Source organism: Facklamia sp. P12937 (assembly GCF_050409505.1).
Lineage (GTDB): Bacteria > Bacillota > Bacilli > Lactobacillales > Aerococcaceae > Facklamia.
Window position 1 is genome coordinate 1 of record NZ_JBNUPI010000010.1, and the last position, 57,671, is coordinate 57,671.

Consider the following 57,671-nt stretch of genomic DNA (forward strand, 5'->3'; position numbering starts at 1 on the left):
CAGAGCGCATGACTGTTAATCATGATGTCGTAGGTTCGAGCCCTACTGGCGGAGTCTTTTTTTTTATAGATTTCTTTTTGCCGCCTTAGCTCAGCAGGTAGAGCGCTTCCATGGTAAGGAAGAGGTCGCCGGTTCAATCCCGGCAGGTGGCTTTTATAAAATAAATAAACAATTTTAAGTTTTATTACGAAGAATTTCTCTTTAACTTCTTCTAATAAAGCTTTTTCTTTTCTTCAATTTATTTTTGAAGAAAGATTTCCCTGTAATACTAGTTAAGTTATAATTTCAAAACTTATATCCACTCACTGTCTTTAAACTTTCATTATTCTTGCTATAATTTCTATTATTTTAACTTGATAATAAAGTAATAAACCTCTAAACTATAGAATGTTGTTAAATAACTTTAAAGGAGTTAAAGAATGAGAGAAAATATTGTAAATGAGTCACAGTTTGTTAAGATCATTGAGTCTTCTGTAAATAAGAAGGTTGGATTGTTCGAACAGAGTAAAGCGCGTTATTTTGTACGTTCTATGTATGCAGGAGCTATGTTAGTATTAGCTACAGCTATTGGCGTTTATGCTGCGGATTATATTAATGTTGGAGCTCCTCATATTGGCAAGTTCGTTTATTCAATCCTATTTGCTTTTGGTCTTTTATTTATTTTATTCCTACATCAAGAATTAGTTACTTCAAATATGATGTATTTAACGGCAGGTACTTATCACAAGTTTATAAGTCCTAACAAGACCGTTCAGATTCTTCTATTTTGTACCCTTGGTAATCTAGTTGGAGCTTTTGTAGCGGCCTTTATCGTTGCCCAAACAGGCGCTTTCAGTCAATTGACTGCTGAAAGCTTTATTGTTACTACTGTAAATGGAAAGTTAGGTAAAGATTTAGCTTTGATCTTCATCGAAGGGATTTTAGCCAACACCTTTGTAAACATAGCAATTGTTGGTTATTTATTGGCCAAAGAAGAAATTGCTAAGATAGTTATTGTTTTCGGCGCTATCTTCATGTTTGTGTTTTTAGGTTATGAACATGTGGTGGCTAACTTTGGATCATTTAGTTTAGTTGCTTTTAGTAATTATCAAGCAGAAGCTCTTCAGTTAGTGCCTGTTCTTTTAGCTTGGACTGTTGCTTGGGTTGCAAACTTTATTGGTGGCGGACTTGTTATTGGTCTCGTCTATGCATGGTTAAATGATGCTGGACTGGCACTTCATGATTAAAAAAATTAAGAAACCCTTGCAGCTTACATTAGCCACAAGGGTTATTTTTTATTTGTTAGGCAGAATGGTTAGTTCTTTATTCGCTAAGTTGATGACTTCACAGCCTGTTTCTGTAACGACAACTAGGTCTTCTATGCGTACGCCCATTTCACCTGGAAGATAGATACCGGGCTCAATTGAAAAAACATTTCCCACTTCTACTTTATTATGATTATGTTGGCTAACATCCCCATATTCATGGACGTCTCTACCAATAAAATGTCCGGTGCGGTGAGTGAAGTATTCACCATAGCCCGCATCTTCGATGATTTTTCTTGCGGTTAAGTCAATGGATGCAAATGACACCCCTGGTTTTACCTGTTTGATAGCCTCTTCGTTCGCTTTTAAAACAGTTTGATAGATTTCTTTATGCTTATCGGACACTTCGCCAAAAAAGACAGTTCGAGTCATATCTGAACAATATCCTTTATAACTTGATCCAATATCAATGATGATACTTTGTCCCACTTGAGGTAAACTATCATCGGTACTATGATGGGGGTCAGCACCATGGGGTCCATAGGCAATAATCGGTTCAAATGAAAAGCCGTCGCATTCGTACTCTTTATATAATGAAGCTAGTTGTTCTTTTATTTCATTTTCACTAGTGGTTGCATCTATCTTTTTAATCAGTGCTTGCATGACTTGATCGTTCCGATGTGATGCTTCCCGCATGATATCAATTTCTTCTTTTGATTTGATAGCACGAATTTTATCCACTAAGGGACTTCCATTTACATATTCAGCATTAGGATGTTGTTTCATCAAGTTAATTAAAAAATGACTTGGCCAGTTTTTATCAATACCGATATTACCAGCCTCTAAACCTTCAGCTAATTCTCTAATAATGGGTTCTCCATCATTATAATATTTAATAGCTAGATTATCTTTTTCCTTAAAAGTAGGGAATAATTGGTTAAGAATCAGTTGCATTTGTCCATTACGCTTAATTGATAATAATAAAAGTCTTTCACCAGGATCTGTATGGTATCCTACTAAATAATCAATTGTAGAGGGGTCAGATATTAAAAATTGTGAGATATCTTTTTTCTGCATAGCGTCTAGTAGTTTTTTTGTAGCTAATTTGTTCATATTTTTCCTCCTACTTGGTAACTTCTACATAAACTATTATAATAGAAGAAAATGGTTATTGTAATGATTGGAGGTAAAAAATGCAAAAGATATTTATTAGAATGATAAGATTCTACCAAAAATACATCTCCCCCTTAACGCCTCCTTCGTGTCGCTATTCACCAACTTGTTCAAGTTATACCATTCAAGCGATTGAGCGGTTTGGAGCACTTAAAGGTTCTTTAATGGGTTTAGCACGTATTTTAAGATGTCACCCCTTCCGTGAAGGAGGATTAGATCCTATACCGGATCATTTTACTTTAAGAAGGCAGCGGGTCAATAAATAAATTTTACCATGGGTTAATGAGACTATGGTAAAATAGTAATTAAGTTGAAAGTAGGTGAAAGGATGCTAGAGTGGCTCAATCAGTTCCTAGGCAACCATCCATTTGTGAGTTTACTGGATATTTTCATTGTCTGGTTCATTATTTATCGATTAATAGGCTATGCTAAACAATCTCGGGCAATGAATCTTTTGCAAGGAATAGGCTTAATTATTTTTGCCAAATTTGTAAGTCAAGGAATTGGTTTACAAACAATCGATTGGCTATTGGGGCAAGTTATTTCATGGGGAGTAGTCGCCCTTATTATTTTATTCCAAGCTGAATTGCGAAAAGCGTTAGAAAGTTTAGGGAAAATCCTTTTTAGAAATAGACAATCTTCAAGAAATCCGAGTGAAGAGTTAATTGAGGATTTAAAAAAATCCTTACTCTATATGTCAAAGCGTAAAATTGGAGCGCTCATTTCTATTGAAGGTGAAGATTCTTTAGAAGAATATATTAGTACTGGGACAACATTAGATTCTGAAATTTCTAGTCAATTATTAATCAATATCTTTATTCCCAACACGCCTTTGCATGATGGAGCAGTCATTATCAATGACTTTAGAATTGCGTCTGCCTCTTGTTATTTACCGCTTTCGGAAAGTAAATTAATTCCTAAGGAATTAGGAACAAGGCACCGGGCGGCAATTGGACTGGGAGAGAAAACAGATGCTTTGACATTAATAGTATCCGAAGAAACGGGCGCAATTAGTATTGTAAAGAATGATTTTTTACATCGTGATCTAGATAAAGAAGAACTACATGATTTGCTTAACAAATATCTTTATACAGAGATAGAAAAAAAAGACTCAAAAAGTCAAGATTCTAATATGTTTAAAACCCTCTTTAACAGGATGCGCTCAAGTAAAGGAGGCAAAAATAATGAATAAGATATTTGAAAAAAACTGGGCTGTGGGAATTATTTCATTAATTTTTGCTCTATTTATTTATACTTTTGTTACTAACGAAAACAATGCCCGTAATGCAGCCGTGAATTCTCAATTAGCTTCTAGTTTTAATACATCGGAGACTTTGTATAATGTGCCATTATATTTAGGCGATCATCCCGATGATATTTACGTTAGTGATCTTAAAGAAAGTGTGACCGTTCGTCTTGATGGCCCTAAAAATATTTTGAACCAAGTGACACGCGAAAACATTATGGTTCAAACTGAGAAAATTTCTAAAGGTCAAATTGGTGATCGAGAACTATTATTATTAATAGACGGCTTACCCGATGAAATCACTTATACCATCTCGCCTTCTAAAGTAAAAGTAGAGGTCCAACAGCGTAAAGTTGTGACGGTTGCTGTTGAAGTTTCACTTGATGATCTTCAATTAGAATCAGATTTTAAGGTAGAGTCTGTTAATATTGATCCAAAAGAAGTTAAATTAGTAGGCAGTCAAAGAGCCATTAATGCCATTGATTTTGTGGGCATTAGTATTCGCTCTAACCAACCGGTTGCAGAATCCTTTGCAGGTAATTATCGCTTACAAATTTTAGACAAAGATGGAAAGCCTCTCGATGTGAACTCAGAAACAATGGATATTAAAGCACAAGTGAACATTGTCCAAAACTCGAAAGAATTTCCTTTGAAAATTACTGCTATAGGAGAAGATAATACAAAAAATAATTATCGTTATTCCATTGTTGGTCAAGATAAAGTCACATTATTTGGTAGTCAGAAAATCCTTAATCCGATTAAAGAAGTAGAACTTGTTGTAGATGTTTCCGAACAGACAGAATCAGGTCAAGTTATAGGGTTACTGAATTTACCGAGTGGTATTTCGAGCGCGAGTATCAATGAGGCTAAAGTAGAAGTTATAATCGAGCCAGTGAAATTAAGTCAATAGTAACGTAATGAAAAGATTTAAGAAAGCTCACTTATAAGATTTAAAAAGGAGAAGAAAATGGGAAAATTTTTTGGAACGGATGGTGTTAGAGGAGTTGCTAATCAGGAATTAAGTCCAGAACTAGCATTCAAATTAGGTCGATATGGAGGATATGTTCTTTTACAGCACGCTGAATCTGTTGAAACACCAAGAGTCTTAGTTGCAAGAGATACACGTGTTTCTGGACAAATGCTAGAAGCTGCTTTAACCGCAGGTCTTTTGTCAGTTGGGATTGAAGTGATGCAATTGGGTATTGTACCCACTCCAGCCGTAGCCTATTTAACTAAAACGCAAAATGCTGTAGCTGGGATCATGATTTCTGCTTCACATAATCCTGCAGAAGATAATGGGATTAAATTTTTCGGTACCGATGGTTTTAAATTATCTGATCAGCAAGAAGAAGAAATAGAAGAACTACTAGATTCAGAAGAAGATAATTTGCCTCGACCAGCCGCTGAAGGCTTAGGCTTAATAGACGAATTCCATGAAGGAACTATAAAATACCTGAACTTTTTACAATCAACTATTTCAGTTGAATTAAGTGGATTGAGTGTCGCTATTGATGCGGCAAATGGAGCCACTTCACCCTTAATCAATCAATTATTTGCTGATTTAGACACTGATTTTTACACCATGGGTGATCGACCTAATGGGATAAACATTAATGATCAGGTTGGATCAACTCATCCAAAAGCTTTGCAAGAGCTAGTTAAGGAAAAAGAAGTGGATCTAGGATTAGCCTTTGACGGTGATGGAGATCGTTTAATTGCAGTTGATGAAAAGGGAAATCTAGTTGATGGAGATAAGATACTCTTTATTTGTGGAAATCATCTGAAGCAAAAAGGACGATTAAATGATAATACGATTGTCTCAACGGTTATGAGTAATATAGGTTTCCATAAAGCTTTAGAAGCCAATGAAATGGTTGCAATAAAAACGAATGTTGGAGATCGCTATGTTGTAGAAGCTATGCGTGAAGGTGGTTATACCTTAGGTGGTGAACAATCTGGACATATCGTCTTCTTAAATTTAAACACAACAGGAGACGGTCTATTAACAGCCGTACAATTAATGGCTGTTATGAGTGAAACGGGGAAGAAACTATCGGAATTAGCAGAAGAGGTCATCATCTATCCGCAAAAGTTAGTCAATGTTCGAGTTAGAGATAAACATACTGTTTTAGAAGAAGCAAAAGTTCAACAAGTCATTGAATCGGTTGAAAAAGAAATGGCCGGTGAAGGAAGAATTTTAGTTCGCCCAAGTGGAACGGAACCATTACTGCGAGTAATGGCCGAAGCTCCGACCGACGAATTAGTGGATAAGTATGTGCATAAAATTGCAGATGTTATTCGCCAAGTTAGAGGGATTGAATAAAATAAGCGCTTCATGAAATAGAATTTTCATGGAGCGCTTTGTTTTATTAAGCTAAACTAGAAAACTTTCGTCGATAAGCTGAAGGGGTCATATGATTACTTTCCTTAAATGTTTTTGAAAAGTGTGAAGGAGAATGAAAGCCAACTATATCAGAAATTTTTGAAATCGTAATAGACGTTTGAGCTAACAGTTTTTCTGCTTCAGACAGTCGCACATGAATTAAATAATCAATGGGAGAAAGTCCTGTTTGTTGTTTAAACAGTCTAATCATATAGTATTTATTGATATCAACAATATCAGAAAGCTGTTCAAGAGTTACTTTTTCAGAAAAATGTTCACGAATATAGTTTTTGATTATTTCGATTTCTTGGTGACGCACTTGAATAGAGGAGTCTTTAATGGACAGTTCATGGTGCCTCAGCACATGAACCATGACACACTCAATTAGTTTTCTTAAAACAAGTTCAGACCCTCTAAAGGGTTGTTTATATTCGATAAGGGCAAGATCTAAGTAATTTTTAATGGTCTGCGATTGATCGCAAACGATAAAAATATTATCCATTGATTCAATTTCAGCAGATGAAGTAAACAAAATTCCGGAAATTTCAACACGAAACCATTCTAATTTACGGATTGGTTGGATTTCAATCGAATGGTTAGGATTTAGGATGATGATATCACGTTTCTTAAAACCACCTATTTTCTCTTCAGAGATGAAATCAGCTGCCCCTTTATGAACATAAATTAAAACCAATTTATCTGAAGATTGGACTGTGAAACTTTGACTGGATGTGATTTTTTCGGATTGAATACTGTCTAGTTTAACAGAAGCTGAATTAATATTAGAAATATACATAGCGACCCTCCTTATTTTATATCTTCCCTACAATATATCATTTTAACAATATTATACACTAATTTTATTCCGATTGGTATAGTTAGAGTATTAAAAATTTTATATGATATTTTATTAATAAAAAGAAGCTTAACCATATAAGATTAAGCTTTGTGATATAAATTTTTTTAAACTTAATGAGAAATCATTTGAAAAGCTTATTAAAACAATAAGAAAATCTTATATAATCAAAAAAATGGAATAGATGGACAATAAGAGTTATTTAAAATAGAAATAAGATACTAATAAAATCCTTTAAAATCAACTGTTAAAAGAAAAAATATTCTTTTATTTAGTAGCGCTTCAAGGATTATGGAGTCGTTTTATTTTGCATAAAATACTCTGCATAAAGATTGAGCCAGCGAATAATTTTATGATCAAATAATGTCAAGATGTCTGCATCGGGAATAATTAATAGATGGCGAATTAGAAAGGCCCCTTGATAATAGATTGATTGAATAAAATCGGAATTTTCATAAAGGGTGGTGGCGAATTCAGTGAGAATATACGCCAATGGGACGGTATCTTTTTTAATAACTGTTAATTTACCAGCTTCGAAGGCCACTTCTTTAGAAGTGGTAGTTTGCTCGGACAGCTCAGAGGTTTCGGATTTTTCCTGAGTTGTCGTTATTTTTTCTTGACTACGATTATCATTATCTTCTTGATCGTTAGTGACGGTTGTTAATTGATTGCTTGTGATTGTTGACTCATCTTTACTAGCTTGACGACTTGTTTGAGTACTTTCATTCGGATCGAAAGTAATCGGTGGAGTAGGAGCAATCACTTCCTGGGTGGTAGTTGTTGATTCATCCTCGGGTTTTTCAACGCTGGTGGTTTGTTTGTTGCTTGGGTTTTTAACGGGATTAGTCTCAACTGGACTGGATAGCCTGTGGAAGCCTGAAGCTTGCGTTTCAATATAGGGAGATTTGATGCTGATGATAAAAAAACACATCAACATTATAAAGCATAGAATAGTCTTTGAATGGTTTAATTTTAGCTTGTTTTTCTCACACACTTTTATGCTCTCCTCCCTAATGATTTGTTAATACTAGTTTATCATTAATTATTTAATTTATGTGGTTTGTTACCTGAATGTTGCCAGCTTGAGAAGAATGTCATTTAATGTTGCTTTGTTAAATATATATTTAATGATAAACTATTTAAAAGAAAAAAGCCTAATACTTAAGGAGGATTTATTATGAGAGTTGAAATCTATAACAGTTCAGAAGAGGCATCATTAAGAGCTTTAGAAATATTCAAGCTTAGTCAGCAAGAGGGGGCTGATGTATATGGTATGGCGACTGGATCGACCCCGGAAAGATTATATGAGCTTTTAAGTCAGTCGGATATGGACTTCAGTCAGGCTGTTGCAATTAATTTGGATGAATACGTTGGATTAGATGACGAGAATCCTCAAAGTTATGCTTTCTATATGAATGACCATCTCTTCAAAAACAAACCCTTTAAAGGCTCTTTTATTCCGAATGGACAGGCTAAAGATATCGATGCTGAGTTAGCTCGATACGATCAAGTAATTAAAGACAATCCGGTTGATTTGCAACTATTAGGCTTGGGTTCGAATGGCCACATAGGGTTTAACGAACCTGGGTCCGATTTAGAAGCTGGCACATCCCTAGTGAGTCTGACGCAATCTACAATTGATGATAATCAACGTTTTTTTGGTTCTAAAGAAGAAACGCCTACCAAAGCAATTACGATGGGTGTGGGAGCTATTATAAAAGCTAAAAAAATAATAATTATGGCCTTTGGTAGTCAAAAGGCTCAAGCTGTACGAGGTATGATTGAAGGCCCTATTACATCAGACTTACCGGCTAGTGTTTTACAAAAGCATCGGAATGTTTACGTACTCTTAGATAGAGAAGCGGCATCCTCATTGACTCGTTAAAGTCTAAGAATAAATAATGGTGCTTCATCTTCGCTGATATTAAGGTGTTAAAGATAATAGCTTTATATTCACTCTTTTATTGCAATCGCTTATAATAGATTTATATGAAAGGATGTGCTAAGGATATGTTTATGTATATTTTGTTAGGTGTAATAGGTATAATAGCTCTTTTTTGGGTAGGTGTTTATAACAATTTAATTAAAGCTCGTAACGGGGTAGAAGGTTCTTTTAGTCAAATTGACGTTCAACTTCAAAGAAGAAACGATCTGATACCGAATGTGGTTGAAACAGTTAAAGGATATGCTGAGCACGAACGCCAAACACTAGAAAATGTGACCAAAGCGCGTCAGCAGTTAGTTAATCTACCTGCTGATGCAAGTCCAGAAATGATCAATAGTAAATCTAACAGCTTAACTTCAGCATTATCACGTTTGCTTGTCGTAGCGGAACAATATCCTGATCTAAAAGCGAACGCTAATTTTCAAGAATTACAAAGATCACTTGAAGATACAGAAAACAAGATTGCAGTTTCTCGCCAACTTTATAATTCAAGTGTACAAACCTATAATGAGAAGGTTCAAGTTTTTCCTAACAATGTGGTAGCGGGAGTCCATGGATTTGGCGAGAAAACTTATTTAGAAGCTCCAGAAGCTGCTCGTCAAGCACCTCAAGTCTCTTTTGACTAATAATTTTATGCCTTCTTTAAAATTAGGCTTTGCATTGGAAATCAAAGAGAGTAGAATGTGAGTTACCGATCTTTAAAAGAAAGGAGGTAGAGAATGAATCGGATTAATCTTTATGTGCATTATGATGCCGTTACTAATTATTTTATGACGCGAGGAATAAGCCTAAAAATAATGGATTTCAATCGTCAATATTTACCACAAAATATTATTTTAGCGAATGCACCGGAAGAATTCGGTCGTTTTGACGTTCAAACGGATTTTAAAATTCTACGCAATCAGACAGAAGTTTTAAACTATTTTGAACTTTGTCAAAAAGAAGGGCGTCGAATGTCTAATTGGATTGATTTCGATAGTATGGAATTGATGCACCAATTAACCCCCGTTGAAATTTCAGAACTACTCTACCTTTTTCACGCTAATAAAGCCTTGAGATCACCTTTCTTTTATAAGTTGCAAAATAACTATGTTTATTTAACCATGTCAAATGGCTTAAATAAAACATATTATCGGCATATGTCTCACTTTTATGGGCGCTTTGCTCGGGCTCTAAGTGAACATCTGTCTAACATAATCAATGAAAATGTTGGGTGGTTTACAAGACGGAAAAAAGTAATAGCACCAATGCCCGTTAGACTAGTAGAGGAATTAAGCCCCCTATTTATGAATGGGTTAAAAATTGATTTAAAACAAGCCATTAAAGAAAATGATACTTGGAGTATCCCTCTATATATAATTGAGGATGAATTAACTTATTTAACACGTAATTTCGATCGTAAAGATGCTGTTGGACAGATAATTTACCAAGAATCAACCAGTCAATGGCGCATCGAAGACTTAAGCCAACAGTTGGAAGACAAGACGGAGGGAACTCAATGAAAATAATATTACTATATGGTGGGCAAAGTGCTGAGCATGAGATCTCTATTATTTCAGCTCATAATATTTCGCAAGCAATTATGTACAATTTATATACAGTGCAGCCGATTTATATCACCAAAGATGGGCAATGGATTCAAGGGCCGGAAATGAATGAACCTTCTTTAGGTGATCAGCAATTAATATTTAATGAATCCGATCATGCAAAGTGGTCAACCACAAACACACCTTCAAAAGGAGTGGTTATAAAACCGGGAGAGATTCAAGAGGAGGATGCCATAGTCTTTCCTGTTTTACACGGTCCTAATGGTGAAGATGGCACTATTCAAGGCTTTGTAGAAGTTTTAGATATGCCATATGTTGGAGCAGGGATTACCGCTTCAGCAAATGGTATGGATAAAATCATTTCTAAATCTTTATTTACCCAAGCAGGCATTCCTCAAGTTCCCTATGTTTCCTTTGATGATGTAGAGTGGAAAAATCAGCAAGAAAACTTAATTATTAAAGCTGAAGGAACATTACTGTACCCAATGTTTGTCAAGCCAGCTAATATGGGATCGAGTGTTGGGATTTCTAAGGCTCAAGATAAATATCAGCTAATTGAAGCAGTTAATGAAGCTTTGAAGTATGACCGTCGCATTGTGGTTGAGCAAGGAATTAGTGCTGATGAGTGTGAAGTAGCCATTTTAGGTAATGAAGATATTCACGTGTCTTGTGTGGGACGATTGGTAAAAACCCAAGATTTCTACGATTATTCCGAAAAATATATTAATAATACGGTTGAAATGGAAATTCCAGCTGATTTACCTGAAAGTCTATCTGAAGAAATTCAAAACTATGCGAAAAAAGCTTATCGGGTGATTGATGGTTCTGGATTAGCAAGGGCCGACTTTTTTGTCACTGCTAACCATGATATTTACATTAATGAGCTAAATACCATGCCAGGATTCACCCAATACTCGATGTATCCAAGTCTTTGGAAAGCAACAGGCTTAGAATATCGGGACTTAATTGAAGAACTCATTCAATTAGGGTTGAGCCGACATAAAACAAAGTCTCAAATGAAAAGTTATAAAAGTTAGGGAGCGAGTCTTTGAAAGCAATTCAAATTAACGAAATCATCAAGACTTTAAAACTAAATCCGTTTAATTATCAGCCAGTCTTAGGTCAAGAAATTACCAGTGTAGAGTTTGACTCACGTAAGGTCAAAAAGGCTAGTCTTTTTGTCCCATTAGTAGGGGGTACTACGGATGGTCATGACTATATTCAAAATGCAATAGATAATGGTGCCATCGCTTGTTTTTGGTCACGTCCTATAGAAGAAGCACCCTCTGAACAATTAATTGTTATCAAGGTTGAAGATACATTAGCGGCCTTTCATCAATTAGCAAATTATTATCGTCATCTTATTCAGCCTATTGTGATAGGTATCACAGGGAGTAATGGTAAAACAACTGCTAAAGACATGACAGCCATGAGTTTAACTTCAAAATATAGTGTCCATAAAACCCAAGGGAATTATAATAACGAAATTGGTATGCCTTATACACTATTGCAAATGCCTGAAGATACGCAGGTATGTGTCTTAGAGATGGGGATGAGTGACTTTGGAGAAATTAGTCGATTAAGTAAAATCGCTGAGCCTGATATTGCTGTAGTGACTATTATCGGAGAGAGCCACTTAGAATTTTTAGGGAGTCGGCAAGGCATTACACAAGCAAAATTAGAAATATTAGATGGTCTCACTTCCAATGGTATTTTCTTATACCCTGGCAATGAGCCTTTAATTGAAGCAGAGTTGCAAAAAAAACAGGTTAAAATTAAAAGTTACTGCTTTGGTTTTGAAAAAAGTGACGATTTTTATGCTTACGCTATTAATCAAGAATATAATAAAACTTTTTTCCGCACGAATATTGATGAAAATGTGTTATGTTCGATCCCAATCATTGGAGCCTATAATGTTACTAATGCTTTAATTGCTCTAAGCATTGCTAAACTATTAGAAGTTCCTACCGAACAAGCTATTTTCCAATTATCACAATTTAAACTGACAGCCAATCGGGTACAATGGTTAACCACTAAAAATGGCGCTAGACTTTTAAATGATGCTTACAATGCCAGTCCAACTTCCATGCGAGCTGTTTTAAATACTTTGGCTGATGTTGAAGTAGAAGGTGCGGGCCGTAAAATTGCTGTTTTGGGTGATATTAGGGAGTTAGGAGCCCAAAGTGAAGAATATCATCGTAGTTTAAAAGATTCACTGGACGTAAGCGTGTTAGATAAGGTATACTTGTTTGGCGACCAGATGGCTTATTTATACGATGAATTGCAAAAAACTTTTGCAAAGGAACAGTTGTTTTATGAAAAAGCAGATCATCAACGTTTGATAGACGCTCTTAGTATAGAGACATCAAATGAAGATGTCATCCTAGTTAAGTCTAGCTTCGGTGTTGACTTACTGAGCGTTGTGACGGCGTTAACTGGAATCAAAACACAATGATCAACCATAAGGTTTAAAAACTTTATAAACAGATGATAGTGGGGCTGGGGTAAATACCCAGTCCCTTGTTGAAATTCTTATCAATAGAAGAAAAGGAAGAATTATTTGAAATTTAAAGATTTACAACTAGATGAACGATTAGTTAAAACACTTGATGAGTTAGGTTTTGAAGAGCCAACTCCCATCCAGCAAAAAGCAATACCTGTAGCACTGGAGGGCCGTGACTTAATCGGTCAAGCGCAAACAGGAACAGGAAAAACAGCAGCCTTTGGTCTGCCTTTATTAAATAAACTGGAAACCAACCATGATAATATTCAAAGTTTAGTGGTAGCTCCAACAAGAGAACTCGCTATCCAAGTTCAGGAAGAGTTATTTCGTTTAGGAAAAGGCGTTCGTTCGCGTATTTATGTGGTCTATGGTGGCTCACCAATCGGTAAGCAAATTGAGCGTATTAAACGTAATAAACCACAAGTTATTGTGGGGACTCCAGGACGACTATTAGACTTAATCAATCGAAAAGTTTTGAAATTAGAGCATGTACAAACTTTGGTTTTAGATGAAGCCGACGAAATGCTAAATATGGGTTTTATTGAAGATATTAAGTCGATTGTTTCTAAAACACCTCAAGCAAGACAAACGTTACTCTTCTCAGCGACTATGCCACCAGCAATTCGAAACTTAGCAGATCAATTTCTTAAATCACCAGCTCATGTACATATTGAAACAAAACATGTAACAGCAGACTTGATTGAGCAATTTTATGCTAAGTGCCGTGACGATGAGAAATTTGATGCCTTATCACGTTTTCTTGACGTTCAAATGCCTAAGCAAGCGATTATCTTCTGTCGGACTAAAAAGCGTGTCGATGAAGTCGGCCGTGGTCTAAACCTAAGAGGTTACAATGCAGAAGTGATCCATGGTGATATTACTCAACAGAAACGGTCTAGCGTGATTAACGCCTTCAAAAAAGGCAATGTAGAACTCTTAGTCGCAACTGATGTTGCCGCCAGAGGATTAGATATTACAGGCGTTACTCACGTCTATAACTATGATATTACGCAAGATCCTGAGTCTTATGTTCACCGTATCGGGCGTACAGGGCGTGCAGGCAATGAAGGTTTGTCATTAACCTTTGTCTTACCGACTGAAATGCCTTATTTAAGAACCATCGAAAAATTAGTCGGTAAACAAATGCAACCGATGAAACCACCAACCATTCAAGAAGCACAACAAGGACAAATCCACCAAATTATCGAACAGATTAATGAGCAATTAGAAGGCGACCAGGTGAATCATAGTCGGCAAAATGCTAAACTACTTTTAGCTAACTATGAAGCGGAAGATTTAGTAGCAGCCCTTTTAGGACAAATTGTTTCAGAAAGCCGTGAAATTGCCGTTTCGATTTCACCGCAAAAACCATTACCAAATGCAGACCGCAAAAAACGGAATAATCGTGACAACTATCGCAAAAAGTCTGGCAAATCAAACCGCAATAAATATTCCGGTGGTAATAAAGGCAACTATTCAAAGTCTAACAAGAAAAATTTTAAGATGAAGAAAAAAGAGCGTTAATATTTGAGGTATTATAATGGAGATAGGAATTGATATTGTAGAAATTGATCGGATTGCTAAGGCCCTAGCTAGACACAAAGCTTTTCCAAATAAAATATTATCAGATCAAGAACTACGAGTATTTGATAAATATTCCTCTCAGCGGCAGCTCATTTATTTGGCTGGCCGCTTTTGTGCTAAAGAGGCTTATGTTAAAGCTATGGGTACAGGGATTGGACACTTGAAGTTTTCTGATATTTCAATTATCAATGACGAGAGAGGACGACCTAAGATTACAGCAGGTCCAATAATAAAACATGCCAAAGTATCGATTAGTCATGGTCAAGATTACGCAACGGCTATGGTTGTAATGGACTGTGATCAGCAAACGATTGACCAAGCCTATCAAAAATTTATAAACAAGTCGTAAGGAGTCAAAAAATGTATCGAGCAAGTGAGCACCGCCCAACGCAAGCAGTCATTAGTTTAGAAAACATTAAACATAATATCAAGCTATACCAAGATAAGAAAGCTTCACATCAACAAATATATGCAGTAGTTAAAGCCAACGCTTATGGACATGGAGCAATTCCAATTGCTAAGGCAGCCATTGAAGCAGGTGTGAATGGATTGTGCGTTGCCACAGTAGATGAAGCCATCCAACTCCGCAAGCTGGGTCTGACTAAAATACCAATTTTAGTAATGGGCTTAACATTACCCTATGGAATAGCCGAGATTTTATATTATGATTTAACGATTACTGTTTCAGATTTAAGCTTTTTTGACCAGTCTTTCCACCAGCTTAAAAAGAATCAGCAAGAGAATCTGTTGAAAGAGAATCCATTAAAATTTCATTTGAAGCTGGATACGGGGATGTCACGAGTGGGGTTAAGGACCAAAGAAGAAGTACTAGCCTTTGTTGAAGGCGTTAAAGCTTATTCGTGGCTAAATTGGCAAGGGGTTTTCACTCATTTTGCAACGGCTGGTGGTGGCCCCTTAAGTTATATTGACTATCAATGGGAGCGTTGGCAAGCTTTAATTTCTTATATTCCTGATTTTGTGTCTTTAAGACACTTTGATAATTCAGCCATGGGACTTTATCCTGCAATTGGCGACCGATCAGATATTATACGCTTAGGTATTTCCATGTATGGTCTCAATAGTAGAGACTGTGTCCCTGAAGATTTAGTGACGGACCAGCAAATTACTGATTATCATTTAGATAAAGAGGGTTTACGCAGTAAAAATTCTACAAATGAACTTAATTTGAAGCCAGCATTTCAATTGTTGTCTGAATTGTCCTATGTGAAGAAAGTTGAAAAAGGAACGCGTATTTCTTATGGAGCAAGCTATGAAAGTCCAGAGGATGAATGGATTGGTACTATTCCGATTGGCTATGCCGATGGTTGGCTTCGCGCTTATGCTAAAATTCCTATTTTGGTAGAAGGATATGCATGCCCTGTTTTAGGTGTGATTAATATGGATCAATTAATGATTCGTTTACCCAAGGAATTCCCTGTGGGAACGGAAGTGACAATAATCGGTCAAGATGGTAAATATTATAATCACCCCTCTTTGTTGGCACATATGGCAGGAACTATTTCCTATGAAATATTATCATGTATTAGTGAAAGAGTTCCTCGAATTTATATATAGGAGGATAATATGTTAGAAGTAGCTATGAAAACAGTGGGTCCTATGCAGGAAAATACTTATGTAGTGATTCATCCCAATCAAGAGGTCATCCTTTTTGATCCGGGTGCAGAAGCGGATAAATTGATTGAATGGATTGATGGTCAAGGCTGGAAACCGAAAGCTATTCTTCAAACCCATTGCCATTTTGATCATATTGGTGGTTTAGACCAATTGAGAGATTATTATCACGTTCCAGTCTATGTACATACATTAGAAGCTGATTTCCTCGGTGATCCAGCCTTAAACTTGTCTACAATGCTTACTCAACCGATTATTCAGCGTAAAGCTGATCATCTTTGGGAAAGTATGGGGGAAGTTTCAATCGCTTCTTTTAAGTTTGAAGTGAAGCATACACCCGGACACAGTCCAGGTCATGTGATTTATCTATTTGATGAGGATGAATTTGTGATATCTGGTGACCTTGTTTTTGCAGGCAGTGTTGGACGTACGGATTTACCGAATGCTAGTCATCAACAATTAATGGAAAGTATTCAACGCGAAATTTTACCTTTGAGTGATAATTATCAGTTGTACCCTGGACATGGCAACCCAACGTTTGTAGCCCAAGAGCGCCAGAACAATCCTTATTTTCCTAAATAATTATAAAATCCCCGTTAACTCTTCTTCGATTAGAGGTTAGCGGGGATAAATATTTTAAATGTACCAGAATTCAACCGTGTATTTACGGCGTTGCAAATCTTGAACGAGGTTTTGAAAGGTAAGACGGCTAGTATCTTGGTGGATTTGAAAGAGGATATAGGAACGGTTGTTAAAATCGGTCTTATCAATGGTCATTGAGGAAGAAATATCGCAATAACGGTTAACTAGACGGGCAATCTTAGTGAGATTGCCCTTTTTACCGAGGGCTTCTACTTTTAATATATAGCCTACGACCGGCATATCCCAAGCTTGATTTAAAAAGCTCAGAAAGTTTGTGTGTTCCACAATCCCTAAAAAGGTATGTTCCTTACTTAAGACAGCAACATAGGGTAGGTCTTTTATAGCAAAAAACAATTCCAAAATTGAATGGTGAATACGGATAATTTTGGTGGTGTTTTTTAAAAAGCGGGTCACGGGTAAAGAACTAAGATCAGCGTCAGGATGATGAAATTTATATTGATAAATATGGAAGCGGTAAATGTTACCACGGAAAATGGATTGGCTATCATCTACCACCGGGGCGCAACGAAGATTATTTTTTTCTAATAATTCAATAGCTTCTAGACAAGTGCATGTTTCCGGTAGAGTGAGAAGGGCATTTTTGGGTGTCATTAAGTCTTCAATCATTAGTTTCTCCAATTCTTTACTAATTATTTAGGTAAAAGTTGGCATCTACTCTCCTATTTTATCATAGTAATTAAAATGCGCAATCGTTCTCTCATAGTTTTTTAATAATTTGCTAGTTTCTATCCAGATAAAGTGTTGCTTTTTATATTGAAATTACCTATTATAAAAGTAGTCGAAATTTTTAGATGCATAAAGGAGAAATGAACTTAACTATGGACTCTTCGGAGAATTCACTGATAGCGCAATTAGTCTTAATTTTATGTTTAACCGCAATTAACGCTTTTTTCGCTGCAGCAGAAATTGCTTTTGTTTCAATTAACCAATCGAGAATGAGAACGTTAGCGGAAGAAGAGCAGAACAAAAAAGCACAACGAGTGCTGAGATTAATCGATAATGCAGATGATTTTTTAGCGACCATCCAAGTAGCAATTACTTTGGCAGGTTTCCTTTCATCTGCGTCAGCTGCAACAAGTTTTGCAGATTATATAGTAAGATGGATACCATTTTTTCCGGGTGCGAAGTCACTTTCAATAGTGATAGTAACGGTCTTGCTTTCTTATGTGACCTTGGTCTTGGGTGAGCTTTACCCTAAACAAATCGCTTTACAAATGCCTGACAAAGTAGCTATGGCTACTAGCGCCATTGTTGAATGGGTTCAAAAACTATTCACTCCATTTGTTGCCTTATTATCGGTTTCTACTGGCTTTTTAAAACGGTTAACACCTATTGATTTCAATGCTGATAATGACCAGTTTACCCGTGAAGAAATGGTGGCTATTCTAACCCAAAGCCAACAAGAAGGAACAATCGATTTAGCGGAGTATTCAATGCTTGAAGGAGTCCTGTCGCTTGACTCTAAGCTTGCAAGAGAGGTCATGGTTCCACGGACCGACACACAAATGGTTGATATAGAAGATGAGTACGATGAAATTCTCACAACTATTTTAAATAGTCCTTTTTCACGTTTGCCTATTTATGAAGAAAGTAAAGATAATGTCATTGGTGTGCTCCATGTTAAGCAATTATTAAAAACGGCCAGTCAACAAGGCTTTGATCAGATTGATTTTTTAGAAATTGCTAACGATCCTCTATTTGTCCCTTCTACGGCCTATATTGATGACTTGCTGTTGGAATTCCGTCGAGAAGAGACCCATATGGCTATCTTACGAGATGAGTATGGTGGTGTCGAGGGAATCGTTACTCTTGAAGATTTAATTGAAGAAATAGTAGGTGATATCAATGATGAGTCCGATATTACCGCTTCTGTCGTTCGCAAGATCGATGATATGAATTATTACATTAATGGCGTTATGACCTTAGAAAAGTTCAATCATTATTTTGATGAGCACTTAGACTCAGAGGAAGTAGATACTATCGCTGGTTTGATGATTCAAGTGATTGGCTATGTACCAGATGATGACGAGCGTACATCAGTCAGAATGAATGACTATGTCTTAACGACCAGTAATGTTGAAAATGGAAGAATCCGTGGTATTCAAGTCACTCATGATTCAGCCTATGCTTTAGAAACAGATTATAGTCTCTATGAATTTGAGCACGATAGCGATCGTCGGGATAATGACTATGGTTTAGATACTGAAAAAAAATAAAACAAACCGCAGTGAACGAGTGAGTCAAAAGACCTTCTCGTTCACTCTTTATTTATTAGGAGATGAAAGTATGTTAAATGAAATGATGCATCGACCGGTAGTGATGGAATCCATCGTTCAATTTATGCGAGAGGGTCAATTGCCTTTTGAAGGACAAGTTGCAGAGATAGAAGCCTATGCTAACGAGAGAGGAATACCCGTCATTCCTCATGAAACAGCAAAGTTTATTGATTTTTTATGTGCAAGTCTTCAACCCCAGCGCATTTTAGAAATCGGAACAGCTATTGGTTTTTCTGCTAGTTTAATGGCTCAGCACTTACGAAATGATGGACACTTAACCACCATTGACCGCTACCCTGATATGTATGAAAGGGCAAAAGAAAATTTTGCTAAACAAGGGCTAAATAATCGTATTGAACTTCTTGAAGGAGATGCAGCAGACTTATTGCCCCAGCTAGATGAGGCTTATGATCTTATATTTATGGATTCCGCCAAGGCAAAATATATCGAATTTTTACCTGAGTGTATGCGTCTTTTGCGACTTGGAGGGATCTTGATTATTGACGATGTTTTTCAAGGAGGAACCATTTTACACGACGAAAAAGAGATTCCCAAACGGGTTCGTAAAATTCATCGTAAACTCAATGAGTTGCATCAAGTAGTTTTAACTTCCAAAGAACACCGTTCTTGTTTAATTCCTTTAGGAGATGGTTTGCTAATGATTCGTAAAGAATCAGATAAGATTGATTTTTAAAGCCAAAAACAAAGCAATTAAAAGTGTCGTATTTTGACTATTTACATGATAAAGGTATAATATGCATAGAAGAAAAAAGGAGTCGCAAGCTCAATAATAAACCCTTCCTCGTTAATTTTTTTATGAGAAGGAGATAAGGAGTGAAACAGCGTGAAATTAATTCTTGTTGTGGACGATGAGAAACCAATCTCAGACATCATTACATTTAATTTAAAAAATGAAGGATTTGAAGTAGAGACAGCTTATGATGGTGAAGAAGCTCTTGAAAAGTTTGCTGAAAAATCACCTGATCTCATTTTGTTAGATCTAATGCTCCCTAAAATTGAGGGACTCGAGGTGTGCCGTGAGATTCGAAAAACCAGTTCTGTGCCAATTATTATGTTAACCGCTAAAGACTCTGAAATCGATAAGGTTTTAGGCCTAGAGTTAGGTGCAGATGATTATGTGACAAAACCTTTTTCAAACCGTGAGTTGGTTGCTCGTGTTAAAGCTAATTTACGTCGAAATACTGTAAGAGAAGAAGAACTAGAAGCTGCTCAAAATAATGACATCGAAGTGGGAGACTTGATTATTCATCAAGATGCCTATATTGTTTCAAAAAATGGAGTTGAAATCGAGCTAACTCACCGAGAATTTGAATTGTTACATTACCTTTCTTTACATATTGGCCAAGTGATGACGCGTGAACATTTATTAGAAACTGTTTGGGGCTATGATTACTTTGGTGATGTTCGAACAGTGGATGTTACTGTAAGACGTTTACGTGAAAAAATTGAAGATTTACCAAGTCATCCGACCTATATTATCACCAGAAGAGGGGTTGGCTATTTTCTTAAGAACCCAGATCAAGAGTAGGGAGCAGTTTAATGAATCGTTCGTTTTTATGGATACAATCGATTTATGTGAAAATTCCCTTGCTATTTGTAGTGATTTTAGTAATCGTTTTTCAGTTTGTCAGTATCTATTTTATTGATCAGTTGGAAACACAGACCGTTACTGCAATGAAGGAACAGATAAATACGCAAATCGATTTTCTTACCAATAATGTTGTCCCCATTTTAGAAGATCAACAATTGACGACTGAAGACCGTAACCAGCGCCTAGAACAGGCGCTGGATTCTTTCAGTTCAACCTATTCCACTAAAATTCAAATTGTTAATTCACAAGACTATCTATTAGCTACTAATGACTTGGCTGAGCGTTCTTCGATTGGAACTCGCACGAATGATGAATTAGTCCGTAATGTTTTAATTAACCAACGTCCCTTAGAGGATGATTATTTCATTCGTTTTCAACAACCTTATCATGTGGTGAAGCCGATTCTTTCGAACAAGGGAGATCGAACCGTCATGCTAGGGGCTATTGCTGTGCAAACAGAAATGGACCGGATAAATGAACAAAGAGAGAAGGTAACAGATCTCTTTTTAAGAGCCATTTTAATTGCCATTTTAGCTGGTTTTATTTTAGCCTTTGTGCTTTCGCAAGGGATTACTACCCCGATTGAAAATATGCGGCAACAAGCTTTACGCATTTCGGAAGGAATATATGATTTTCCGGCTGAAGTCTTTGGACATGATGAAATAGGAGACCTTGCTGTAACCATTAATGACCTGGCTGTAAAAGTTAGAGATGCGCAAGAATCGACTGAATCGGAAAAGCAACGCTTAGATGGTGTTTTAAGACATATGACTGATGGCGTAATTGGTACCGATCGTCGAGGAAATATTCTCTTAGTAAATGATCGAGCCTTACTCTTATTAGACATGTATCAAAACGAAGCTGTAGGTCAGCCGATTTTAGAAACTCTAGGCATTAATGAAAATTATACCTTAGCTAAGTTTTTAAAAGGGGATCATGAGGTTTTAGTTAATCGCTTCGTCGATGGGATGAAGACGGTTTTAAAATGTGAGTTTTCAGTGATCAGGCGAGAAACAGGCTTTGTAACGGGCCTAGTTTGTGTGATTCAAGACGTTACTGAACAAGAGAAAAATGAACAAGAACGTCGTGACTTTGTTTCCAATGTTTCTCATGAATTAAGGACCCCGCTGACAAGTATCAAGTCTTATTCGGAAGCCCTAGTGGATGGAGCTTGGAAAGATGAAATGCTTGCTCCGGAGTTTCTTGAGGTTATACAATCAGAATCTAATCGCATGATTCGGATGATTGGTAATTTGCTAGATTTGTCTAAGCTAGATGGCGGTCAAGTGAAGCCAAACTTTGAATATATTGATTTTAAGCGTTTAGTTAACTATATCCTAGACCGGGCAGAGTTTACCTTAGAAAGTGAAGATAAACCTAAGTACCAAATTGTTCGTCATTTAACCTCAAAAGAAATTTATGTAGAAATAGATCAAGACCGTATTACTCAAGTGATTGATAACTTAATGAATAATGCGATGAAATACTCCCCTGATGGTAGTAAGATAATTGTAACCTTGGCGGATTATCGTGACCATGTTGTATTTAGTGTGAAAGACTCAGGCCTAGGAATTCCGCAAAAAGATCTTCCCTATCTGTTTGATCGTTTTTACCGAGTAGACAAAGCACGTTCGCGCCAACAGGGAGGTACTGGATTGGGGTTAGCCATTTCTAAAGAAGTAATTGAACTTCATGGCGGTAAAATTTGGGTTAAAAGTGAAGAGAATAAAGGTTCAATATTCCTTTTCTCTCTTCCATATACTGAGCTTGAGTTCGAAGATGATTGGGAGGATGCCTAATGAAAAAACGAATTTGGATTTCAGTTTCTTTAATAGTGGCTATTCTCATAAATATTGTTTTTTCTTATTTTCTAATTAATAATCAAGCTTTTAAAATGCTTTATCAAAAATATGCTGATTTACCTAAGTCAGATATGCAGATAGGTGAGGTAACGATTGATCAACCCTATTTTCAAACGCATCAGTTAGAACTTACCGACTTGGTCGCCCCTTACCAACTTATTATTAAAAATGAAGGTAAGTACTATCATGCTTATCAATCTCAAGTTCTTCAAGAAGTTCATAAATTAACTGATGAGCCCATCACTGTGCTAGTGGATAATCAACCACAAATTGATCCGATTCAATTGGATGAGATCATGGGCGAAGATCATATCCAATTTATCTATTTGACAAAAATTTCGCTACTTTTATTAGAAGATATGGTCGAAATACCAGAGGGTGCATCTACTCAATTCAAGGTCAACCGTGTCATCCTTCCCGTTGAAAAGCCAGGAAAAGTTTATTTTGTAGATTCTGTCAATAAATCCTTCTTGGAAGGGAGAATTAGACGATCGATAGATATTGAGCAATTGTTTGCCGCTATTGCTACAGGATCTGCTGATCGAATTGAAATGGCTGAATATGAGATTAATCGAGACACAGTGTATCTGCCTAAAGAATCCTTAGCTTCTCCAAGTCAAGTGTATTCTCTTGAAAAAGTACCTGAAAATTATTTTATTGATCCAGTATTTGAAGGAGCTAACTTTGATATTACTCAACCCGACTTAAATAATGTGCGTTCTTATCATACTTATAATAGTAGTTTGATGATTGATGATGACACCAATATTATGACTGTAAACCATCATAATAATCAAATTAACGGTCTTTTAAGGAGTGAAGAGGATTTAGTAACGCAAAAGGATTTAGTAACGCAAAAGGATTTATTGCAAAAAAGCTTAGAATTAGCTGAGCGGTTTAATTATTGGGGGGAAGATGTAAGAGTCTTTTCTGAGCAAAATAACCAGTTGATTTTGCGTCGCTTTTTAGCAGGGATGCCTATCTTTTCAGATCCTACTTTACCGGATTATGGAGCAAGCAAATTGAGATTCACTTCGCAACGCAGTCAATTAAAATTAGAAAAGTTACAAATGTCTTTAGTGATTTTAGGTGTAAACATTTCAGATTTATCTTCACCTCAGCTTGTTGAATCAGGAGCAGAAATTGCTGAGCTTTTAGAAGAACAGAATCTCAAATTCTCAAAATTTAATCAAATTATTTTAGGCTTCGAATGGCAAAAAGATATGGAAAACTTCAAGAAAGTGAATTTGGTACCAAAGTGGTTTTTTGTAGTAGGGACTCAAGTCTATTCGATTGATCAATTAAAAGATGGCAGTCTACGCATTATGCTGCAGCAAAGAGACGCCAGGACCAATGCTTAGCTGACTGAGGATAGAAGGGAGAAAAAATGGATTTCAAAAGGATACAAATTATATTGCTTGTTTTCTTTGTAATTTTTGATATGTTTTTAGCCTATCTCCTAGTAGAGCGCGGAGCATTTGGTCTCAACTTTCAAGACCCGACAGCTCAAATTAATCCCGTTCAGGAAATGAAAGATCGGGGAATTAAATTCAAGGATGCTGTTGAATTGAACGATAATGCTCCTGAATTGGCAGTGTTAAAAAACACCCCTAACAATGAATTGTGGAGTAAAAGACAACAATTACAAAATCAAATTGTTTCACTTGATCCAGATGGCGTCTTGGTTAGTGAATTCTCAAGTCCGGTCGAATTAGACATTTCTCTTGGAGAGGAAACATACAGTTTAACTAATGAAGATTTTGCATGGATTCATGAAAATATCTTAAAAGACCCTACTTACTTTATTAATGGAGAATTTTATTTAAATCATTGGTATTCTCCGCAAGAGCGAATGATTATCATTCGGATGGTGACTAAAAAAGGGGGAAGTTTAGAAGATTCTTCCATGAAATCGGCAGTACCAATTTCTGATGGAACAGCAGAGATTCGTATTTTATTAGATGAAAATTATGACATGATTTCTTATATGCAGACCTATCAAGAGCCTTTTGTACGTTTAGAAGATCAAAGACAATTAATCTCAACCAATGAGGTAATTGCTGTTGTAGAAAACCGAATTGATACCACCTTGCCCAACGATGCTGAAATAGTTTCAATGACTTTAGGCTATTTTCGTTCAGTTGAAACCAAGCAATTTAATTTATATTTACCCGCTTGGGAATTAATCTACTATCGTAAAGAGAGTGGTCAGACGATCTCAGTATTAGTGGATGCTATTAAGGGTAATGTTGTTAACAAAAAACCCAAAAATTAAAAGATAACTTTTTAAAAATTAGTAGTGAAAGAGTAAAGGTGTGAGATATGAAGACTTATTTTTGTTTGCAGACATTACGAAAACACATAATTTATAGCATCATTCTTTCTGTTTTTCTAATTGGAGGAGTTTTGCATCATACAGTAATTGCTCAAGAAAATGCCTATGAAGTCAAAGAACAAAGCATTGAAGCGACAATAGATGCTAAAGGTAGGACCCAAGTACGTCTATATTATCAAATCCAGGCTGAGTATCTGAATCAATTAGAATTAAGTATTCCTACTGAAAATCAGAATTTATCGTCTTATCGAATGGGAATGATCGAAAAAGATCAATCCATTAATTATCTTGCTGAAACTTCTAGTGGAGTAGCAGGAAGCTATCAAATGACTCAAACCCCACAAGAAGCAAGGCTGATTATAAGCTATCCGGTTGTCAATGATACAGTGGAGTATATTATTGAATATGATTTGGAGCAATCAGTGACTAACTACCAAGATGGTGCTTATTTTGAAGGAAGCTGGATTCCTTTAGTCGATACAGCCAAAGAAAGAAAAAGCCAACTGAAGTTGATGATGTCTTTTGCTGGCTTGATTGAGGAGGAAGCACTTTCTTATTGGTTACAAGGAGGAAAAGTAGAAAACAGCGAAATGCTTAATCAAGAAGGTCAAACCACTTTTACTTTGAATCTTTTCATCAATCACCCTACAGAGAATAATGACCTTCTTTCTCTTCATATGTTTTTCCCTAAATCGGTTACTCCCAATAATACCAATATAATCGATATTAAAGGGAAACAATCGATTGAAATTAGAGAAGCTCAAATTCAAAAAGATATCGCTGATCAAGTTAAACAAAAGGAGTATCAATTATTATTAAGAACCTTCTTAGCCATTCTTATTCCTCTTATTGCGACCCTCTTTCTTTATCGTAGCTACCAATTAAATAAAAAGAACGACACAATTCCCATGGTTGAGAAGACTAGATTAGGAATGATACCTGAACCGATGGATGTTTGTTTGATTAATGCGGTTGTTTATGATCAAGCCCCTGGGTCTAATGAGTTAGCGGCTAGTCTGTTAGAATTAGGAAGAAAAGGGTATTTGAAGATTCTTCCGGTTAGAATGAAAAATAGGAGTCACAGTCGAATAAGAAGCGGTTACACTCTGGCTTTTCAATTGTTAGAAGACCGATCAAGATACACCCACCTTCCGAGCCATGAACGCTATGCATTAGAGTTAATTAGCTTAAGTATGAAGGAAGGAGCAGTCATAACTTTAGAAGAAATTATTGTAAAAATTCGCCAACAAAAACAAATAAAGAAGAAATATCAAGATTTGTGGAAAAAATATACTGATGCCATTGAAGTGAAAAGTGTTTCAGCGGATCATTTAAAAAATAAACACAAAAATTTTTCACCTCTTTTAGCCATTGCCAGTAATGTTTTGACAGTCCTCTTTGCTATAGGAATTTCTTACGACATGTTTAATCAGCAAAGAAGTCAATGGTTAGTTTGGATTTTATTAGCGCTTGCAAGTATGCTCATTATTCAATTGGTCTTTCTTTTCTTATTAAGCAAGCAAAAAAAACATCAAAAATCAAATAATCAACAAAGACTCGTTTGGAATTTATTTAAGCAAGACTTACGTAACATCAATCAAATTGATTTAAGGCGATTTTCAACTATTGATCAGTGGGAGAAAATAGTGATCTATGCTGTCTGTTTAGATGAAACAACAACCATTCAACAAGCCTTTACCCATCACTTTGATATGGCAGACTTAGAGAAAGTTAGTAGAAGTCAAAATGCTGATTTTTATCGTGTCCGAGGGTCCGTTGCGAATATATTACAACCAGCTATTAAAGAATGGATTGAATTAATTGATCCTAAAGGCAACTGGTTACGTCGCTTTTCAGAAGGTGACTAGTAAAAGGGGAGGTATTTTAATGTTTAAGCATTTCCTTCAAAAAATCTTGGTTTTTGTAGTCACACCGCTTTGTATTTTCGCTTGTCCATTAAACCCAATAATAAGTGCACAAGAAGTTGATTTTTCAATTACTGAGCAATTCATTAATGCCAAGGTAATGGAAGATGGAAGCGTTGAATTTACAGATTATCAATATTATGATGCAAATTTTATGAGCGGTGTCTTATTTGATTTAGATCATGAGGGCTATCAACTTTCAAACTTTTCGGTTGGCGTTAGTGAGGATAGAGAAAGCTCTATTGAAATTTTAGACATAGCAGACAATGAAAATAAAGGGACCTATCAAATGCATGAAGAAAACGGTAGACTTACAAGTAAGATCTTTTATCCCTTAGAAAAAGAAGGCAGGTATTTTGTTTTTCAATATACCCTCGAACAATTAGTCACCAATTATCAGGACACTGCAGAGTTCCTTAGAAAATTTGGACGCTCAGATTTTACAACAGATGTTCAAATTCGCATTGAACTGCCACAAAAAGCTGAAACTAAAGAAGAGGTTCGTGCATGGGGTTATGGGGCTCCTCAAGGGGAAGTGAAAATTGTTGAAGAAGACCAAAAAACAGTTGTCTATCTAGACGTTCCTCAGCGCACTGCCAGTCAGTTTGTTGAAGGACAGATTGTGTTTCCTAAGGAGTGGACCTCCCTTAACTCGAATAAGATCGATGAAAAGCGATTAGACCAACTCTTAGCAGCTGCCCAAGCTCAAGTCGAAAAAGATGCTCAAAATGTAAATCAAATGAAAATGATTGCCTATATAATGGCTATACTTGGGTCAGTCGGACCGCCTTTATTGCTTTTAATTAGTTTAATGAAATATCGTCATCAATCGAAGCAGTTAAATCCTCACCCCGTTTATGTACCAGATTATTTTTATGATCTACCTGAAGCTACCACACCTGGTCAGATGGCAACTAAATATCTTCGTGAATGGCCAAATGAAGATGACTTTGTTGCGACCCTTTTACACTTAGTTCAAAAAGGTTGGTTGAAAATAGAGGCCCTACCAGGTAAGAAACAGTCTGCTGAGACTGTAAAGATTATTCCTCTTTACTGGGGTCCGGATTATCCTGAGGGTATATTAGAGCATGAGAAATTTGTTTGGGATTACTTTACTCAAGCAAATGAAGGAGCGGGTGTTACTTTAGCACAATTAGACCAGTTAGCTGAAGATAATCCTTCATTTCGTAAGAAACAATATCGTTATTGGTTACGATTTAAAAATAAATTAGCAGTAGAAGGTGAACAATTTTTAGGCCACGCCTTAGCTGAAACACGAAAGATTGAAATGGCCAATAATACAGCTCTTATTTTAATAATTGCTGGAATTATTATTAATTTACTCTTTCTATATAGTTTGGATATCGCTCGGTTATTACCAATGAAACTTATCGGGGTGATTATCGGAATTGGAACAGTCTTATCAGTTGGACTATACATCTATATGCGAATAATCAGGAAAAAACGACCACTTATGACCACCGAACAACAAGAAATGAGGGATAAATGGCGTGCTTTCAGCAAGATGTTAAAAGATATTGGGCGTTTTAATGTTAGAGAAATTGCCTCTTTACCTCTTTGGGAAGAATATTTGGTCTTTGCAACTAGTTTAGGAGTAGCGGACAGGGTTGTTAAAGCGATTGAAATGGAGTTTAAGCCGAGTGAAATTCATGCCCAAGAGCACAGGCCCTATACATTGGCGCACCCATACCTCTATGGGTCTTTATTCCGCAATCAAGTGACTCAAACTATTCATTCTGTTTCCCCTCAAACAACAGCTCAAGGTGGTTTTGCAGGGAATAATAAGGGTGGATTCGGAGGTGGTTTCTCTGGTGGATCGATGGGTGGCTCCGGCGGTGGAACTTTCTCTGGAGGATTTTAGGTAAGTGTGTAGAACGGAACAGGAGTGAACGCAAATGAAAGAAGCAAAGTTAAAATTTGAGCAACAATTATATACCAACTATCAAAGTCAAACGGCTAAAGAAAAGATAGAAGATATTTCAGCTCAACGGACTGATTTAAGCTTCTCAATTTTAGCAAGTGGCTCAACTGGCAATTGCACTTATATTGAATCGGGCCAAAAAAGATTTCTAGTTGATGCAGGCTTAAGTGGGAAAAAAATTGAGGCTTTATTTAAACAAATCGATCGAGACCTTAATCTAATCGATGCTATCTTCGTCACTCATGAGCACAAAGATCATATTCATGGGGTGGGAGTTCTTTCTCGACGGTACAATCTTCCTATATATGCTAATAGAGAAACTTGGAAGGCCATGGATCGAATGATTGGTGAGATTGCTCCAGAAAACAAACAGTATATTGAACCGGAGACCATGTTACAATTGGGTGATATTGATATTGTGAGTTATAATGTGAGTCACGATGCAGCCCAACCACAGTTTTATGCCTTTCAAAAAGGCAATAAACAATTTGTAATGTTGACGGATACAGGTTATGTTTCCGATCGATTGCGCAGTCAACTTAGGAATGCGGATGCCTATTTAATAGAGGCTAATCATGAAATTGAACTTTTGAGATATGGTCCTTATCCTTGGTCTGTAAAACAACGTATTCTTAGTGATAAAGGTCATTTATCTAATCAAGATGGAGCACTAGCTATCCGAGACTTAATGGGATCCAAAACCAAAGATATCTACCTCGGACATTTAAGTCAGGATAATAATACCAAAGAATTAGCCATGTTAACGATGGAAGACACTTTACAAGCTTATGATGTGGATACTGTAAGGGATTTAAAACTTCATATGACAGATCCAATTAAGGCCACACCTATTAAAAAAATATAAACAGATCTCAAATTTCTACAATTCACTTTAAAATTAACGATGATAATTCATACTTTCTTAAAAAAACAGTGTTATAGTTCATTCTGTAAGTATAATAGAAAGGACGTATAGTAAAATGAGAGAAGAATATAATCAAAATGATGGCACAAAACGTTGGCGTAAAATATTTGTGGGTCTTTCAGGCATGACTCTATCCTTATTATTGGCAGGTAGTTTGAGTTTTAATAATGATTTTTCGGCCTTTTCACAAGAACCCTCTCAGGTGGAAAGCACCATTAAAACTGCCGACTCTGTTCAACTACCAGAAAATGAACAGAATATGGTAGACACAGTGGATCAGGCAAGTGAGGCAGTGGTGTCCATTGCAAACATGCAAAAAAGTTATCAAGGATTAGATCCTTTTTGGGAATATCAATATAACCAATACTTCATACCAGATGAAGAAGATCAAGATTTGCAAGTGATTGGAGAAGGGTCAGGAGTTGTCTATCGCATAGATGGCGATAAAGCATACATTGTTACCAATCATCATGTAATTGAAGGAGCAGATGCTTTAGAAGTTCGTTTAAAAAATGGTGAAACTGTCAAAGCAGAAATTATTGGAAGTGATGCCTTAAGTGATTTAGCTGTAATAACAATTGATGCTTCTGCAGCAAGTAAATCCTTAGAATTTGCTGATTCTGATAATGTTCAAGTTGGACAAGTCGCTATTGCAATTGGTTCACCCTTAGGTAGTGAGTTTGCAACATCAGTAACTAAAGGGATTGTTTCTGGTTTAGATCGATCTGTGCCAGTGGATTTAAATGGCGATGGTGTACCAGACTGGGATATGAGTTTACTGCAAACGGATGCGGCCATCAACCCTGGTAATTCAGGAGGAGCCCTTTTAAATTCTGCCGGCCAATTAATTGGAATTAATTCAAGCAAACTATCAGCGACCGATGTCGAAGGAATGGGCTTTGCCATTCCATCTTCAGATGTAGTGGATATTATTGGCCAACTTGAGAAAAACGGCGAAGTCGTTAGACCTGTATTGGGCATCCGTTATACTAGCTTGAGATTAGTCCATCCAGATTATCGCACCCAAGTAATGGGCTTGAATGATGAAGATGTAAAGGGGGCCTTTATCCGTGAAGTAGAACCTGAAGGGTCTGCTGCTAAAGCTGGTCTTAAAGAGTACGACTTGATACGTGCTATTGATGGCAAGGAAATAGAGACGATTAATGACTTGAAAAAATTCCTTTATGAATATAAAGTTGGCGATAAAGTGAAATTATCTATCCGCCGTGCTAAAGAAGACATGGAGATAGAAATCACTTTAGAAGCAGCGGTTGAAAACCCGACAGAAATTCAGCCTTTCCCATCCGAAGAAGAGTCTGAAGAATCGAATAGTGCAGTTCCTTACTAGTTTATCCACAAATATACAGGCTTATCCACAGCATTTAAAATAAACTGTGGATAAGTCTTTGTTTTATTAACAGTTATCCACCTAATGAAAGGAGTAAGGAATGATACGTGTTGATATAATCTGTGTGGGCAAAGTCAAAGAAAAATACATTAAAGCAGGAATGTCTGAATATCTCAAAAGATTGTCAGCTTATGCAAAGGTTTCAATTCATGAAGTAGCCGATGAATCAACTAAAGAGCAAATGACTGACACGGAGGTTGAACGGCTTTTAGAACAAGAGGCTGAGCGCATAGAGAAGAAATTAAATAAACAAAGTAAAGTTTTTGTTTTAGCTATTGAGGGAGACTTAATATCATCAGAGGATTTAGCTGAATCAATCAATCAATTTGCTACTTATGGACACTCGCACATTAGTTTTATTATTGGCGGGTCTTTAGGATTGGCTGAACGATTAAAAAAAACAAGTGATAAAGCTATCTCATTTGGTAGAATAACGCTTCCTCATCAGTTGATACGACTAGTTTTAATTGAACAAATCTATCGAGCTTTCCGCATTTTAAACAATCATGCCTATCATAAATAAGTACAAAAAACCTCAGATGGCTAGTTTCCATCTGAGGTTGAATGTATTAAAGACGATTTTGATAGACTGTTTTAGCCAATTCTAAAAGATAAAACTCCGCACCTTCCACACTTGGGTGAATAGCGTCTTCTCGAAAATATTCCGGATGACCTGTTGAGATAGCTCGCCAATCAACTAAATGAACATTAGAGTATTTTTGAGTAAGTGTTTGAATCACTTGATCAATTTGATCTAAAAATTCGATGTCAGAGTTTGAGTTAACTAAGTATATTTCTCGCTCACCAGCCATCTTTATCAATTTTTCAACGGCCGGGACATCCAACCCCCCGTTAGTTCCTAAGTTAACGACTAAGTTTTCCTTCACTAAACCCTGGTCTATAAGCGCTTGGAATTTATCGTAAGATGTCCAAATGTTTAAACTAACATAACCAAATGCATTAGCCTGATCAAAAAATGTGTTAATATTAGCTCCAATAAATTGAGCCACTGAATCACCGAATAATGTGACTGGAAGGTCATTAGCATAGAGTATTTCTTGCGGGCTGAGGATAGTTGCCAGCTTAGGAAATTGCTGTTGAATTTCTTCGAATCTTTGTCTTTTTTCTTGAGAAAGACTGGCAATCTGATTTAAGATAGAGTCCTTTTGGATAGATTGTATGACTTTATCCGCTAGTGTTGTTTGGTTGATGGAATATGAAAAATTACTAGCTGCTAGTTGATCAAAATCATTTAAACGTTTTTGAGATTTTTTAAATGACTGATCCACTTTATAATAAGGACTAAATGGATTGGGATTGGTAGCGTAGATTCCATATTGGAGATCAAATAAAGCTAGTGGTATATGATTATCACTTCGAAGCAGGCCAATCAAACTAAAAATTATTAAAAAAAGATAGCTTGTTGCAAAGGCAAAATCTTTTTTGTTGCTATTTGGGAAATGTAAATATCTTTTAACCCAGTAGAGCTTCCTTCTTAGGCTGATTTTGTTTGAGAAGAGTATATGGAAACGATTAGACTCAAAAATATAATAAAAAATAGAAGAAAAAAGGATAATTGAGCATAGGCCGATTAATTTTAAAATATTCATGTGATTAGCAAATAAACGTTGAAAACTAAAAGTGACAACTAATAAAGGATAATAGCAAAGATATATACTATAAGATCTTCTACCTAACCAAGTGAAAATTTTGTTACCTAATAACTTTTCAAAAACGATGAATTTCTGCCCAGCACCTAAAATAAATAGGGCAGTAAATAAATTAGAATAAGGAAGTCCTAATAAATAGCCTGCTGCTTCTTGATCGGATTGAGAAAGAAACTGAATAAGCAATAGAATTAGAGCTATTATCACGATAAAGAAGTAATGGATCCTTAATTGTCGTCTTTGAAGTTCTTCAACTGTTTCTTGGATTACTAGAATAAGGTAATAAGTCGCTATCCCTATCGCAAAAGAAGCATACCGCGTTTGAAAACTATAATAAATGTTTGAGGGATCCTTTTGATAGGAATAACCATTTGCAGTTAAGAAAGTACATAGACTAAAGATAAAGAGCCAAAATAGGCCTAAATAGATAGCAGGTACTTTTATTTTTTTGCTTAAGAAGACTAAGAGTCCAGTTATTAAAAAGGATTGGAGATAAACGGCTACATACCATAAGTGTGTTAAATAAGAAGTTACAGCCATATCCGTAAAGTAAGAGCGACCGTTTAGAATTTGAAAGTAATTATTGGCAAAAAGGAGACTAGCAAACAGTTCGTTGCGCATAGACTTAAGTATGAGAGGGTTAAAAATTTGAAGGAAAAATAAAATTAATATAATTAACCACATCATCGGAAAGAACAAGCGTTGGACTGTTTTTTTGAAAAGAAAGAATAATGATTGCCAAGACTCTACCCTTTTATCTTGGTAAAGTTTTATAGTTAAAAAATAACCTCCTAAAACGAGAAAAAGATTGACTGCCAAAAATCCACCGGGGAAAATAGTTGGCCATAAATGATAGAGAATAATAAAAAGAATTGCAATTCCTTTAATACCATCAAACGATTTAATTCTAGCCATAATAACCCTCCTTTATTGATTTGTTGAAATAATTCTAGCATAAAAATTTGAAAGAAAGGTGAAATTTTACAAACAGATTACATAAAACGGCCTAATATGTTTGAGAGGTTACAGATCCAAATCAATTCTTTGATTTGATTGTTCAAAGCTTGTTTAAGAAAAGTAGTTGATTTAAACTACAATTACTTAAGAAAATAAACTATTGAGGTGTATATAAATGAAATTTAATAAGAAAGTGAGTTTAGGTGCTTCTCTAATGCTGATGCTTACGCCTGTGGCGATTACATCTGCTCAGAATTGGAATGCGCGCACGGTTGAAGAAATAAGTGCTGAACTAATGGTAGATGAAGATAATCAAATGACTTACATTGTTAAATATGGAGACACCCTTGGAGCAATTGCTGAAGCGATGGATATTGATTTAGCTTTTCTTGCTGAAGCTAACCAAATTGAAAATGTTAACCTTATTTACCCAGAAACAAAACTAGTCGCTCAATATGATATTAATCATAAAGCTGAAAAGTTAAACGTTGAAACATCCGCTGGGGAAACATTTGAAATGGACATTCCAGTCAGTCTAACTCCAGAAGTTGAAACTGAAGATCAAGCAGTTGTTCTTGAAGAAGAAGTTGTAGTTGAAGAGATCATTTTAAATGTCAATGAAGCAGATGATTTTGAAGTGGAAGAAGAGTTAGCAATAGCTGAAGAAACAGTCCAATTAGAAGAAGTTGCTGAATCATCTGAAGAGTTATTAAACGAGCTCCCTCTAGTAGAAGAAGTCTTAACTGACGAAGTCGTGGACAGGACTATTGAGGAAGTTTCAACTACTGGAGAAGTTACAGTAAACCCTGTAAGTGAAGAGGAAGTTATTGAAGCTGAAGAGCTTGAAGTTGAGACAACACAATCTAGTGCTGTTGAAATAGAAAGTGTTATTGAGGAAGTTGAACAACCACTAGCGTCAGAAGAGTTGACAAAAACAACAACAGCTATTCAAGAGGTCACTGAAGAAGTAGTAATAGTAGAAGAAGTGCCTGTTACTGAGAAAGTTGTAGAGGAAGTCATTGAAGAAGTAAGTAATGATTATACGACACCATCGACCTTAGCTGGTGTATCACAATCAGCGGCTAATTATGGTAGTCGAATTGCTAATCAATATGGAGTTGCTGCATACGGGCTAAGACCTGGAGATAGCGGAGACCATGGTAAAGGATTAGCTGTTGACTTTATGGTGCCCGTAGGTTCAGCATTAGGCGACCAAATCGCTGCAGATGCAGTAGCTAATATGGGTAATAGTAATATCGCTTATGTTATCTGGAAACAACAAATCTATGGCCATTGGACAGGCGGCCAATGGCAACAAATGGGAGATCGTGGTAGTGTGACACAAAACCATTATGACCATGTACATGTCTCATTTAATAACTAATTGATAATTAAAGTTCTCGCTATAATTAATGGTGAGAACTTTTTATTTTAAAAACAATCTAGGCAGTTTGACAAGCGCTTACAATGTTGTTATAATAAGTAGATGATAAAATAAATTCTAGAAGGGAGGACAAAATATGCGGAAAATTTATATACAAGAATTACAAGGTTTGTTTAAAAAAATTAACCAAATGTTTGATTTAACGCAAAGTATTTTTGATAACACCCATCAAGCAGTTATTGCCTCAGATAATGAGCTTGCAGTTTCAACGCTTGAAATGAATGAGAAAATTAATGAATTATCTGTTGAATTAGAAAAAGATGCCTATCTTATAGTCGCTTTACAGCAACCCGTTGCAGCAGATCTTCGTTACATATTTGCATTGCTAAATACTAGTGTTGAACTGAAGCGTATTGCAGAACATACTACTACAATTGCTAAACGTATCAAGCGAAATAAGCCTGATTTTTCAAATTATCAAGACGTGATGATTATTGTGAATCAAATGGTAGAACGTTTACAGTTAATGTTTGAACCATTAGCAGGTATCATCGAAAATGGTGATATTCAAGAGGCTAGTCAGATTGCCCTTATGGATAGCCAAATTGACAAACAGTATGATCTTGTTTTTGAAGAAGTTACTTTAAGAATGGCTACCAACGAAGATTGTATTCCAGCAGGAATCTTTACGATTGATTTAGTATCTAGTTTAGAACGTATAGGTGATTATATTACCAATATCTGTGAACATGTTTTATATTTAGAAACCGGTTCAACTGTATACTTAAATTAATTATTTTTACTTAGAGCAGAAAGATTCAGTAGGTCTCAAAAGACCTACTGTTTTTTTTGATTATGTCTAATTAGGTGAGCAGAACTAGGTCCGTGTGATAAAATAAGAATAGGAGGAGGGATTTTATGAAGCTTTATATGAAACAAAAAATGTGGTCATTTAAACAAGATTTTGATATTTATGATCAAAATAAAAGCCCAATATATCGAGTAGATAGTAAATTAATTTCAATCGGTCGAAAAACAAAAATTCTTGATGTTTAATCAGGAAAAGTTTTATGTGAAGTTAATCAAAAAGTTTTATCACTTTTACCGACAGTCGATGTCATCCAAGAGGGTAAATTCTTTTGTCGAATTCATAAAAAATTTACCTTCTTTAAGCCTCAGTATGTGGTAAAAGGGGTAGATTGGGTAGTTGATGGCAGTATTTTTCAACATGATTACATGATTAAAGACTCTAAAAGACAGCCAATAGCTCGTATAAAGAAAAAGTTTCTTTCTTGGTCAGATACCTTTGAAATGGACATCCTAGCTGAAAGTGTAGATACAGTTTTGGTTTTAGCAACTATTTTAGCCATCGATTTAGCAATGGACTTAGATTCTAATTAATAAAAACTGCCTGCTCACTCCATTTATAAAGTGAATAGGCAGTTTAATTATTGCTTAAGTATTGTTAGCTATTTTTCTTTCAATTTTAAAAGCGTTCATCATTTCATTACTTGCATCGTCAATTGGAACTTTTTCCTTTAGTTTTCCTTGCACGATGATTCGGTTAACAAAATCCTGAGTACAAGTAACCAAGGTAACAATTGGTTCAGATGAAGGGTTTAGCACTTCAACGGCTGAAGGGTCTACTACTAAAATGGAAGAAATTTCATAAACATAGATATTATCTAAATCAGTCATATAAATTTTCTGTCCTTTTTTTGCGTCTTTAAGTGGAGAAAAAAGTAAAGATTGATCATACATGTGATGGCTAGCTAGGGCATAATTGGATTCACCCATTTTTTGATCAGCCGAGAGCGTTCCTGCTCCGAAGAACATGCCTTCATTAGATGTTCCTTTATTAATTGGTAAGTTAATCTTTAATTCAGGGATTGAAATTCCGCCAATAACGGGTAGGTCCTTAGGATTCACACTACTAGAAATAACGGTAAAAGGATCTACTTGTTGAATATCCTCGAAGTCAAAAGTGACATCTTTTTGTTGGTTAGCTAGAATTTGATCACGAGTCATATTAGAAATTTGAATATCATTGGTTTTATTTTGAATGAGGTAGTTCTTTAAGGGGTTCACTAATAAAAGCCCTAGTGCCACAATAATTAATAGAACACCGATAAGGGTTGAAAAAGAAAAACGACGTTTTCTTTTTTGGTGCATCCGGCTACGCGAAGGGCCAGGGTTAGGTTTACGATTCATTATTTATTCCTCCAATATTATCAACAAAGTAATTAAACTTATTTTAACATTTTTGAATGTCAAATAAAATAAAACAGCTCAAATAACACACTTAATTCATAATTTTCGAATTAAAATCATAATAGCATATTTTTTTACAAGAATACCAATACAAGATGCATTTTTGGTGGAAAAGTTATAAAATAAGAAACAGAAAGTTTAGAGGTGACTTATGGAGAAGACAAAACGATTTTTTAAAGAGATTTTTTCTTGGTTAATGTATATGGCTATTTGGTTAGCTGTATTATTTACCTTTTATCATTATGTTGCACAACCCTTTTCGGTAGATGGTTCCTCAATGGAACATACTTTGGAAGATGGCGAAAAGGTTTGGATGTGGAAACTATCAGATATCGAGCGTTTTGATGTTGTGATTTTCCCTCAACCTAATCCACTACCCGGTAAAGAACCCAAGCTTTATGTGAAGCGTGTGATTGGAGTTCCTGGCGATAAAATTGCTTATCAAGATGATCAGCTGATAATTAATGGACAGAGGGTGGATGAGTTTTACTTAGATGAAAAGGCGCAAGAGTATCAAGCGAATGGTGGTGGAAACTTTACCGAAGATTTTGAAATGTATAAATATACAGGTGAAGATGCAGTTCCTGAAGGCAAGTTTTTTGTAATGGGGGATAATCGGCAAAATTCTGTTGATGGACGAACTTTTGGCTTGATAGACTCTGATTCGGTAATTGGTAAAGCTACTTTTATTTATTGGCCACTAAAGAATTTTGGTAAATTGCCTGATTACGATCTCAATTTTCAAGGTGATGCTATTGTTTTAGAATAACTTAGGCTTGTTTTTATTCCTTGATTCTTTATAATAAGAAGTGAAAATAGACTAGTAATTTGTAGATGGTCCCCAGCAAGAGGCAGAGGATGGAAGTGTCTCCCCACTCAGCAAATGAACCTACTATCTTATTGAAATCAGGTGGCTCCTTTATCGCCTTGAGTGGGCATTTTTAAGATGCAAATAAGGTGGTACCGCGGAGACTGACTGTGCTTCGTCCTTGATAGGATGAAGGCAGTTATTTTTTATTTATAGGAGGAAAATAATGGTTACTCGTAAAGAAGATTTTTCGAAATGGTATTTACAAACAATTCAACAAGCAGATTTAATGGATTATTCACCAGTCAGAGGCTGTATAATCTTTAAACCAAATGGTTATGAAATCTGGGAACATATTCAAGAATATTTTAATAAGCGTTTAAAAGAAGAAGGTATTCGCAATGCCTACTTCCCAATGCTTATTCCTGAGTCTTTCTTTACTCGTGAAAAAGATCATATTGAAGGATTTAGTCCAGAACTGCCATGGGTAACTGAAGCAGCTGGTGAAGTTTTGGAAGAAAGGTTGGCCTTAAGACCGACTTCAGAAACCATGATAGGCGATGCGTTTTCTAATTGGATTAATTCCTACCGTGATTTACCTTATGAAATTAATCAGTGGGCCAATGTTTTCCGTTGGGAAAAACGCACTTTGCCTTTTTTAAGAACTTCTGAGTTTTTATGGCAGGAAGGACATACTGCTCATGCTGATGAGGAAGATGCTCGTCATAGAACCATGCGTATGCTAGAAATCTATGCTGAATTATTAGAAGAATTATTAGCAGTACCGGTCTTCAAAGGTGAGAAGACTCCTTCGGAGCGCTTTGCTGGAGCGGTGCAAACATTTTCAGTTGAAGCCATGATGCAAGATGGTAAAGCTGTGCAAGCAGGAACTTCTCATTATATGGGAACTAAATTTGCAGAAGCTTTTAATATTCGTTATTTAAATAAAGATAATGAGCACGTTTATGCCCATACCACTTCTTGGGGTGTTTCGACCCGCTTAATCGGTTCAATGATTATGACCCATTCAGATGATCAAGGATTGGTTCTACCACCAGCCATAGCTCCTCAGCAGGTTGTTTTCATTCCCGTTGGACCTAAGAAAAAATTAGACCAAGTGCTTGAAAAAGTAAAAGACTTAGACGCTCAATTAAAAGCAGCAGGTGTTAGAACTTATATTGATGATTCAGATAACTCAGCAGGTTATAAGTTTAATGAGTGGGAGTTGCGTGGAGCGGCTATTCGTATAGAAGTGGGTCCAAGAGACATTGAAAATAATCAAGTGATTATGAAAGCCAGAGATGAAGATGAAAAAAATGCCATCACAATGGATGGCTTGGCTGAACAAGTTCATCAAGCTTTAGCCTTAATGCAAAATCGTCTTTTAGAAAAAGCTCGCCAACGCAATCAGGCCAATATGTATACTCATATTGATACTCTAGATGAATTGATTGACCATATTGAAAATAAAAAGGCAGCCAATGAAACCCCAGGTTGGGTATTAGTTGGCTGGGATGGTAGTGAGGAATCAGAAGCTAAGATTAAGGAATTAACAGGCTTTACAACACGTAATTTACCGTTTGAAAATTATTTTGCAGGTGAAAATGCTCTGGTTAAGAAAGATAAATGCCTTGTATCTGGGAAGCCAGCTAAAGAAACCGTTTGGATTGCAAGAGCGTATTAAAAAATAACCAATAGGTTGAAAGGAGACCATGATGAGAAGTTTAGCATTAGATACCTCATCCGATGTTTTATCTCTAGCTCTTTTTGAAGAGGATCAATTGATCATCGAAGTCAATTCGAATGTCTCCAAGCAACACGGGGCCTTCCTTCTACCCTTGGTGGAACAGCTATTACTTGCTGTTAAGTGGGAGAGGGAAACCATTGACCAAATTTGGTTAGGGAGAGGTCCTGGTTCATATACAGGCTTGAGGATTGGAGCAACAATGGCGAAGGTTTGGACTTCCACCAAAAAAAGTCATTTAGAGAGTTTTTCCAGTCTAGCGATTATGGCAGGTCAAGTGGCCGATGATGGTGGGAAATCTTGGATTATTCCTATTATGGATGCGCGAAGAGGGACAGCCTACACAGCGGCCTATCACTGGCAAGATGGTTTATTGAAAAATAAAATTAAAGATGATCATGTTGACTGGCAAGATTGGATTCAAGAGAAACTCTTGCCACAATTTAACGAGACAGACCTTAAGCAGTTAATATTCCTGAGTGCCCATGAAAATAATCTTACTAATTTTGTTAAAGAAAGTCTTTCTCAGCAAAGTATTCAGCATCGATTTGTAACAGGTCAATATGCTTGGCCAAAGGTTGGTAAAGTGCCTTACATTGAACGAAAGCATGTTGAAGATGTAGATATTTTTGAGCCTTTCTATGCACATTTGACTTTAGCAGAACAAGAATGGGCAGCCAAACAAACTAATCAAATCCAAGAAAAGAATGAAAGTTATGTTGAGCAAACTAATGAAACGAGTATTTAATCCTTTTAAAGAGGAAACTAAAGTAAGACATAAAGCAATGACTCAAATTAGCCCTTATATTGATTCTTTAGCGCTAATAAGGCAAAAAAAACAAAAAAACATCCAATGCAGAGTAAGATTAGCCAAAAAGACTGACTTACAAGCTTTAGTGCAGTTAGAGCAAAAAGGTTACGCAGGTTATATTGCTTGGGATTTATCTGATTTTGAAAGGGATTGGCATAAAAATCCACAGATTTTATACTTAGTTATTGAAGCAAAAGACTTAGCAACTGATAAGTCAAAAATTATTGGAATGATTACGGGTAGGTGTTTAATTAATAATACCCATATTAGCCAATTAGTCATTGATCCTGAGTGGCAATCACACGGTTTGGGTTCTTATTTATTAAAGATTTGGCTTCAAATCAGTCGTGAATTGGATAGAAAGTCGGTAACTTTAGAAGTAAGAGAAAGCAATACGCATGCCCAAAAAATCTATTATCAACAAGGCTTTGTCCTTGAGAACAAAAAACCTTTCTACTATGAAGATAATGGCGAAACGGCTCTCTTTCTCCGCTGTCATTTGTAAGGAGATAAAGAAATGATGCTTAAAGAAATCGCAAAAGCAGATAAAGAACCTGCTTTACTTCAGCAAATCTTAGCCATTGCTCAAAGTTTTAATTGGTCAGCGGATGCCACCATTCAAGAATGGCAGAGTCCTTATGCTAGATTATGGATTTGGACCGACGCCCAAGAGTTAGTGGCTTGTTGTGGCGGACAAGTCCTTTTTGAAGAAGCAAACATACATTATTTTTGGGTTGGTCCTCTATACAGAGGCAAAGGGAGGGGAAAAGCTTTTTTAAGAGCTCTTCTAGATCAATTTCAAGAAAATAAAGTAGAAAAAGTTAACTTGGAAGTTCGAGTCAGTAATCAGGTGGCTATTGCCGTATATCAAGCAGTGGGATTTAAGATAATTGATGAACGGCCTAACTATTATCATGATCCGGTTGAAGATGGCTGGGTTATGCAGTTAACATTTGAGTAGGAGGAATAGCCAATGCAAGAAGAAAATTTAATATTAGCCATTGAATCGTCTTGTGATGAGACGAGTGTAGCCTTGATAGAAAATGGCTGTCATATTAAAGCGAATATTGTTGCCTCCCAGGTAAAGAGTCATATGCGATTTGGCGGTGTTGTCCCTGAGGTAGCTAGTCGTCACCATGTCGAACAAATCAGTCAAGTTTTGAAGTTAGCATTAGAAGAAGCCCAACTAGAATCGATTGATCAGGTAGATGCGATCGCAGTGACCCAAGGTCCTGGGCTAGTTGGCCCTCTATTAATTGGAGTTACTGCAGCTAAGACATTGTCCTATTTATATAAAAAGCCTTTAATTGCTGTCAACCATTTAGCTGGACATATTTATGCCAGCCGCTTTATTAAAAACTTAGAGTTTCCATTAATGGCTTTAATTGTCAGTGGTGGACATACTGAGTTGGTGGTTATGAAGTCGGCGAATAATTATCAAGTCATTGGTGAAACGCAAGATGATGCGGTAGGAGAGGCTTATGATAAGGTAGGCCGCTTGCTAGACTTACCTTATCCAGCAGGTAAGTATCTTGATCAAATGGCTAAAGAAGGAAACCCAGAAATTTATTCAATCCCTCGTGCCATGTTAAATGAGAATAACTTAGATTTTTCATTTTCAGGTATGAAGAGTGCGGTGATGAACCTGGTTCACAACGCTAACCAAAGAGGAGAAAGCATCCAGCCAGTTGATTTAGCAGCGAGTTTTCAACGTGCCTGTGTGGATGTTTTAACGGGAAAAGTTAGCAAGGCTTTGGAAAATCGTCCAGAGATTAAGCAATTTGTTTTAGCCGGCGGAGTAGCCGCCAATAGTGAATTGAGAGCAAGCATACAAAGCCTGTTTGAAGCTCACTACCCTAATGTAGAACTTTTAATTCCACCTTTAGCATTATGCGGAGATAATGCAGCCATGATTGGAGCAGCTGCCTATCCAAAGTTATTAAAGGAAGAATATACGGATTTAGCAGCCAATGCCAGACCAGGTATGACTCTATAAAGAACACACACACTGAAATTTTCAGTGTGTGTTTTTAAATTTATTTTAAATCGGGGTATTTTTCAAGATAGTCTTCAATAGCCAGACTGTATTCTTCCCATTGTGTAACTAACTGATTACTAGTTTCTTGCTTTTCTTTTATTTTCTGATCAATAGCAATTAATGCTTGATGATCGTTAGCATTTGCTGCTTCAAGCATCATTTCTTTATCTTTTTCGATCATTTCTTCAAGAGCTTCGTTATCAGTCCAAGCTTCGTCTGCTAATTTCTGTAGTCTTCTTAGTTCACTTTTTATTTTTTTATTTTCTTCATAAGACAGCTGACCAGCAGAGATAAGTTCTTCTTTTTGCCCATTCTTATTTTCCTCAGCTGCTTCAAAGGCTTCAAATTCTTCTTTTTTAGCTAAATAGTAATCATAATCGCCAAGATAAAGCTGGCTCTTGTCAGCAGCTATTTCTAAAACATGAGTAGCAATCCGATTAATAAAGTAACGATCATGAGAAACAAATAGCAGCGTTCCGTTAAAGTTAATGAGTGCTTCTTCTAAGACTTCTTTCGAATCAATATCTAAGTGGTTGGTTGGCTCATCCAACAATAGGGTATTATCGTGATCAGCCGCTAAAAGAGCTAAGGCTAAACGAGCTTTTTCACCACCACTGAGCAGACTGACTTTCTTTTCCACCGTTTCTCCACTAAAAAGAAAAGAGCCTAAAATGGAACGGATTTTCCACTCATCTGTTGTATCATGAGCACGCCAAAGGGTCTCGAGTACGGTAACGTCGCCAGACAGATGGTTGACGTTTTGGTCGTAGTAGCCAATTTGGACATTGGTTCCCTTCTTAATTGTACCATCGATAACTGGAAGATAGCCTAAAAGAGTTTTTAGAAGAGTCGTTTTCCCAATTCCATTAGGACCAACAATAGCGATAGCATTTTGCTTGGTCAGGTCAAGGTTGATGTTTTGACAAAGAACATCTGTAGGAGAATAACCAATACTCAAATTTTCTGCCTGAATAACTTTTTCACCCGATTCTTTGGCAATTGAAAATTGAATACGAGGAGCCTTAGCATCTTGTTTAGGTGCTTCAATGCGGTCCATCTTTTCTAACTGTTTGCGTCGGCTTTGGGCTCTTTTAGTAGTGGAAGCACGGGCAATGTTTTTTTGGACAAATTCTTCTAAACGATTAATCTCAGCTTGCTGTTTGAGATATTGTTTTTGAGCGTGTTCCATGCGAGCTGCTTTTTCTTGGACATAAAAAGAATAATTACCTTGATAATGATGTAGATGGTGGTCGCGAATTTCATAGATTTGAGTTGCGACTTTATCTAAAAAATAGCGATCGTGAGAAACGATTAAAAGTGCGCCTTGATAGGTGGTTAAAAACTTTTCTAACCAGCTTAAAGTCTGCATGTCTAAATGGTTGGTAGGCTCATCCAGAATTAATAAGTCATAGTCTTGTAATAAGAGTCTGGCTAAGGCGATACGAGTCTTTTGGCCTCCGGATAGACTTTGAATAGGTTGATCATAATCCTCCGGATAAAAACCAAACCCATGAAGAACAGTTCGAATAGTAGATTCGATTTGATAGACATTTTTTGCTTGTAATTCCATTTGAATTTGATCATATTGGGCCAAGGTCTCTTGATATAAAATAGATTGAGTATCACCTTGATCAGCTAGATTCGCTAGTTTGTCAGCAATTTCTTGGGCTTGGTCTCTCATAACTAATTTTTTAGAAAAAAGAGACAGCATTTCATCCCAAACAGTTAAAAGAGAATCTACTGCTATATGTTGTTCTAAGTAACCGATGTTTAGCTTTTTAGCACGACTAAATTGACCATCATTGATGGGTTCATCACCAATGATTTGTTTAATTAGAGTCGACTTACCCGTTCCATTACGTCCGACCAATGCAATTCGGTCACGTTCTTGAATCGAAAAGTTAACGTCTTCGTATAAAGTCACATCGGCAAAACGACGACTGATATTGTTTGCTTGTAGTAAAATCACGGGCCATCCCCCTTTGTTCAATCTCTCCCATTATAGCACGCTTATTAAACTCTCACTAGTTTCGATTCAACTGGCTTTTTAAAAAGTTTGTGAATTTTTTTTAAAAAAGACTCTCTACTGATTGGCATTATCTTCGTTTGATGATATACTAGACTTATCAAATTGTGAGAAAACACACAAACAAGTGAAAGTTAGGATGAACGGAGGAAGTAGAATGGTGAAAGAAATCCCACGAGCGACGGCCAAGCGTTTGCCAATTTATCATCGTTATTTGCGATACTTATACAATGCTGGTAAGACGCGCATTTCATCAACCGAACTCAGTGATGCTGTTAAAGTTGACAGTGCGACCATTCGGCGTGATTTTTCTTATTTTGGAGCCCTTGGGAAAAGAGGCTATGGTTATGATGTGGAATATTTGCTTCAGTTTTTTGGGAAGACACTCAATCAAGATCGTCTAACAACCACTGCCTTGATCGGAGTTGGATCATTAGGGAATGCCTTATTAAACTATAACTTTAGAAAATCTAATAATGTCAGAATTGGTGCCGGTTTTGATGTCAATCCTGATTTGATTGGAACTGTCCATTCGGGCATTCCTATCTATTCGATTGATGAGTTAGAAGAGCAATTAGAAATCCAAGCAATCGATGTGGCTATCTTAACTGTTCCTCAAGAATATGCAGACGAAATAATGGAACGATTAATAGCTGCTGGTATAAAGGGAGTTTTGAACTTTACCCCATTACGTTTTGAAGTACCTGAAAGTGTTCGCGTACAAAATGTTGATTTAACCAATGAACTGCAGACCTTGATTTATTTCATTAACCAAGAAGAAATTGCTGATCAGTTAGCAAGAGAATAGAAAATGATTGGACTTCTTACTATTTATAGTGAGAAGTTTTTTTATGGTTTTAGGAAAAAATAATGAGATTTTTATATCTATTTCTTGCTTTTTAATCAAAGATGGTCTAATATATTAATTGTGATTAGCACTTATATCAACAGAGTGCTAAATAATAAAATTTGGAGGGATTTTCATGTTGAAACCTTTAGCAAAACGTATTGTTCTAAAACCAAAGGAAGTCGAAGAAACAACAGCAAGCGGCTTTGTGTTACCTAGCTCTGCTCAAGAAAAACAACAAATTGGTGAAGTAGTATCGGTTGGTCCTGAAATAGAATCAGAAGACGGAATTAAAGTTGGCGATCAAGTTATCTATAAATCTTATTCAGCGACCGAGATTGAAGACCAAGGTGAAAAATTTATTATTATCGAATTAAAAGAAGCTTTAGCAATTATTGAATAAAAGATATTTAATAAAGAACTCAATAGAAAAAGATATAAAGGAGCGGTATAAATGGCAAAAGAATTGAAATTCTCAGAAGACGCACGTGCAGCTTTATTGCGCGGGGTAGACTTATTAGCAGATACGGTTAAAACAACAATGGGCCCTAAGGGACGTAACGTTGTCTTAGATAAGACTTACGGTTCTCCACTTATTACAAACGACGGGGTAACCATTGCGCGTGAAATAGAATTGGAAGACCGTTATGAAAATATGGGTGCTCAATTAGTGCAAGAAGTAGCTTCAAAAACCAATGATATAGCTGGAGACGGAACAACGACTGCCACTGTTTTAACTCAAGCAATTGCACGTGAAGGAATGAAGAACGTTACAGCAGGTGCTAACCCAGTTGGTATTCGTCGTGGAATTGATAAAGCAACTAAGACAGCTGTAGCAGCTTTAGAAGAATTATCACAACCTGTATCTTCTAAAGAAGCGATTGCACAAGTAGCAGCTGTATCATCAGGAGACCAAAAGGTTGGCGAATTGATTGCTGATGCTATGGAAAAAGTCGGCAACGATGGTGTAATCACTATTGAAGATTCTCAAACCATTGAGACTGAATTATCAGTTGTAGAAGGTATGCAATTCGATCGTGGTTACTTATCACAATATATGGTAACCGATAATGAAAAAATGATTTCAGATTTAGAAAATCCATATATCTTAATTACAGACCGCAAGATTTCTAACATTCAAGATGCGCTTCCAGTATTAGAAGCAGTAATGCAATCTGGCCGTCCGTTATTGATTATTGCTGAAGATGTTGAAGGGGAAGCTTTACCAACTTTAGTTTTAAATAAATTACGCGGAACTTTAAATGTAGCTGCAGTTAAAGCACCAGGATTTGGAGACCGTCGTAAAGCGATGTTAGAAGATGTTGCGATTCTTACTGGAGCTACTGTAATTTCTGAAGAATTAGGCTTTGAATTAAAAGATGCAACCATCGACCACTTAGGTTCAGCTGGAAAAGTGACTGTGACTAAAGATGACACAACGATTGTTGAAGGTGCTGGTTCATCCGAAGCTATTAAAGAACGTGTAGCTTTAATTCGTCACCAAGCAGAAGAAACTACTTCAAGCTATGACAAAGAAAAATTACAAGAACGTTTAGCGAAATTAGCTGGTGGTGTAGCAGTCATTAAAGTCGGAGCAGCAACTGAAACCGAACAAAAAGAAGTTAAATTACGTATTGAAGACGCATTAAATGCCACTCGCGCTGCTGTTGAAGAAGGAATCGTAGCGGGTGGAGGAGCAGCTTACTTAATCATTAAAGATCAAGTAGCTGCCACAGAAACAGAAACTGATGATGAAGCAACTGGGGTGAAGATTGTGGTTCGTGCTTTAGAAGAACCTGTTCGTCAAATTGCTGAAAATGCAGGTCGTGAAGGCTCAGTGATCGTCAATAAAATTATTTCTTCAAAAGAAGGAACAGGCTATAATGCAACAACAGATCAGTTTGAAGATATGATTCAATCTGGTATTGTTGATCCAACTAAGGTAACTCGTTCAGCCTTACAAAATGCTGCATCAGTAGCCGCTTTATTATTAACAACTGAAGCTGTCGTAGCTGAAATTCCTAAAGACGAACCTGAAATGCCTGCCCAACCAGGTATGGGTATGATGTAAGTCAATTAAATAAATTGATTAGGCAAACGATTTAAGGTGGTTTTAACCTTAAATCGTTTGCTCTTTTTATTTTCCTGACTATAATTAGATAGTTTTAATGAAATTTGTCCTTAAACACATTGAAAGTGCCTAATAATATAGGTAAAATGATAGAGATAATATGGCTATCAAAATTAGGACGTACTAGAGAAAGATAATGTTCTATATAGCTAATAGATTATAGTGAGGAATGAAAGCATGTTAAGAAACCAAGAGACGTTATCACTTCGTTTCGTTCAATGGGTAGAAAACCTACCTTTTGCCCACAAACGATTGATATGGGCAGTCAGTGACCTTTTAGCTTTTTGTCTAGCAACAATTGTTGCTTTAGTCATTTTTTTAGGTATATTCAAAGTCCCAATGCAGTTTTATGTGGGACATTTATTATTGTCCTTTGGTTTATATTATGCAGTCTCTAAGCATTTTAAAGTCGATTCACGTATAAAGCGCTATGCGACTATGGTCGACTTTTCGCTTTTATTTTTAATTGTTATTTTTGCCAATTTAATTTCTGGGTTGGTTTTATCTATAGTGCTTAAATGGCTCTCTTTTCGCTATTTAATTATAGTAGCAGGTCTAGCAGGGGTTGCAATCAGTGCTTTACGAATATTATGGCAATATATTTATCACACTAAAAACAGAGTCACTAATATCGATAACAAAAACAGAGAAAATATTGTATTAATTGGAGCAGGAGACGGTGGATCACTTTTTATGAATGCTTACCAACGTCATCCAAGAAACGAAAAAGTGGTTGCTATCCTAGATGAAGACCACTCTAAAATTGGTATGAATATAGGAGGCGTCGAGGTAGTAGGGGGCTTAGAACAACTTACGGAATTAACTAAGCAGTACAATATCGTAAAAGCTGTCATTGCTATTCCTTCCCTGAAACCAGAAAAATATGAAGAAATACTTCGTTATTGTAACGAATTAGGTGTGCGCGTTTATAATATGCCAAAAGTTGAAGACGTTTTATTAGGAATCCATCAACCAAAAGAATCCATGCGTGAAATTAAGATTTCAGACCTTTTGGGCCGTCAGGAAATCGAACTAGACGAAACTGCTATGAGAAAGGAATTAGAAGGGAAAACCATTCTAATAACGGGAGCAGGAGGGTCTATCGGATCTGAAATAACCCGTCAAATTTCTAAACATAATCCAGCAAAAGTTATTTTATTAGGGCATGGGGAGAACTCTATCTATCTTATCTATCATGAGATGATTAAAACTTATAACGAACGTATGATTCAATATATTCCGGTTATTGCGGATATCCAAGACTATGACCGTCTATTAGAAATATTTAAAGAATATCAACCTGATATTATCTATCACGCGGCTGCTCACAAACACGTACCTTTAATGGAAGCTAACCCGGTCGAAGCTTATAAAAATAATATTTTGGGCACATACAATGTCGCACGAGCTGTCGATCAAGCTAGAGTGTCTAAAATGGTAATGATATCTACGGATAAAGCGGTCAATCCCCCTAATATTATGGGAGCGACTAAACGAGTAGCTGAGTTAATTATCACTGGCATGAACAAGCAGTCAGCATCCCTTTATTGTGCAGTTCGTTTTGGAAATGTACTGGGCAGTCGAGGCAGTGTTGTTCCTGCTTTTAAAAAGCAAATAGCCGCTGGAGGTCCTGTGTTAGTTACAGATTTTAGAATGATTCGCTATTTTATGACTATTCCAGAAGCCAGCCAATTAGTTGTTTTTGCTGGAACTTTTGCCCAAGATGGTGAAGTTTTTATCCTTGACATGGGGGAACCTGTTAAAATTCTTGATTTAGCCAAGAAAATGATTCTCCTTTCCGGGCATACAGTTGAAGAAATCGGTATTCGAGAGTCAGGTATTCGACCAGGTGAGAAGCTTTATGAAGAATTATTGACCGGATCAGAACTTGTTGAAAATCAATTAAATGATCAAATATTTGTTGGAAAAGTTGTACCAATTCCACTACAAGAGACTTTGGAATTTGTCGAAAGTTTGAAAGAGGCGGTTCATCAGCCTAAAATTATGAAAGAAAAGATAATAAAATTTGCTAATGATAGCACACAATACGGAGGTTAACATGCAACAAGAAGAAATTAGCTTAAAAGATTTATGGAAATTATTTACTAAGCATGCTTTTAAAATATTTAGTTTAACTCTCTTAGGGATCATTTTGGCGATTGCTTTTATGATTTTATTTGTAACACCTAATTACCGCTCAACGGCTCAGCTTTTAGTGAATCAATCAGAAGAGCGAATGGGACAATCGCCTATCCAATACAGTGAATTACAAGCTAACTCACAGTTGATTAATACTTACCGCGATATTATCACGGGTGACAGTGTTCTTAATCGAGTGAGCGATGATGCCAATAAGGCTTATTCGGTAGGAGATTTAAAAGATGCTATTACGGTGGAACAATCACCAAACTCACAAGCTTTTTATGTTTCCGTTCAGCTTGAGTCCCCTCAAGCTGCTCAAAATGTTCTTTATAATGTGATTACAGTTTTTGAAGAAACAGTCAGCGATATTTATGGGGGAGAAGATACCAACATTTTTATTCTTTCTCCAGCTTCCTTTAACCCAAACCGAGTTTCTCCTAGTTTGCCAATTTATTCAATTATTGGGGCCCTAATGGGTCTGGCGATTGCCATCTTAATTATTTTATTATCCGAAATTTCTGACACAACCGTCAAAGATGATGAATTTATGGCAAGTCTAGGAATGAATGATTTAGGACATATTTATCAACTTTCAAGTAAAGAAGTGAAAAGTTCTCGTATAGCAAGTAGTAAATCACAAAAACGGACTAGAAAGAAGGTTTAGCATGTTTAATACTCGAAAGAAAAAAGAAAGTAAATTATTAAAAGATCAAGAATTTGGAATCTCTTTAATTACTTATACATCTCCTCAATCTATTAATGCGGAGCAATTCCGTGCCATCCGTACGAATATTGAATTTGCTCAAGTCGATCGGAAGCTTAAGAGTTTACTAATTTCTTCTTGTATTCCGGCTGAAGGCAAGTCGACCGTTTCAGCAAACTTAGCGGTTGTTATGGCTCAAACAGAGAAAAAGGTTTTGATTGTTGATGCGGATATGCGTAAGCCAACCCTTCATCGAACTTTTAGAATCGATAATAAAGAAGGACTGTCAACCTTAATTGCCAATCCTGAGGTCAAATTTAATCAGGTAGTTCAACATAATCCCGAAACAGGTCTTTACTTATTGCCGTGTGGACCTATTCCGCCGAACCCTTCAGAATTACTCGGTTCAGCTCGTATGACATCCATTATGCATGAGTTGAATCAATATTTTGATTTGATAATCTATGATACGCCACCTATTACTGCTGTGGCTGATCCACAAATTTTAGCAACACGTGTGGATGGTATTTTGATGGTATTACGTTATGGCTATGTTCGTCGTGAGGAAGTACGCCAAGCGAAAGAAATCTTAGATAATGTCAATGCGAATATTTTAGGATATGTTATGAATGGTGTTCCGCGTGAAGAAGGATCAGGCTATTATTCATATTATGGTTATGGTTATGGACATGATTCCGAAAAAGATAGCAAGGATGAGTAATAAAAATGATTGTTGATTTACATTCACATCTTATACCCGGAGTAGACGATGGGGCGCAAACGCTAGAAGATTCTATTTACCTAGCTAAAATGGGTCAAGAAGAAGGGGTCCAACATATTGTTTTAACCCCCCACCATCGTAATGGTCAATTTATTAATCATAAAGAGGATGTTATAAAATTTACGGACAAATTATCTGCTGATTACGAAAGAGCTGGCCTACAAGTTAAAGTGTATCCCGGTCAAGAAATACGCTTAACCAAGCAATTTATGGAAGATTATTATAATGGTGATTTATTATCTCTAGATGGATCGGACAAATATTATTTGATTGAATTTCCAACTGCTAAAGTCCCAGAATTTGCGCCTAAAATGTTATTGCAGTTAATTGATATGGGAATAACACCTTTAATTGCGCATCCAGAAAGAAATCATCAATTAGCTGAAAATTATGAGGATTTATATGACTTAATTCAGATGGGATGTTTATCACAAATCACTTCTTCTTCTTATGTGGGCTTATATGGTGAAAAATTTCAAAAAACAGCAAGAGAAATGATTGAACTTAATTTAGCACATGTTATTGCTTCTGACGTCCACCATGTGGATTTTCGACCATTTAATATGAAAGCTGCATTTAATCAACTAGAACAAGATTTTGGTCAGGCAAAGGTCGACTACTTCTTACAAAATGCTCGGGATATCTTTAACGGAGATCCCATTCATAAGTTAGAAGCTAAACACTCAAAATCAATAAGAAAAAAGAAAAAAAGATTCTTTGGACTCTTTTAAAAAACTTGATTGTCGTTTAGTAGCGACAATCAAGTTTTTTTATTTTCTAACTAAAAAGTTTATGCCTATTTATAGGCTGAAATCTACAAAGTGATTAAAAGAGTAGATAGAAGGAGGGTTATAAGGGCGATTGCTATTAAAAGATAAAGCTTGGTATCGAATGGATAAGGGATAGATAAAAGATAAGTTACGATCAGTATTTAATTGATAGTAGAAGAAGCCGTATTTGATAACCGTTTGTCGATTAGTATGATCTTCGAGTGTATTAAAATAGGAGCAATAGCGTAAATTGAGCCAAAGAAGGCTATCTAAACAACTATTAAAAGGTATGAAGAGGTGTTGGTCTTGGAGTATATTGTGTGAAATTTGTTCTAAGGATTGGTTGGAGTACCAAAAATCTCCGTTGCTATCAATGATTAGAGTATTAACATTGATATGGGCTGAACTTAAGTCGCATAAGAGTATGGGGATAATTGAATAATGAGATGGGAGGTAATGAGCTTTACTTAGCGCTTGATGAAGAAATGCAAAATAATGACGATGACACGGAGCAACTTTAATACTTATCTTAAAATTTAACGACAAGAATATCACCACCAAAAAATATTTATCAAACAAGTTGAAAATACCATATAGTAATTCTTATTTCAATAGAAAGGCGAACCAAAATAGCCACTTATATAAAATTTTATATAGCATAAGGATTCATATAAAAAAATAATAAATTGAATAGATAATCTTACTGTCGTGTTAATAATTAATGACAAAAGTATGAATCTAAAATGATTTCCGGTAGAATAACTTTGCCTGCTTATTGGGGCATGTTATACTATAGTTACTAAACAAAACTATTAAAAAAGGGGGTTCTCATAGATGAAGAAAACAATTCAACAACTGATCAATAAATCGGCTATTTGCTTGTCTGTTATCACTTTAATGGGCTTGACTCAAGCATCAGCCAATACCACCCATGTGGTCGAAAAAGGCGATACGATTTATAGCATAGCTCGTAAATATGGTTTGTCTGAACAAGACTTAATGGCTTTAAATGGCTTATCAAGTACAACTATCGATATAGGTACTCAATTGATTGTGAGTATGGATGGAGGAGACAAAAGTAGTAATCAAGAGGAGGCAGGTTATTATGTCGTAAAAAAAGGGGATACCCTCTATTCCATTGCAAATAAATTCGGTTTATCCGTCGATCAATTACGATCTTTTAATGGTCTCACAGGTAACTATATAGATGTAGGTGATCGTTTAGCTTTAAATGGTTCAAATACATCAGATCAACCAAGTCAGCCACCGGTAGTGAAAGAAGATCCAGCCACTTATGTGGTTCAAAAAGGCGACAGTCTTTATAAAATTGCTAATGCCTACGGCTTAACGGTTAGTCAGTTAAAGGCTATGAACGGGCTGTCCTCCGACTTTATTGATGTAGGGGACTTATTAGCAGTAGCTGATGGAGGAACTACTTCTGTAACACCTGGGGGGGCTAATCAAGGATCCAACAATCAAGGTTCGTATGTTGTTAATAAAGGTGATAGCCTTTATACCATTGCTTTAAGATATGGTGTGACTGTTAATCAGTTAGTGGCATGGAACGGCTTAGTTTCAGATTTAATCTATCCGGGAGATAAACTAGCAGTAACATCTAACGGATCAACTGATCTTACAAATCCCAACCGTCCAAGTCAACCGTCTTACTCATCCAATGCTTACACGGTTGTGGCGGGGGACAACTTTGATACTATTGCTCAAGCCTATGGTATGACTGGCCGTCAACTGATGGCTTTTAATGGTCGAACAGATACCATGATCTACCCTGGTGAAGTGATTTATTTACCAAGCTCAGGCTCCAATTATGTACCAAGTCAAACTAACACAACTTCTAATAACTCAACAGGTAATCAATTAACCACCACGCCAGATACATCCAGTGATTCTCAACCACAAAGCGATGGGCTAGGTATTAATAATGAAAAACCAAAGACTCTTAAAAAGGAGCCGCGCGAAGTGAATATTCGCAAACCTAAAACTTTACAAAAAGATAAAGATAAACTCACTGATCCGAGAACCAAGGCGCTAGATCCTGAAAGTATTGACTTGCCGACTCATGAAGTGACTGAAGGGGAAAAATTGGCTGATATTGCAAAGGCTAATGACATTAATGAAAATGATTTACGCCAATGGAACGGCCTCTTAAATGATGCGATTGAAGTAGGAGATATTCTTTACTTGAAGGATCCAAGCCAAGCGATTACAGTCTTTAAACAAGCTCGCCCATTAGAAGAAATTTATCCAATTAAGCATACTTTAATGGAAGACGAAAGAATTCAAGACTTATTAGAGGTTTACCCAGTAACAGAAGCTCAAATTATTGAATGGAGCGAATTAGAAGAAGGTAAAGAAATTGAGCAAGGAACAGAATTAACCCTTTCCCATCCTGAAAAGGCACCGAGTATTTATAAGGTGACTGAAGAAGATTCCTTAGAAAGTATAGCGAATCAATTCGAAGTTTCGGTTGAAGCGCTTCGTGAATGGAACGGTTTACTTGACAACGTGGTCTATATTGGTGAAGAAATTGCTGTCACTAATCCATGGGTAGACTACCATCAAGTAGCTCCTGGCGAGACACTCGAAGTTTTAGCAGACAAGTATGAAGTAAGTATTGACCAATTGAGACAATGGAACGATTTACCAGCTGAATCAATGGTTGTAAATGGCGTGTTAATTGTATCGAATCCGAAAGCTTTTGAATTAGAAGATGAAGATAAGGATAGCGACGCTGAGAGTACTGAAGAAACAAGTGCTGAATAAAAATAGATAAAGACAAAAACATCGCAAGCCTTGGCTGCGATGTTTTTTATTGCAATGAAAAATATAAACTCTTTACGAAGAAAGACTGAACCAAGCTGCGTGTTGTCCAGAAACAGCACCTGTTGCAAAAGCAGCTGTAATGTTATAGCCACCTGTATAACCATTAATGTCAATGATTTCACCACAGAAATAGAGGCCTTTCATTAATTTAGACGCCATGGTTTGAGGGGTGATTTCTTTTAAGTTAACCCCTCCACCCGTTACAAAACCTTTTTCAAGTGGTTGACTGCCATAAACAGTGAGTGGAAAAGCTTTGACTTGTTTCCACAGCGCTTCTTGAATAGAATGGTTGACTTGCTTATAAGCTGACTTTTCTTGGATTCCTACTTGTTTTTGAATCAAGCCATTTAGTTTGTCAGGTAACCATTGGCGCAGAATGTTATCAACTTGCTTTTCTCTTTGTTCTTCTGCCAGTTTCTTGAGCTCTTCATATGAAATATATGGGATAAGATCAATGGTTAGATTCGCAATTTTTTCTTGGCTTTCTTTAAGGTATAAATTGACATGGCCGGAGCATCTTAAAATAGCTGGTCCTGAATAACCAAAGTGGGTAAAAATCATATCCATTTGATGGGAAACAATTGTTTTCCCTTTTTTATCTAGTACTTTGACATTAACGTCCCTCAATGAAATACCTTGTAATGACTTGTCTTGAACAAAGGAATCGTTGGATAATAAGGGGACTTCAGTGGCATAAAAATCCGTCAAACTGTGACCAGCGTCTTTGGCCCATCGATAGCCATCTCCTGTCGAACCGGTGCGAGGATAGGCCTTGCCGCCTGAGGCTAAGATGACAGCTTTGGCAGTATATGTCGCTTTGCTGGTTTGAACACCTCTAACAGAAGCTGTTTCTTGATTATACAGAACTTCTTCAACAGGTTCACCAGCAATTACTTCAATGGCATAATGTTTCATCTCATTAATTAAACAGTCGCGAATGGTGCGCGCAGAGTCCGAAATGGGAAACATCCGCCCATGATCTTCTTCTTTTAAGCGAACACCTCGTGTTTGAAAAAAATCGATTATATCTTGTGAATCAAATTGTTCTAATACAGAATAAAGAAACTTACCATTACCTGGAATATGGTCAATGAATACTTCACGAGGTGAACGATTGGTGACATTACAGCGGCCACCTCCGGTAAGAATTAATTTGCGTCCTAATTTATAATTTTTTTCAAGTAACAGCACACGCGCGCCATTCATGCCAGCGTGGATTGCTGCCATCATTCCGCTAGTGCCTCCACCAATAACAATAACATCAGGGCGATTCATCATTTTCCTCCTCGCTAGGCATTTGTTTTGATTGTATCATAGGAAAAAAATAAAAGGCAAAGTGTTTCCACTTGCCTTTTAGTATATAGAATTTACTATACCATTGGATAGACAGGAATTTTAGCTCGTGTTGCTAATTGTTTAGCGAAATAATCACTTAAGAAATAATCAACCATGCCGTGGATAAGAGTTCCTCCACCCACTAGAACAATTAAAACATATAAGAAGTTTTCACTGGCTTGGCTAAAACCAGCTTGGGTGATCACATAGACGACGAATACTTCAGCAACCGCATGAATTAAGTTGATGATGAAAGAAAACGTCCATTTATTGCGACTTGTTGCTAACCATTGCGGTTTTTGTTGAAGCATTTTAGCGCCAACAAAAGCAAATACAACGTGCGAAGCAGCTCTTGCAACAATAATCATAGGAAAGCCAGCTAATTGAAATCCCAGACTAGTACCTAAACTTACTAAAACAGCTGTAAAAGGCGAAATAAACATGGCCATAAAAATTGCCACATGACTAGCCAAAGTATAAGAAGCGGGAGGAATCACAATTTTAAGTGGCATAACCATTGGTATGATAATACCAATTGCTGTGAGTAAGCTAGCGAACGTCAATTGGCGTGTTTTAGATAAGCGAGTAGTTTGAGACATAAGAACCTCCAAAAAATTTACTATAAAAGCAGTTTAACAACAATCTATAATGGTGTCAAGACACCTGTCTATACATAGAGGATTTTTTCTTGTGACAAAGCATTTTCGATTAGCTTAAATTCTTTTAGACTAGGCACCTGTATGGTATGTGAATGAATACCATCCGTTAAGGATGCTAACATTTCACCTTCATAAGTTGCCATACGTTCTAGAAAGGCTTCAAGATCAGCTTGCGAATGAATATGAAGGGCAGCAGACAATAAACCATAAACCGGATGCTCTATTTGCACATCAAGCACTTTACCCTGATAGGCTAATATTGTTTCTAACTCTAGCCGCATTTGACTATCATCATGACGACAAACAATCACCCCCGTATACCCCTTAGTAGCAGTATTGTTAATCGGGGAAGAAGGAATTAAATATCCCTGATTAGTGGCTAAAATTTCTACTTTATGATGGGCACGTAATAAAGCAATATCTCCAACAATTACCTGACGACTGACTTGATAACGACTAGCTAACTCATTGGCCGTTATCGCTTCGCTTTGTTCTTTTAAGAATGCTAAAATGGCTTGGCGTCTTTCTTGAGCTTTCATAAATTTCACTTCCTTTGAAATGATTATACCACGAAGGCAAATGACTGTTGATCGAAAGCAAAATAAATTTGAAGCAGTGTGAGAAAAACGCTTGACATTAGGGGTTAATAAGGAATATAATAGTTGACGGTATTGTTTACCCCACACATGAGCCCC

At 36.4% G+C, this 57,671-nt stretch carries 53 protein-coding genes, 1 tRNA gene and 1 pseudogene; 44 read left to right on the top strand and 11 right to left on the bottom strand.

Annotated features, from left to right (window positions below; all coding sequences use genetic code 11):
• Nucleotides 1-79 precede the first annotated feature (79 nt).
• Both ACQV2R_RS04815 and ACQV2R_RS04820 read left to right on the top strand, forming a co-directional pair.
• Nucleotides 80-152, top strand: a tRNA-Thr gene (locus ACQV2R_RS04815).
• A gap of 267 nt (nucleotides 153-419) precedes the next feature.
• Nucleotides 420-1,226: a formate/nitrite transporter family protein gene (locus ACQV2R_RS04820; RefSeq protein ID WP_428873959.1), complete on the top strand. Its 807-nt coding sequence runs from the start codon at nucleotides 420-422 to the stop codon at nucleotides 1,224-1,226.
• Nucleotides 1,227-1,274: 48 nt separating this feature from the next.
• On the opposite strand, the gene ACQV2R_RS04825 is transcribed toward ACQV2R_RS04820, so the two are convergent.
• Nucleotides 1,275-2,357 carry a M24 family metallopeptidase gene (locus tag ACQV2R_RS04825; RefSeq protein ID WP_428876569.1) on the bottom strand — a complete coding sequence of 361 codons (1,083 nt, stop codon included), beginning with the start codon at nucleotides 2,355-2,357 and terminating at the stop codon, nucleotides 1,275-1,277.
• Nucleotides 2,358-2,437: 80 nt separating this feature from the next.
• Between ACQV2R_RS04825 and yidD the strand changes: the two genes are divergently transcribed.
• The 4 genes from yidD (at nucleotide 2,438) to glmM (ending at nucleotide 5,986) form a co-directional block, all read left to right on the top strand.
• Nucleotides 2,438-2,683, top strand: a complete 246-nt coding sequence (gene yidD, locus ACQV2R_RS04830) for a membrane protein insertion efficiency factor YidD (protein WP_428873961.1) — start codon at nucleotides 2,438-2,440, stop codon at nucleotides 2,681-2,683.
• Between the two features lie 62 nt (nucleotides 2,684-2,745).
• Complete coding sequence (gene cdaA, locus ACQV2R_RS04835) at nucleotides 2,746-3,609, top strand: diadenylate cyclase CdaA (protein WP_428873962.1); 864 nt, start codon at nucleotides 2,746-2,748, stop codon at nucleotides 3,607-3,609.
• Nucleotides 3,602-4,573, top strand: coding sequence for a CdaR family protein (locus tag ACQV2R_RS04840; RefSeq protein ID WP_428875112.1), 972 nt, complete (start codon nucleotides 3,602-3,604; stop codon nucleotides 4,571-4,573). The genes cdaA and ACQV2R_RS04840 overlap by 8 nt, the downstream gene beginning before the upstream one ends.
• A 57-nt stretch (nucleotides 4,574-4,630) precedes the next feature.
• A complete protein-coding gene (gene glmM / locus ACQV2R_RS04845; protein ID WP_428875113.1) occupies nucleotides 4,631-5,986 on the top strand; it encodes a phosphoglucosamine mutase in 1,356 nt (451 codons plus the stop codon).
• Between the two features lie 46 nt (nucleotides 5,987-6,032).
• Here the strand turns inward: glmM and ACQV2R_RS04850 are convergent, their stop codons facing one another.
• Together ACQV2R_RS04850 and ACQV2R_RS04855 are read right to left on the bottom strand one after the other, a co-directional pair.
• Complete coding sequence (locus ACQV2R_RS04850) at nucleotides 6,033-6,842, bottom strand: helix-turn-helix domain-containing protein (protein WP_428891889.1); 810 nt, start codon at nucleotides 6,840-6,842, stop codon at nucleotides 6,033-6,035.
• Between the two features lie 349 nt (nucleotides 6,843-7,191).
• Nucleotides 7,192-7,896: a hypothetical protein gene (locus ACQV2R_RS04855; protein WP_428891890.1), complete on the bottom strand. Its 705-nt coding sequence runs from the start codon at nucleotides 7,894-7,896 to the stop codon at nucleotides 7,192-7,194.
• Between the two features lie 183 nt (nucleotides 7,897-8,079).
• On the opposite strand from ACQV2R_RS04855, the gene ACQV2R_RS04860 reads away from it, so the two are divergent.
• The 9 genes from ACQV2R_RS04860 (at nucleotide 8,080) to ACQV2R_RS04900 (ending at nucleotide 16,695) form a co-directional block, all read left to right on the top strand.
• Nucleotides 8,080-8,787, top strand: a complete 708-nt coding sequence (locus ACQV2R_RS04860) for a glucosamine-6-phosphate deaminase (protein ID WP_428875116.1) — start codon at nucleotides 8,080-8,082, stop codon at nucleotides 8,785-8,787.
• Nucleotides 8,788-8,912: 125 nt separating this feature from the next.
• Nucleotides 8,913-9,473: a LemA family protein gene (locus tag ACQV2R_RS04865; protein WP_428873969.1), complete on the top strand. Its 561-nt coding sequence runs from the start codon at nucleotides 8,913-8,915 to the stop codon at nucleotides 9,471-9,473.
• 93 nt (nucleotides 9,474-9,566) lie between these two features.
• Nucleotides 9,567-10,349, top strand: a complete 783-nt coding sequence (locus ACQV2R_RS04870) for a hypothetical protein (protein WP_428876574.1) — start codon at nucleotides 9,567-9,569, stop codon at nucleotides 10,347-10,349.
• Nucleotides 10,346-11,431, top strand: coding sequence for a D-alanine--D-alanine ligase (locus ACQV2R_RS04875; protein ID WP_428891891.1), 1,086 nt, complete (start codon nucleotides 10,346-10,348; stop codon nucleotides 11,429-11,431). The genes ACQV2R_RS04870 and ACQV2R_RS04875 overlap by 4 nt, the downstream gene beginning before the upstream one ends.
• An 11-nt stretch (nucleotides 11,432-11,442) precedes the next feature.
• The gene (locus ACQV2R_RS04880) at nucleotides 11,443-12,849 is read left to right on the top strand and encodes a UDP-N-acetylmuramoyl-tripeptide--D-alanyl-D-alanine ligase (RefSeq protein WP_428876575.1); all 1,407 of its coding nucleotides are present in this window, start codon (nucleotides 11,443-11,445) and stop codon (nucleotides 12,847-12,849) included.
• A gap of 105 nt (nucleotides 12,850-12,954) precedes the next feature.
• Nucleotides 12,955-14,421: a DEAD/DEAH box helicase gene (locus tag ACQV2R_RS04885; RefSeq protein ID WP_428873974.1), complete on the top strand. Its 1,467-nt coding sequence runs from the start codon at nucleotides 12,955-12,957 to the stop codon at nucleotides 14,419-14,421.
• A gap of 16 nt (nucleotides 14,422-14,437) precedes the next feature.
• Nucleotides 14,438-14,830, top strand: coding sequence for a holo-ACP synthase (gene acpS / locus ACQV2R_RS04890; protein WP_428873975.1), 393 nt, complete (start codon nucleotides 14,438-14,440; stop codon nucleotides 14,828-14,830).
• Between the two features lie 11 nt (nucleotides 14,831-14,841).
• Nucleotides 14,842-16,056, top strand: coding sequence for an alanine racemase (alr, locus tag ACQV2R_RS04895; RefSeq protein WP_428873976.1), 1,215 nt, complete (start codon nucleotides 14,842-14,844; stop codon nucleotides 16,054-16,056).
• A 9-nt stretch (nucleotides 16,057-16,065) separates the two neighbouring features.
• Nucleotides 16,066-16,695, top strand: coding sequence for an MBL fold metallo-hydrolase (locus ACQV2R_RS04900; RefSeq protein WP_428875120.1), 630 nt, complete (start codon nucleotides 16,066-16,068; stop codon nucleotides 16,693-16,695).
• Nucleotides 16,696-16,749: 54 nt separating this feature from the next.
• Here the strand turns inward: ACQV2R_RS04900 and cbpA are convergent, their stop codons facing one another.
• The gene (cbpA, locus tag ACQV2R_RS04905) at nucleotides 16,750-17,382 is read right to left on the bottom strand and encodes a cyclic di-AMP binding protein CbpA (protein ID WP_428875121.1); all 633 of its coding nucleotides are present in this window, start codon (nucleotides 17,380-17,382) and stop codon (nucleotides 16,750-16,752) included.
• Nucleotides 17,383-17,594: 212 nt separating this feature from the next.
• Here cbpA and ACQV2R_RS04910 point away from each other — a divergent pair, with 212 nt between their 5' ends.
• From ACQV2R_RS04910 to rlmH, 11 genes are all read left to right on the top strand, one after another.
• A complete protein-coding gene (locus ACQV2R_RS04910; protein ID WP_428874023.1) occupies nucleotides 17,595-18,992 on the top strand; it encodes a hemolysin family protein in 1,398 nt (465 codons plus the stop codon).
• A gap of 70 nt (nucleotides 18,993-19,062) precedes the next feature.
• Nucleotides 19,063-19,746 (top strand): O-methyltransferase, encoded by a 684-nt coding sequence (locus ACQV2R_RS04915; RefSeq protein WP_428873979.1) that lies wholly within the window; start codon nucleotides 19,063-19,065, stop codon nucleotides 19,744-19,746.
• Nucleotides 19,747-19,896: 150 nt separating this feature from the next.
• Nucleotides 19,897-20,601 (top strand): response regulator YycF, encoded by a 705-nt coding sequence (yycF, locus tag ACQV2R_RS04920; RefSeq protein ID WP_428873980.1) that lies wholly within the window; start codon nucleotides 19,897-19,899, stop codon nucleotides 20,599-20,601.
• An 11-nt stretch (nucleotides 20,602-20,612) separates the two neighbouring features.
• A complete protein-coding gene (locus ACQV2R_RS04925) occupies nucleotides 20,613-22,463 on the top strand; it encodes an ATP-binding protein (protein WP_428873981.1) in 1,851 nt (616 codons plus the stop codon).
• Nucleotides 22,463-23,887, top strand: a complete 1,425-nt coding sequence (locus ACQV2R_RS04930; RefSeq protein ID WP_428873982.1) for a two-component system activity regulator YycH — start codon at nucleotides 22,463-22,465, stop codon at nucleotides 23,885-23,887. The genes ACQV2R_RS04925 and ACQV2R_RS04930 overlap by 1 nt, the downstream gene beginning before the upstream one ends.
• A gap of 26 nt (nucleotides 23,888-23,913) precedes the next feature.
• Nucleotides 23,914-24,801 (top strand): two-component system regulatory protein YycI, encoded by an 888-nt coding sequence (gene yycI, locus ACQV2R_RS04935; RefSeq protein ID WP_428873984.1) that lies wholly within the window; start codon nucleotides 23,914-23,916, stop codon nucleotides 24,799-24,801.
• A 131-nt stretch (nucleotides 24,802-24,932) separates the two neighbouring features.
• Entirely contained in the window at nucleotides 24,933-26,729 is a 1,797-nt protein-coding gene (locus ACQV2R_RS04940; RefSeq protein WP_428875122.1) for a DUF2207 family protein, read from the top strand.
• 19 nt (nucleotides 26,730-26,748) lie between these two features.
• A complete protein-coding gene (locus ACQV2R_RS04945) occupies nucleotides 26,749-28,668 on the top strand; it encodes a DUF2207 family protein (protein ID WP_428891892.1) in 1,920 nt (639 codons plus the stop codon).
• Nucleotides 28,669-28,702: 34 nt separating this feature from the next.
• Nucleotides 28,703-29,593 (top strand): MBL fold metallo-hydrolase, encoded by an 891-nt coding sequence (locus ACQV2R_RS04950; RefSeq protein ID WP_428876480.1) that lies wholly within the window; start codon nucleotides 28,703-28,705, stop codon nucleotides 29,591-29,593.
• A gap of 115 nt (nucleotides 29,594-29,708) precedes the next feature.
• On the top strand, nucleotides 29,709-31,001 hold the full coding sequence (locus ACQV2R_RS04955) for a S1C family serine protease (RefSeq protein WP_428873988.1): 1,293 nt from the start codon (nucleotides 29,709-29,711) through the stop codon (nucleotides 30,999-31,001).
• A 103-nt stretch (nucleotides 31,002-31,104) separates the two neighbouring features.
• Nucleotides 31,105-31,584, top strand: a complete 480-nt coding sequence (rlmH, locus tag ACQV2R_RS04960) for a 23S rRNA (pseudouridine(1915)-N(3))-methyltransferase RlmH (RefSeq protein ID WP_428891925.1) — start codon at nucleotides 31,105-31,107, stop codon at nucleotides 31,582-31,584.
• A gap of 46 nt (nucleotides 31,585-31,630) precedes the next feature.
• On the opposite strand, the gene ACQV2R_RS04965 is transcribed toward rlmH, so the two are convergent.
• Nucleotides 31,631-33,643, bottom strand: coding sequence for an acyltransferase family protein (locus ACQV2R_RS04965; protein ID WP_428891893.1), 2,013 nt, complete (start codon nucleotides 33,641-33,643; stop codon nucleotides 31,631-31,633).
• Nucleotides 33,644-33,860: 217 nt separating this feature from the next.
• On the opposite strand from ACQV2R_RS04965, the gene ACQV2R_RS04970 reads away from it, so the two are divergent.
• The 4 genes and pseudogenes from ACQV2R_RS04970 to ACQV2R_RS04985 form a co-directional block, all read left to right on the top strand.
• Nucleotides 33,861-35,069 (top strand): LysM peptidoglycan-binding domain-containing protein, encoded by a 1,209-nt coding sequence (locus ACQV2R_RS04970; protein WP_428891894.1) that lies wholly within the window; start codon nucleotides 33,861-33,863, stop codon nucleotides 35,067-35,069.
• A gap of 136 nt (nucleotides 35,070-35,205) precedes the next feature.
• Nucleotides 35,206-35,862 (top strand): phosphate signaling complex protein PhoU, encoded by a 657-nt coding sequence (gene phoU / locus ACQV2R_RS04975; RefSeq protein WP_428873991.1) that lies wholly within the window; start codon nucleotides 35,206-35,208, stop codon nucleotides 35,860-35,862.
• Between the two features lie 125 nt (nucleotides 35,863-35,987).
• Nucleotides 35,988-36,125: a hypothetical protein gene (locus ACQV2R_RS04980; protein ID WP_428891895.1), complete on the top strand. Its 138-nt coding sequence runs from the start codon at nucleotides 35,988-35,990 to the stop codon at nucleotides 36,123-36,125.
• Nucleotides 36,126-36,137: 12 nt separating this feature from the next.
• A pseudogene (locus tag ACQV2R_RS04985) lies at nucleotides 36,138-36,470 on the top strand (LURP-one-related/scramblase family protein); the annotation flags it as partial.
• A gap of 54 nt (nucleotides 36,471-36,524) precedes the next feature.
• On the opposite strand, the gene ACQV2R_RS04990 reads toward ACQV2R_RS04985, so the two are convergent.
• Entirely contained in the window at nucleotides 36,525-37,280 is a 756-nt protein-coding gene (locus ACQV2R_RS04990; RefSeq protein ID WP_428873994.1) for a class A sortase, read from the bottom strand.
• Between the two features lie 211 nt (nucleotides 37,281-37,491).
• Between ACQV2R_RS04990 and lepB the strand changes: the two genes are divergently transcribed.
• From lepB to tsaD, 6 genes are all read left to right on the top strand, one after another.
• Nucleotides 37,492-38,109, top strand: coding sequence for a signal peptidase I (gene lepB / locus ACQV2R_RS04995; RefSeq protein ID WP_428891896.1), 618 nt, complete (start codon nucleotides 37,492-37,494; stop codon nucleotides 38,107-38,109).
• Between the two features lie 265 nt (nucleotides 38,110-38,374).
• Nucleotides 38,375-39,832, top strand: a complete 1,458-nt coding sequence (gene proS, locus ACQV2R_RS05000) for a proline--tRNA ligase (protein ID WP_428873996.1) — start codon at nucleotides 38,375-38,377, stop codon at nucleotides 39,830-39,832.
• A gap of 31 nt (nucleotides 39,833-39,863) precedes the next feature.
• Nucleotides 39,864-40,640, top strand: a complete 777-nt coding sequence (gene tsaB / locus ACQV2R_RS05005) for a tRNA (adenosine(37)-N6)-threonylcarbamoyltransferase complex dimerization subunit type 1 TsaB (protein ID WP_428876474.1) — start codon at nucleotides 39,864-39,866, stop codon at nucleotides 40,638-40,640.
• Nucleotides 40,624-41,208, top strand: coding sequence for a GNAT family N-acetyltransferase (locus ACQV2R_RS05010; protein WP_428876473.1), 585 nt, complete (start codon nucleotides 40,624-40,626; stop codon nucleotides 41,206-41,208). The genes tsaB and ACQV2R_RS05010 overlap by 17 nt, the downstream gene beginning before the upstream one ends.
• A gap of 12 nt (nucleotides 41,209-41,220) precedes the next feature.
• The gene (rimI, locus tag ACQV2R_RS05015) at nucleotides 41,221-41,664 is read left to right on the top strand and encodes a ribosomal protein S18-alanine N-acetyltransferase (protein ID WP_428876472.1); all 444 of its coding nucleotides are present in this window, start codon (nucleotides 41,221-41,223) and stop codon (nucleotides 41,662-41,664) included.
• 12 nt (nucleotides 41,665-41,676) lie between these two features.
• Nucleotides 41,677-42,699, top strand: a complete 1,023-nt coding sequence (gene tsaD, locus ACQV2R_RS05020) for a tRNA (adenosine(37)-N6)-threonylcarbamoyltransferase complex transferase subunit TsaD (RefSeq protein ID WP_428874001.1) — start codon at nucleotides 41,677-41,679, stop codon at nucleotides 42,697-42,699.
• A gap of 40 nt (nucleotides 42,700-42,739) precedes the next feature.
• Here the strand turns inward: tsaD and ACQV2R_RS05025 are convergent, their stop codons facing one another.
• Nucleotides 42,740-44,710 (bottom strand): ABC-F family ATP-binding cassette domain-containing protein, encoded by a 1,971-nt coding sequence (locus ACQV2R_RS05025; protein WP_428874002.1) that lies wholly within the window; start codon nucleotides 44,708-44,710, stop codon nucleotides 42,740-42,742.
• Between the two features lie 214 nt (nucleotides 44,711-44,924).
• Between ACQV2R_RS05025 and ACQV2R_RS05030 the strand changes: the two genes are divergently transcribed.
• From ACQV2R_RS05030 to ACQV2R_RS05060, 7 genes are all read left to right on the top strand, one after another.
• Nucleotides 44,925-45,575, top strand: a complete 651-nt coding sequence (locus tag ACQV2R_RS05030; RefSeq protein WP_428874003.1) for a redox-sensing transcriptional repressor Rex — start codon at nucleotides 44,925-44,927, stop codon at nucleotides 45,573-45,575.
• Between the two features lie 175 nt (nucleotides 45,576-45,750).
• A complete protein-coding gene (locus ACQV2R_RS05035) occupies nucleotides 45,751-46,017 on the top strand; it encodes a co-chaperone GroES (RefSeq protein WP_428874005.1) in 267 nt (88 codons plus the stop codon).
• Nucleotides 46,018-46,068: 51 nt separating this feature from the next.
• Nucleotides 46,069-47,685 (top strand): chaperonin GroEL, encoded by a 1,617-nt coding sequence (gene groL / locus ACQV2R_RS05040; protein ID WP_428875134.1) that lies wholly within the window; start codon nucleotides 46,069-46,071, stop codon nucleotides 47,683-47,685.
• 237 nt (nucleotides 47,686-47,922) lie between these two features.
• A complete protein-coding gene (locus tag ACQV2R_RS05045) occupies nucleotides 47,923-49,803 on the top strand; it encodes a polysaccharide biosynthesis protein (RefSeq protein ID WP_428891897.1) in 1,881 nt (626 codons plus the stop codon).
• Nucleotide 49,804: 1 nt separating this feature from the next.
• Nucleotides 49,805-50,551: a YveK family protein gene (locus ACQV2R_RS05050; protein WP_428891898.1), complete on the top strand. Its 747-nt coding sequence runs from the start codon at nucleotides 49,805-49,807 to the stop codon at nucleotides 50,549-50,551.
• Nucleotide 50,552: 1 nt separating this feature from the next.
• On the top strand, nucleotides 50,553-51,311 hold the full coding sequence (locus ACQV2R_RS05055; protein ID WP_428891899.1) for a CpsD/CapB family tyrosine-protein kinase: 759 nt from the start codon (nucleotides 50,553-50,555) through the stop codon (nucleotides 51,309-51,311).
• A gap of 5 nt (nucleotides 51,312-51,316) precedes the next feature.
• Complete coding sequence (locus ACQV2R_RS05060) at nucleotides 51,317-52,102, top strand: tyrosine-protein phosphatase (protein WP_428875138.1); 786 nt, start codon at nucleotides 51,317-51,319, stop codon at nucleotides 52,100-52,102.
• Between the two features lie 69 nt (nucleotides 52,103-52,171).
• Here the strand turns inward: ACQV2R_RS05060 and ACQV2R_RS05065 are convergent, their stop codons facing one another.
• Nucleotides 52,172-52,687: a hypothetical protein gene (locus ACQV2R_RS05065; RefSeq protein WP_428875139.1), complete on the bottom strand. Its 516-nt coding sequence runs from the start codon at nucleotides 52,685-52,687 to the stop codon at nucleotides 52,172-52,174.
• Between the two features lie 288 nt (nucleotides 52,688-52,975).
• Between ACQV2R_RS05065 and ACQV2R_RS05070 the strand changes: the two genes are divergently transcribed.
• Nucleotides 52,976-54,922 (top strand): LysM peptidoglycan-binding domain-containing protein, encoded by a 1,947-nt coding sequence (locus ACQV2R_RS05070; protein ID WP_428891900.1) that lies wholly within the window; start codon nucleotides 52,976-52,978, stop codon nucleotides 54,920-54,922.
• 72 nt (nucleotides 54,923-54,994) lie between these two features.
• Here ACQV2R_RS05070 and ACQV2R_RS05075 read toward each other — a convergent pair whose 3' ends face one another.
• From ACQV2R_RS05075 to ACQV2R_RS05085, 3 genes are all read right to left on the bottom strand, one after another.
• Complete coding sequence (locus ACQV2R_RS05075; protein WP_428891901.1) at nucleotides 54,995-56,257, bottom strand: NAD(P)/FAD-dependent oxidoreductase; 1,263 nt, start codon at nucleotides 56,255-56,257, stop codon at nucleotides 54,995-54,997.
• Between the two features lie 95 nt (nucleotides 56,258-56,352).
• Nucleotides 56,353-56,916: a hypothetical protein gene (locus tag ACQV2R_RS05080; protein ID WP_428875142.1), complete on the bottom strand. Its 564-nt coding sequence runs from the start codon at nucleotides 56,914-56,916 to the stop codon at nucleotides 56,353-56,355.
• A gap of 68 nt (nucleotides 56,917-56,984) precedes the next feature.
• Nucleotides 56,985-57,515 (bottom strand): 3H domain-containing protein, encoded by a 531-nt coding sequence (locus ACQV2R_RS05085; protein ID WP_428874017.1) that lies wholly within the window; start codon nucleotides 57,513-57,515, stop codon nucleotides 56,985-56,987.
• Between the last annotated feature and the right edge of the window lie 156 nt (nucleotides 57,516-57,671).

Excerpts from the sequence above, each read along its gene's own strand:
- ACQV2R_RS05045 (WP_428891897.1), top strand. The coding sequence starts at position 47,923 with ATGTTAAGAAACCAAGAGACGTTATCACTTCGTTTCGTTCAATGGGTA.
- ACQV2R_RS04945 (WP_428891892.1), top strand. The coding sequence starts at position 26,749 with ATGTTTAAGCATTTCCTTCAAAAAATCTTGGTTTTTGTAGTCACACCG.
- tsaD (WP_428874001.1), top strand. The coding sequence starts at position 41,677 with ATGCAAGAAGAAAATTTAATATTAGCCATTGAATCGTCTTGTGATGAG.
- ACQV2R_RS04925 (WP_428873981.1), top strand. The coding sequence starts at position 20,613 with ATGAATCGTTCGTTTTTATGGATACAATCGATTTATGTGAAAATTCCC.
- ACQV2R_RS05060 (WP_428875138.1), top strand. The coding sequence starts at position 51,317 with ATGATTGTTGATTTACATTCACATCTTATACCCGGAGTAGACGATGGG.
- ACQV2R_RS04870 (WP_428876574.1), top strand. The coding sequence starts at position 9,567 with ATGAATCGGATTAATCTTTATGTGCATTATGATGCCGTTACTAATTAT.
- ACQV2R_RS04825 (WP_428876569.1), bottom strand. The coding sequence starts at position 2,357 with ATGAACAAATTAGCTACAAAAAAACTACTAGACGCTATGCAGAAAAAA.
- alr (WP_428873976.1), top strand. The coding sequence starts at position 14,842 with ATGTATCGAGCAAGTGAGCACCGCCCAACGCAAGCAGTCATTAGTTTA.
- ACQV2R_RS05010 (WP_428876473.1), top strand. The coding sequence starts at position 40,624 with ATGAAACGAGTATTTAATCCTTTTAAAGAGGAAACTAAAGTAAGACAT.
- yycI (WP_428873984.1), top strand. The coding sequence starts at position 23,914 with ATGGATTTCAAAAGGATACAAATTATATTGCTTGTTTTCTTTGTAATT.
- lepB (WP_428891896.1), top strand. The coding sequence starts at position 37,492 with ATGGAGAAGACAAAACGATTTTTTAAAGAGATTTTTTCTTGGTTAATG.
- ACQV2R_RS05070 (WP_428891900.1), top strand. The coding sequence starts at position 52,976 with ATGAAGAAAACAATTCAACAACTGATCAATAAATCGGCTATTTGCTTG.
- cbpA (WP_428875121.1), bottom strand. The coding sequence starts at position 17,382 with ATGATTGAAGACTTAATGACACCCAAAAATGCCCTTCTCACTCTACCG.
- ACQV2R_RS04950 (WP_428876480.1), top strand. The coding sequence starts at position 28,703 with ATGAAAGAAGCAAAGTTAAAATTTGAGCAACAATTATATACCAACTAT.
- rimI (WP_428876472.1), top strand. The coding sequence starts at position 41,221 with ATGATGCTTAAAGAAATCGCAAAAGCAGATAAAGAACCTGCTTTACTT.
- ACQV2R_RS04910 (WP_428874023.1), top strand. The coding sequence starts at position 17,595 with ATGGACTCTTCGGAGAATTCACTGATAGCGCAATTAGTCTTAATTTTA.
- ACQV2R_RS05085 (WP_428874017.1), bottom strand. The coding sequence starts at position 57,515 with ATGAAAGCTCAAGAAAGACGCCAAGCCATTTTAGCATTCTTAAAAGAA.
- ACQV2R_RS04980 (WP_428891895.1), top strand. The coding sequence starts at position 35,988 with ATGAAGCTTTATATGAAACAAAAAATGTGGTCATTTAAACAAGATTTT.
- ACQV2R_RS05080 (WP_428875142.1), bottom strand. The coding sequence starts at position 56,916 with ATGTCTCAAACTACTCGCTTATCTAAAACACGCCAATTGACGTTCGCT.
- groL (WP_428875134.1), top strand. The coding sequence starts at position 46,069 with ATGGCAAAAGAATTGAAATTCTCAGAAGACGCACGTGCAGCTTTATTG.
- acpS (WP_428873975.1), top strand. The coding sequence starts at position 14,438 with ATGGAGATAGGAATTGATATTGTAGAAATTGATCGGATTGCTAAGGCC.
- ACQV2R_RS05055 (WP_428891899.1), top strand. The coding sequence starts at position 50,553 with ATGTTTAATACTCGAAAGAAAAAAGAAAGTAAATTATTAAAAGATCAA.
- ACQV2R_RS04900 (WP_428875120.1), top strand. The coding sequence starts at position 16,066 with ATGTTAGAAGTAGCTATGAAAACAGTGGGTCCTATGCAGGAAAATACT.
- ACQV2R_RS04850 (WP_428891889.1), bottom strand. The coding sequence starts at position 6,842 with ATGTATATTTCTAATATTAATTCAGCTTCTGTTAAACTAGACAGTATT.
- ACQV2R_RS04930 (WP_428873982.1), top strand. The coding sequence starts at position 22,463 with ATGAAAAAACGAATTTGGATTTCAGTTTCTTTAATAGTGGCTATTCTC.
- ACQV2R_RS04860 (WP_428875116.1), top strand. The coding sequence starts at position 8,080 with ATGAGAGTTGAAATCTATAACAGTTCAGAAGAGGCATCATTAAGAGCT.
- ACQV2R_RS04875 (WP_428891891.1), top strand. The coding sequence starts at position 10,346 with ATGAAAATAATATTACTATATGGTGGGCAAAGTGCTGAGCATGAGATC.
- ACQV2R_RS04915 (WP_428873979.1), top strand. The coding sequence starts at position 19,063 with ATGTTAAATGAAATGATGCATCGACCGGTAGTGATGGAATCCATCGTT.
- ACQV2R_RS04865 (WP_428873969.1), top strand. The coding sequence starts at position 8,913 with ATGTTTATGTATATTTTGTTAGGTGTAATAGGTATAATAGCTCTTTTT.
- ACQV2R_RS05030 (WP_428874003.1), top strand. The coding sequence starts at position 44,925 with ATGGTGAAAGAAATCCCACGAGCGACGGCCAAGCGTTTGCCAATTTAT.
- ACQV2R_RS04970 (WP_428891894.1), top strand. The coding sequence starts at position 33,861 with ATGAAATTTAATAAGAAAGTGAGTTTAGGTGCTTCTCTAATGCTGATG.
- ACQV2R_RS05075 (WP_428891901.1), bottom strand. The coding sequence starts at position 56,257 with ATGAATCGCCCTGATGTTATTGTTATTGGTGGAGGCACTAGCGGAATG.
- phoU (WP_428873991.1), top strand. The coding sequence starts at position 35,206 with ATGCGGAAAATTTATATACAAGAATTACAAGGTTTGTTTAAAAAAATT.
- ACQV2R_RS04820 (WP_428873959.1), top strand. The coding sequence starts at position 420 with ATGAGAGAAAATATTGTAAATGAGTCACAGTTTGTTAAGATCATTGAG.
- yidD (WP_428873961.1), top strand. The coding sequence starts at position 2,438 with ATGCAAAAGATATTTATTAGAATGATAAGATTCTACCAAAAATACATC.
- proS (WP_428873996.1), top strand. The coding sequence starts at position 38,375 with ATGGTTACTCGTAAAGAAGATTTTTCGAAATGGTATTTACAAACAATT.
- ACQV2R_RS04965 (WP_428891893.1), bottom strand. The coding sequence starts at position 33,643 with ATGGCTAGAATTAAATCGTTTGATGGTATTAAAGGAATTGCAATTCTT.
- cdaA (WP_428873962.1), top strand. The coding sequence starts at position 2,746 with ATGCTAGAGTGGCTCAATCAGTTCCTAGGCAACCATCCATTTGTGAGT.
- ACQV2R_RS04840 (WP_428875112.1), top strand. The coding sequence starts at position 3,602 with ATGAATAAGATATTTGAAAAAAACTGGGCTGTGGGAATTATTTCATTA.
- ACQV2R_RS04955 (WP_428873988.1), top strand. The coding sequence starts at position 29,709 with ATGAGAGAAGAATATAATCAAAATGATGGCACAAAACGTTGGCGTAAA.
- ACQV2R_RS05050 (WP_428891898.1), top strand. The coding sequence starts at position 49,805 with ATGCAACAAGAAGAAATTAGCTTAAAAGATTTATGGAAATTATTTACT.
- ACQV2R_RS04990 (WP_428873994.1), bottom strand. The coding sequence starts at position 37,280 with ATGAATCGTAAACCTAACCCTGGCCCTTCGCGTAGCCGGATGCACCAA.
- ACQV2R_RS05035 (WP_428874005.1), top strand. The coding sequence starts at position 45,751 with ATGTTGAAACCTTTAGCAAAACGTATTGTTCTAAAACCAAAGGAAGTC.
- tsaB (WP_428876474.1), top strand. The coding sequence starts at position 39,864 with ATGAGAAGTTTAGCATTAGATACCTCATCCGATGTTTTATCTCTAGCT.
- glmM (WP_428875113.1), top strand. The coding sequence starts at position 4,631 with ATGGGAAAATTTTTTGGAACGGATGGTGTTAGAGGAGTTGCTAATCAG.